Source organism: Prosthecobacter sp. GW821-HT29F12 (genome assembly GCF_058803405.1).
The window spans coordinates 6,359,116-6,416,786 of record NZ_CM179517.1 but is presented as its reverse complement, the minus strand read 5'-3'; the positions used below and the strand labels follow the sequence as shown (position 1 = coordinate 6,416,786).

45 protein-coding genes (2 of these 45 only partly in view) are annotated in these 57,671 nt (G+C 60.0%); 14 read left to right on the top strand and 31 right to left on the bottom strand.

All coding sequences use genetic code 11. The features are described from left to right. The 24 genes from AC3RLQ_RS26500 to AC3RLQ_RS26385 form a co-directional block, all read right to left on the bottom strand. Window positions 1-947, bottom strand: partial view of a DUF1592 domain-containing protein gene (locus AC3RLQ_RS26500; protein WP_493031683.1) — the beginning only. It extends 2,014 nt beyond the left edge of the window; the window shows 947 of its 2,961 coding nt (coding positions 1-947); its start codon is at window positions 945-947; its stop codon lies off the left edge, out of view. Next, window positions 944-2,344: a DUF1501 domain-containing protein gene (locus AC3RLQ_RS26495; RefSeq protein WP_493031682.1), complete on the bottom strand. Its 1,401-nt coding sequence runs from the start codon at window positions 2,342-2,344 to the stop codon at window positions 944-946. The genes AC3RLQ_RS26500 and AC3RLQ_RS26495 overlap by 4 nt, the downstream gene beginning before the upstream one ends. Then, window positions 2,341-4,782 carry a PSD1 and planctomycete cytochrome C domain-containing protein gene (locus AC3RLQ_RS26490; protein ID WP_493031681.1) on the bottom strand — a complete coding sequence of 814 codons (2,442 nt, stop codon included), beginning with the start codon at window positions 4,780-4,782 and terminating at the stop codon, window positions 2,341-2,343. Before AC3RLQ_RS26490 ends, AC3RLQ_RS26495 begins: the two co-directional genes overlap by 4 nt. After that, on the bottom strand, window positions 4,779-5,429 hold the full coding sequence (locus AC3RLQ_RS26485) for a GntR family transcriptional regulator (protein WP_493031680.1): 651 nt from the start codon (window positions 5,427-5,429) through the stop codon (window positions 4,779-4,781). The genes AC3RLQ_RS26490 and AC3RLQ_RS26485 overlap by 4 nt, the downstream gene beginning before the upstream one ends. A 42-nt stretch (window positions 5,430-5,471) precedes the next feature. Then, on the bottom strand, window positions 5,472-6,818 hold the full coding sequence (locus tag AC3RLQ_RS26480) for a DUF1501 domain-containing protein (protein WP_493031679.1): 1,347 nt from the start codon (window positions 6,816-6,818) through the stop codon (window positions 5,472-5,474). A 4-nt stretch (window positions 6,819-6,822) separates the two neighbouring features. Next, window positions 6,823-9,639: a DUF1549 domain-containing protein gene (locus AC3RLQ_RS26475; protein WP_493031678.1), complete on the bottom strand. Its 2,817-nt coding sequence runs from the start codon at window positions 9,637-9,639 to the stop codon at window positions 6,823-6,825. Then, complete coding sequence (locus AC3RLQ_RS26470) at window positions 9,636-10,004, bottom strand: hypothetical protein (protein WP_493031677.1); 369 nt, start codon at window positions 10,002-10,004, stop codon at window positions 9,636-9,638. The genes AC3RLQ_RS26475 and AC3RLQ_RS26470 overlap by 4 nt, the downstream gene beginning before the upstream one ends. Further along, complete coding sequence (locus AC3RLQ_RS26465; protein WP_493031676.1) at window positions 10,001-10,279, bottom strand: hypothetical protein; 279 nt, start codon at window positions 10,277-10,279, stop codon at window positions 10,001-10,003. The genes AC3RLQ_RS26470 and AC3RLQ_RS26465 overlap by 4 nt, the downstream gene beginning before the upstream one ends. Next, window positions 10,276-10,887 (bottom strand): RNA polymerase sigma factor, encoded by a 612-nt coding sequence (locus AC3RLQ_RS26460; RefSeq protein WP_493031675.1) that lies wholly within the window; start codon window positions 10,885-10,887, stop codon window positions 10,276-10,278. Before AC3RLQ_RS26460 ends, AC3RLQ_RS26465 begins: the two co-directional genes overlap by 4 nt. A gap of 92 nt (window positions 10,888-10,979) precedes the next feature. Further along, window positions 10,980-12,659, bottom strand: a complete 1,680-nt coding sequence (locus AC3RLQ_RS26455) for an SGNH/GDSL hydrolase family protein (protein WP_493031674.1) — start codon at window positions 12,657-12,659, stop codon at window positions 10,980-10,982. An 11-nt stretch (window positions 12,660-12,670) separates the two neighbouring features. Further along, window positions 12,671-14,053: a DUF1501 domain-containing protein gene (locus AC3RLQ_RS26450; protein WP_493031673.1), complete on the bottom strand. Its 1,383-nt coding sequence runs from the start codon at window positions 14,051-14,053 to the stop codon at window positions 12,671-12,673. 36 nt (window positions 14,054-14,089) lie between these two features. Beyond that, on the bottom strand, window positions 14,090-15,139 hold the full coding sequence (locus AC3RLQ_RS26445; RefSeq protein WP_493031672.1) for an NHL repeat-containing protein: 1,050 nt from the start codon (window positions 15,137-15,139) through the stop codon (window positions 14,090-14,092). A gap of 30 nt (window positions 15,140-15,169) precedes the next feature. Continuing rightward, window positions 15,170-15,793 (bottom strand): trimeric intracellular cation channel family protein, encoded by a 624-nt coding sequence (locus AC3RLQ_RS26440; RefSeq protein ID WP_493031671.1) that lies wholly within the window; start codon window positions 15,791-15,793, stop codon window positions 15,170-15,172. Further along, window positions 15,793-16,824 (bottom strand): alkaline phosphatase family protein, encoded by a 1,032-nt coding sequence (locus AC3RLQ_RS26435; RefSeq protein ID WP_493031670.1) that lies wholly within the window; start codon window positions 16,822-16,824, stop codon window positions 15,793-15,795. Before AC3RLQ_RS26435 ends, AC3RLQ_RS26440 begins: the two co-directional genes overlap by 1 nt. 3 nt (window positions 16,825-16,827) lie before the next feature. After that, complete coding sequence (locus AC3RLQ_RS26430) at window positions 16,828-17,412, bottom strand: MarC family protein (protein WP_487683238.1); 585 nt, start codon at window positions 17,410-17,412, stop codon at window positions 16,828-16,830. Window positions 17,413-17,420: 8 nt separating this feature from the next. After that, a complete protein-coding gene (locus tag AC3RLQ_RS26425) occupies window positions 17,421-18,128 on the bottom strand; it encodes a basic secretory protein-like protein (protein ID WP_493031669.1) in 708 nt (235 codons plus the stop codon). Continuing rightward, window positions 18,125-18,808: a hypothetical protein gene (locus tag AC3RLQ_RS26420; protein ID WP_493031668.1), complete on the bottom strand. Its 684-nt coding sequence runs from the start codon at window positions 18,806-18,808 to the stop codon at window positions 18,125-18,127. Before AC3RLQ_RS26420 ends, AC3RLQ_RS26425 begins: the two co-directional genes overlap by 4 nt. Before the next feature lie 54 nt (window positions 18,809-18,862). Continuing rightward, a complete protein-coding gene (locus AC3RLQ_RS26415; protein WP_493031667.1) occupies window positions 18,863-21,745 on the bottom strand; it encodes a bifunctional proline dehydrogenase/L-glutamate gamma-semialdehyde dehydrogenase in 2,883 nt (960 codons plus the stop codon). A 12-nt stretch (window positions 21,746-21,757) separates the two neighbouring features. Continuing rightward, window positions 21,758-22,948, bottom strand: coding sequence for a glycine C-acetyltransferase (locus AC3RLQ_RS26410; protein WP_493031666.1), 1,191 nt, complete (start codon window positions 22,946-22,948; stop codon window positions 21,758-21,760). Window positions 22,949-22,996: 48 nt separating this feature from the next. Further along, a complete protein-coding gene (locus tag AC3RLQ_RS26405) occupies window positions 22,997-23,848 on the bottom strand; it encodes an alpha/beta fold hydrolase (protein ID WP_493031665.1) in 852 nt (283 codons plus the stop codon). A 124-nt stretch (window positions 23,849-23,972) separates the two neighbouring features. After that, on the bottom strand, window positions 23,973-24,956 hold the full coding sequence (locus AC3RLQ_RS26400; RefSeq protein WP_461524291.1) for a LysR family transcriptional regulator: 984 nt from the start codon (window positions 24,954-24,956) through the stop codon (window positions 23,973-23,975). A gap of 51 nt (window positions 24,957-25,007) precedes the next feature. Next, window positions 25,008-26,036 carry an L-threonine 3-dehydrogenase gene (gene tdh, locus AC3RLQ_RS26395; protein WP_493031664.1) on the bottom strand — a complete coding sequence of 343 codons (1,029 nt, stop codon included), beginning with the start codon at window positions 26,034-26,036 and terminating at the stop codon, window positions 25,008-25,010. Between the two features lie 64 nt (window positions 26,037-26,100). Next, a complete protein-coding gene (locus AC3RLQ_RS26390; protein ID WP_493031663.1) occupies window positions 26,101-27,525 on the bottom strand; it encodes a DUF1501 domain-containing protein in 1,425 nt (474 codons plus the stop codon). Further along, complete coding sequence (locus AC3RLQ_RS26385; protein ID WP_493031662.1) at window positions 27,522-30,005, bottom strand: PSD1 and planctomycete cytochrome C domain-containing protein; 2,484 nt, start codon at window positions 30,003-30,005, stop codon at window positions 27,522-27,524. Before AC3RLQ_RS26385 ends, AC3RLQ_RS26390 begins: the two co-directional genes overlap by 4 nt. 145 nt (window positions 30,006-30,150) lie before the next feature. Between AC3RLQ_RS26385 and AC3RLQ_RS26380 the strand changes: the two genes are divergently transcribed. From AC3RLQ_RS26380 to AC3RLQ_RS26370, 3 genes are read left to right on the top strand one after another with little or no spacing between them, the layout of a single operon-like run. Continuing rightward, entirely contained in the window at window positions 30,151-31,104 is a 954-nt protein-coding gene (locus AC3RLQ_RS26380) for a hypothetical protein (protein ID WP_493031661.1), read from the top strand. Between the two features lie 5 nt (window positions 31,105-31,109). Next, a complete protein-coding gene (locus tag AC3RLQ_RS26375) occupies window positions 31,110-31,523 on the top strand; it encodes a hypothetical protein (protein ID WP_493031660.1) in 414 nt (137 codons plus the stop codon). Further along, window positions 31,520-32,512, top strand: coding sequence for a GDSL-type esterase/lipase family protein (locus tag AC3RLQ_RS26370; protein ID WP_493031659.1), 993 nt, complete (start codon window positions 31,520-31,522; stop codon window positions 32,510-32,512). The genes AC3RLQ_RS26375 and AC3RLQ_RS26370 overlap by 4 nt, the downstream gene beginning before the upstream one ends. 54 nt (window positions 32,513-32,566) lie before the next feature. Here AC3RLQ_RS26370 and AC3RLQ_RS26365 read toward each other — a convergent pair whose 3' ends face one another. Next, entirely contained in the window at window positions 32,567-33,418 is an 852-nt protein-coding gene (locus AC3RLQ_RS26365) for a sugar phosphate isomerase/epimerase family protein (RefSeq protein WP_493031658.1), read from the bottom strand. Between the two features lie 40 nt (window positions 33,419-33,458). On the opposite strand from AC3RLQ_RS26365, the gene AC3RLQ_RS26360 reads away from it, so the two are divergent. Both AC3RLQ_RS26360 and AC3RLQ_RS26355 read left to right on the top strand, forming a co-directional pair. Next, a complete protein-coding gene (locus AC3RLQ_RS26360; RefSeq protein WP_493031657.1) occupies window positions 33,459-34,487 on the top strand; it encodes a DUF6807 domain-containing protein in 1,029 nt (342 codons plus the stop codon). Between the two features lie 2 nt (window positions 34,488-34,489). Next, window positions 34,490-34,936, top strand: coding sequence for a SufE family protein (locus AC3RLQ_RS26355; RefSeq protein WP_493031656.1), 447 nt, complete (start codon window positions 34,490-34,492; stop codon window positions 34,934-34,936). Here AC3RLQ_RS26355 and AC3RLQ_RS26350 read toward each other — a convergent pair. Then, window positions 34,933-35,193 carry a hypothetical protein gene (locus tag AC3RLQ_RS26350; RefSeq protein WP_294395960.1) on the bottom strand — a complete coding sequence of 87 codons (261 nt, stop codon included), beginning with the start codon at window positions 35,191-35,193 and terminating at the stop codon, window positions 34,933-34,935. The two genes, AC3RLQ_RS26355 and AC3RLQ_RS26350, sit on opposite strands and share 4 nt — an antisense overlap. A 136-nt stretch (window positions 35,194-35,329) precedes the next feature. Here AC3RLQ_RS26350 and rpsT point away from each other — a divergent pair, with 136 nt between their 5' ends. Then, window positions 35,330-35,596, top strand: coding sequence for a 30S ribosomal protein S20 (gene rpsT / locus AC3RLQ_RS26345; protein WP_422314598.1), 267 nt, complete (start codon window positions 35,330-35,332; stop codon window positions 35,594-35,596). Between the two features lie 96 nt (window positions 35,597-35,692). Next, window positions 35,693-36,613 carry an aldo/keto reductase gene (locus AC3RLQ_RS26340; RefSeq protein WP_493031655.1) on the top strand — a complete coding sequence of 307 codons (921 nt, stop codon included), beginning with the start codon at window positions 35,693-35,695 and terminating at the stop codon, window positions 36,611-36,613. A 16-nt stretch (window positions 36,614-36,629) separates the two neighbouring features. On the opposite strand, the gene AC3RLQ_RS26335 is transcribed toward AC3RLQ_RS26340, so the two are convergent. Together AC3RLQ_RS26335 and AC3RLQ_RS26330 are read right to left on the bottom strand one after the other, a co-directional pair. After that, window positions 36,630-37,118 (bottom strand): hypothetical protein, encoded by a 489-nt coding sequence (locus tag AC3RLQ_RS26335; RefSeq protein WP_493031654.1) that lies wholly within the window; start codon window positions 37,116-37,118, stop codon window positions 36,630-36,632. A 1-nt stretch (window position 37,119) separates the two neighbouring features. Further along, complete coding sequence (locus tag AC3RLQ_RS26330; protein ID WP_493031653.1) at window positions 37,120-37,980, bottom strand: MBL fold metallo-hydrolase; 861 nt, start codon at window positions 37,978-37,980, stop codon at window positions 37,120-37,122. Between the two features lie 172 nt (window positions 37,981-38,152). Between AC3RLQ_RS26330 and gltB the strand changes: the two genes are divergently transcribed. The 4 genes from gltB (at window position 38,153) to AC3RLQ_RS26310 (ending at window position 49,182) form a co-directional block, all read left to right on the top strand. After that, entirely contained in the window at window positions 38,153-42,739 is a 4,587-nt protein-coding gene (gltB, locus tag AC3RLQ_RS26325; protein WP_493031652.1) for a glutamate synthase large subunit, read from the top strand. A 56-nt stretch (window positions 42,740-42,795) separates the two neighbouring features. After that, window positions 42,796-44,274, top strand: coding sequence for a glutamate synthase subunit beta (locus AC3RLQ_RS26320; protein ID WP_493031651.1), 1,479 nt, complete (start codon window positions 42,796-42,798; stop codon window positions 44,272-44,274). A gap of 176 nt (window positions 44,275-44,450) precedes the next feature. After that, window positions 44,451-45,206 (top strand): hypothetical protein, encoded by a 756-nt coding sequence (locus AC3RLQ_RS26315; protein ID WP_493031650.1) that lies wholly within the window; start codon window positions 44,451-44,453, stop codon window positions 45,204-45,206. A 523-nt stretch (window positions 45,207-45,729) separates the two neighbouring features. Next, the gene (locus AC3RLQ_RS26310; RefSeq protein ID WP_493031649.1) at window positions 45,730-49,182 is read left to right on the top strand and encodes a S8 family serine peptidase; all 3,453 of its coding nucleotides are present in this window, start codon (window positions 45,730-45,732) and stop codon (window positions 49,180-49,182) included. On the opposite strand, the gene AC3RLQ_RS26305 is transcribed toward AC3RLQ_RS26310, so the two are convergent. Beyond that, window positions 49,183-50,334: a M20 family metallopeptidase gene (locus AC3RLQ_RS26305; protein ID WP_493031648.1), complete on the bottom strand. Its 1,152-nt coding sequence runs from the start codon at window positions 50,332-50,334 to the stop codon at window positions 49,183-49,185. 145 nt (window positions 50,335-50,479) lie between these two features. Between AC3RLQ_RS26305 and AC3RLQ_RS26300 the strand changes: the two genes are divergently transcribed. Further along, window positions 50,480-51,205: a c-type cytochrome gene (locus tag AC3RLQ_RS26300; protein WP_487683277.1), complete on the top strand. Its 726-nt coding sequence runs from the start codon at window positions 50,480-50,482 to the stop codon at window positions 51,203-51,205. Here the strand turns inward: AC3RLQ_RS26300 and AC3RLQ_RS26295 are convergent, their stop codons facing one another. Together AC3RLQ_RS26295 and AC3RLQ_RS26290 are read right to left on the bottom strand one after the other, a co-directional pair. Beyond that, the gene (locus AC3RLQ_RS26295) at window positions 51,206-52,501 is read right to left on the bottom strand and encodes a DUF1501 domain-containing protein (RefSeq protein ID WP_493031647.1); all 1,296 of its coding nucleotides are present in this window, start codon (window positions 52,499-52,501) and stop codon (window positions 51,206-51,208) included. Between the two features lie 539 nt (window positions 52,502-53,040). Then, on the bottom strand, window positions 53,041-54,699 hold the full coding sequence (locus AC3RLQ_RS26290; RefSeq protein WP_493031646.1) for a DUF1549 domain-containing protein: 1,659 nt from the start codon (window positions 54,697-54,699) through the stop codon (window positions 53,041-53,043). Window positions 54,700-54,807: 108 nt separating this feature from the next. On the opposite strand from AC3RLQ_RS26290, the gene AC3RLQ_RS26285 reads away from it, so the two are divergent. Both AC3RLQ_RS26285 and AC3RLQ_RS26280 read left to right on the top strand, forming a co-directional pair. Next, on the top strand, window positions 54,808-56,229 hold the full coding sequence (locus AC3RLQ_RS26285; protein ID WP_493031645.1) for a DUF4013 domain-containing protein: 1,422 nt from the start codon (window positions 54,808-54,810) through the stop codon (window positions 56,227-56,229). Window positions 56,230-56,994: 765 nt separating this feature from the next. Next, a protein-coding gene (locus AC3RLQ_RS26280) for a sulfite exporter TauE/SafE family protein (RefSeq protein WP_493031644.1) crosses the window boundary here: on the top strand, window positions 56,995-57,671 show its 5' portion. Its footprint extends 187 nt past the window's final position; 677 of the gene's 864 nt are visible here — the first part of the coding sequence; the start codon lies at window positions 56,995-56,997; the stop codon falls past the right edge of the window.

The window sequence follows — 57,671 nt, the reverse complement described above, 5'->3', positions numbered from 1 at the left end:
CCGATGCTGCTGAAGCGCCACAGCGCCTTCTGCCATTGTGTGATGGTTTCAGTCATCCGTGCCGCTGATGCTCCTGCACGCCACTGCTGACGCACGAGGTCGAGGATGACATTGGACTCCTTTCCTCCCAGCGCCGCACGAAGTTTGCCGAGGTATTTGGGATTCAGCTTCGCGGCCAATTGATCATCCCGAGTCGCTGCAAGGTATTGCTCCAGAGCCAGAACGCCGCTGTCGCCGGTATCCAGATTGATCCCCTGAGCCTGCACTTTCGAGCCATTGCCGGAGACGGAAAACTGCGCATAGAAGGTGCGAATTTTCGCCAGCGCCTCGTCCGTCCAGTCGCGCTGCGAGGTGCGCGATGAAAAGCTCAACCCTTGCGGCGTCAAAACCGCGTGACTGGCGACATCCTTGGCCGCGTCGAGATACTTGCTCAGCAAAGCAGGCGACATGACGAGCGCCGCCCCCGCATTGGTAAATCCTTCGCCTGCTGCACCGTCCACGGGAAACTCCTTCGCGGGATCAAGCGACTCCACTCCGGTCAAATCTCTGAGTGTATAAGTGTACTCCATGTTCGAGAGCCGCCGCAGCACCACCGGGCCTGGATCGCCGGCACTCGCGAGCGCCACTTCCTCCAGCCGGTCCTGCACCCATTTTGTCAGCTGCTTTTTCTGTTCGGGAGCCAGCTGCGGCTCTTTCTTCGGCGGCATCTCGCCCATATGAAGCTGGTCCAGCACGCCTTCCCATATCATCGGCTCCCGCTTGATATCCGCGACTGAAGCAAACCGCTCCAGATCAAGATCCCCCTTTTGTTTCTCGGTGGAGTGGCACGAATTGCACCGCTCTTTCAGCATGGGCAGGATCGAAGTTTGGAAATCGTCCGCGCCAAACGCCACTCCGTGCAGAGCCAGGCATGTCGCGAAGGCCCTAATTGAATTGAAATGCTTCATGCCAAAATCTCCTTCACGACATTGCCATACACATCCGTGAGCCGGAAATCGCGACCAAGATGCCGCCACGTCAGCTGCTCATGATCGAGGCCGAGCTGGTTCAAAATCGTGGCATGCAGATCATGCAGATGAACTTTTCCTGAAACCGGACGAAAGCCAAAGTCATCCGTCTCGCCAAAAGTGAAACCGGTCCTGATGCCGCCACCGGCCATCCAGGTGCAGAAGCTTTCCGGCTGATGTTCACGACCGTGCTTCTCAATGGGCGAGGTACCGCTGAGGTCCTGACTCCAGGGCGTGCGGCCAAACTCACCGCTCCAGATGACGAGCGTGTCTTCCAGCAAACCGCGCGATTTGAGATCTTTGATCAGCGCAGCGCATGGCTGGTCGCTGGCAGCACAGCTTTTCGGCAGTGCATTGCGAATGTCCCCATGATGATCCCAGCCCCCCATCGTGACCTGCACAAAGCGCACCCCCGCTTCGCTCATTTTGCGCGCCAGCAGGCAGGCACGGGCATTCTTGTCAGTCTCCTTGCCACCGATGCCGTAGAGCTGCTTGGTCGCCTCGGACTCGTTCGAGAGGTCCACGAGTTCGGGCGCCGTCATCTGCATGCGAAAGGCGGTCTCCATGCTTTCAATCATGCCTTCCATGCGCGCATCGGTTCCCGTCTGGTCGAGGAGGCGTTTGTTCATGCGTTGCGTGAAGTCGATGCGTGCACGCTGAGCCTTCGCATCGCCAGAGACATCCGCGAGATAATCGATGGGAGACTGCTTGTCGCTGGAGGGAATGATGACCTTGGTTCCTTGGTGCGCGGCAGGTAAAAAGGACGAGCCGTAGAGCCGCGTGTCGCTGTCGGGATGGATGCTGATGAAACTCGGCAGATTTTGATTCTCCGCGCCCAGGCCGTAGCTGATCCATGAGCCCATGGAGGGGCGCACATCCGCCGTGACTCCCGTATGGAACTGCAACGCGGCAGGCTGATGCTGGTTGTTGTCCGCATGCACCGCACGCAGCAGGCAGATCTCATCCGCGATGCTGGCCGTGTGCGGCAGCAGATCGGAGATCATCATGCCGGATTGCCCGCGCGGCCTGACTTCGCCATGCGTGGCAAGGGCGAGAAACTTGTCCGTGCCCACCCGAAGTTCATTGGTGTTGACCGGCGCCGTGATCTTCTGCCCGTGCATGCGCTTGATGTAGTCCTTCGGATCAAACAGATCCGGCTGGGACGGTCCGCCAGACATGAAGAGAAAGATCACACGCTTTGCCTTGGCCGGAAAGCGAGGTGCCTTCCCGGCCAGCGGACTCTGCGCGGCCTGAACCAAGTCGTGCAAAGCGAGCGCTCCGAAGCCGGTGGCTGTGCGCTGGAGCCAGGAGCGGCGGGAGATGGTGGCGGAGTTCATAGGCGGAGCAAAAATTCGTTGGAAGACAGCAGAGCATGGCTCAGTTCGGTCCATGCTTTATCGGCGGGCATGGTTTCGAGAAACTTCACCGCATCCTCACGTTCAGCGCTGGTGATCGGGCGGCTAAGAATGCGGAGCCAGAGGGCTTCAAGGCGCGCACCGGAGTTGGCCTCTGAGTCGGTGAGTCGTTTGGCCACTTCGTTGGCACGAGCGCGAACGATGTCGCTGTTGAGAAGGAAGAGCGCCTGCGTGGGCACGGCGGTCTCAGCGCGTTTGCCGGCGATCTGCGCGGGCTGGGTAAAGTCGAACACATCGCGCAGTTTCGCTGAGCCGGGTTGCGTGGCTGTGCGGATGACTGGCAGATAAATCGTGCGCTCAAAGTCCTGCACAGGGCGCATCTTCTTGAAGGCAAAGGCGGGTGGATTCACCGCCTTCGGACTGAGACTGTTGACGTTTTCAGGGAACTCCAGCGGCAGGGCGGGACCGCCGCTCGAAGGCGTGAGCTTGCCGCTGATGGCGAGCATGGAGTCCCGAATCGCCTCGGCATCCAGACGCTGGCGGTTCATGCGCCACAGCAGGCGGTTGTCTGGGTCTTTCACCTCTGCGATGGCGTTGTGTGCACTGCTCATGCAGTAGGCACGGCTGAGGACGAGCTCCCGGATGAGCTGCTTCTGCGACCAGCCGCTTTTCATGAAGCGGGCAGCGAGGTGATCCAGCAGCTCCGGATGCGAGGGCGTCTCGCCGCGTGTGCCAAAGTAATCAACACTGCGCACCAGACCTTCACCAAAGAGCTTCTGCCAGATGCGGTTCACGGTGACCCGTGCGGTGAGAGGATTGCGTGCATCGGCGATCCAATCAGCAAGCTGCACTCTGCCGCTTTGCCCCTCAGGAATAGGCGGGAAATCGGCCCACGATGCGACGCGAAGCGCGCCACGCTTCACTGAATCTCCGAGCGCGTAGGGATTGCCACGAATGGTGACACGCATGTCGGCGGTTTTTTCACGATCATGCACGGCGAAGGCTTTCGGCGCAAAGGGAGCAAAAAACTTCGCGTGCTCGATCTGGCCACTGATCACCTTGATGCGTGTGGCGAGCTCATCACGCTTCTTTTCGAGGCCTGTCTTCGTCTCTTTCGTGGCAGTGGCAATCTGCGGTTCGAGCGCGGCCTTTTCTTTGTTAGCATTGTCACGCTCATTTTCCCACTGGCGGATTTTTTCCTCGTTCGCGGCGAGCAACAGTTCGCGCCCGGCCTTTTGCTCCGCCGTCTCTGGCAGTTCGGTTTTGTGGACACTGCTCCAGACGCCGTTGTCAGTCTTGTACGTGGCATCAGTGCTGCGGAACATGCCGGCAATGGCGTAGTAGTCGGTCTGCGCGATGGGATCAAACTTGTGATCGTGGCACCGCACGCACCCCAGTGTCAGGCCGAGAAACGCAGTACCGATTTTGCTGACCTGCTGATCAACGAGATCATGCTCCATCTTGAGCTTGTCCACGGCGACGATTTCGACATCACCCAAAACGAGGAAGCCCGTGGCGGTGATGTTGGCCGCCCGTTCCTGAGGTGATGCGGCAGGCAGCAGGTCTCCGGCGATTTGTTCCCGAATGAAGCGGTCGAAGGGCTTGTCGGAGTTGAAAGCGTTGATGACGTAATCGCGATAGCGCCACGCATGTTCGGCAAAGACGCTGTTCGAGGTGCCGATCTGGTCCGCGTAACCGACGAGATCGAGCCAGTGACGTGCCCAGCGTTCGCCGAACGCGCCGGTTTGCAGGAGGCGATCCACGGCCGCGGCACGGGATGTAGGAGAGCCATCGAATCGGGCCAGGTCTTCAGGCGTCGGTGGCAAGCCGGTGAGATCCAGCGAGACTCGGCGCAGCCAGGTGTAAGCGTCCGCATCTGGCGCTAGGGAGAGGCCGTTGGCCTCGAGTTTGGCCAGAATGAAGCGATCCACCGGATCCAGCGGCCAGTCCGTCTGCTTCACAGCGGGAGCTTGCTCATCACGCACAGGCCGGAAGGCCCAGAATTTCTTCCCTTCCCCGATGTCAATCACTCGCGCGGCTTTGGCAGCGGTCTGTTTTACACGTGAATCCGGCGCCCCCATGGCCACCCACTGCTCAAAAATCTCGATCTCGCTCGCGGTCAGCTTGCCCTTCGGCGGCATTTCCATTTCGGGAACCGCGTAGCGCACGGCAGTGATAACATGACTTTTGGCCAGGTCTCCCGGAACGATGGCAGGGCCGCTGTCTCCGCCGGTCTGCCAGCCGGATTTCAGGTCGAGCGCCAGCCCGCCTTTGATCTTTTTCTCATGCGAATGACATTCATAGCAGCGACTTTGTAGCAGTGGCAGCACCTTCGATTCGAAAAACGCCATGCCATCCGCACCCCACGTCGATGAAGACGCGAGCATGACGATGCCAAGACTCTGGAAAACACGGTTCATGAGGAAAGAGGCAGCCATTCACGCCAGCCGAGGATGTGCTCGCGCATCACCCGCTCGCAGGTGGCCGGATTCTGCGAACGAAAACTCTCAATGATGGACTGATGCGCATCCACGGTCTCTTTGAGAGTTTCCTTGGTCTGAAGCTGATGGCTGCGGTGCAAACGCCCCAGCCACAGTTCCAGTTCGCCGCGCAGCGAGCGCCACAGCTTCAGCAAACGGGCATTGCCAGAGGCTTCGAGAATGATTTGATGAAACTCCAAGTCCAGCAATGTCACCTCCTGGACGGATCGCGCGCGCCGGGTGGCGGCCAGATTTTTTTCAAGCTTTGAAAAGTCCGCTTTGAGGGCCGGAGCCGCCAGACGGGAGGCCAGGGGTTCCAGCGCAAGCCGCAGCACGTACAGCTCCTCGAAATCCTGCGGCGTCAGCGCTTTCACAAACGCACGCCCCGTGGGGCTGAATTCGACGAGGCCCTCGCGCTCGAGTGCAAACAGGGCCTCGCGCACTGGTACACGGCTGACTCCCAACCGTTTGGCCACGGCAGATTCAGCCAGCAGCGCTCCGGGTGCGGAGGTGCCGTTCAGAATTTCCGCCCGCAGCAGCGAGGCGGCAGAATCGGAGCGGAAGGCAGGATTTGGAGCGAGGTTCATTCGGTATACCGTTTCAATACGGGCTGAATGATTCCATCTTTCTTATGCGATGATTTTCTTTGCTACGCTGCCTTTGACGTCGGTGAGCCTGAAGTCCCGGCCTGCGTAGCGATAGGTCAGGCGCTCGTGATCCAGGCCGAGCAGGTGCAGGATCGTGGCATGGAAGTCATGGGTGTGCATTTTGTCCTCCACAGCCTCGTAGCCCAGATCATCCGTACTCCCATAGCGCATGCCACCTTTGACACCACCGCCGGCCATCCAGGCAGTGAAGCCCTTGCTGTTGTGGTCACGACCGTCCGCCCCCTGACCGTGCGGCGTCCGGCCAAACTCACCAGACCAGACGACGAGCGTGTCCTTGAGCATGCCCCGCGACTGCAGATCGGCCAGCAGCGCAGCGATCGGCTGATCCACCGCCCCACACGTGGCAGGCAGGTCTTTGGAGATTTTGAAGTGATGATCCCAATCGCTGTGGGTGACCTCAACGAAGCGCACACCTGCCTCCACCATGCGGCGCGCGAGCAGGCATTTGCGGCCAAAGTCATCCGTGGTGCTGCCTTCGCCGATGCCGTAGGCGGCGAGTGTCTGCTTCGTTTCTTTCGCGAGATCCATCACCTTCGGCATCTCGCTTTGCATCTTGAAGGCGAGCTCGAAAGACTCGATGGCCCCTTCGACCTCGGGATTGAGCTGATCACGTTGCAGCTTTTCGCGATCCAATGCCTGCACGAGCTCAATCTCCTTCCGCTGTGCCATGCTGCCAACAGGCGGCACAATGTTGCGCATCTGTGCATTCACAATCGGCCGGGCATCGACGCCGACGCGTGTGCCCTGGTAAATCGCGGGCAGAAAGGCACTGCCGTAGTTCTGCGCACCGCCGAACAACGAAGGCGGTGCAATGGTGACAAAGCCGGGCAAATTATCATTCACCGAACCAAGGCCGTAGAGCGCCCAAGCGCCCAGAGAAGGCCGTACGAACTGCGAGTTGCCCGTGTGCAGTTTTAAAAATGACTGTGTATGCGCAGGGAGCTCGGTGTGCATCGAATTGATGAGACACAGATCATCCGCCCGCTTCGAGAGATGCGGAAACAACTCGCTGATGGGAAGCCCGCTTTTGCCCTGCGGCGAAAACTTCCACTGCGAGCCATGCAGCTTGGTGCCCGGTGCGCGCCCATCCTTGCCGGACGCAGCTGTGAGCTTCGGCTTGTAGTCAAAGGTATCCACATGCGATGGAGCGCCGCGCATGCAGAGGAAGATCACGCGCTTCGCCGTGACATTAAAATGCGGCTGCTTGGCGGTCAGCGGAGAGCCGGCCTCCGCCTGGGCCAGCACTTGAAAGGCGAGCCAGCCGAAACCGACACCGCTGGTTTGGAGAAATTCACGTCGGGTGTTCATGGCATCAGTCAATGGAGCGGAATTCGGCACTGCCGAGCAGGGCGCGGCAAAAACTCGTCAGCACATCGCTGTCGAGCCGTGGATAGTCGGCAAAGAAGCGTTGGACGGCCTGCGTCTCAGTGGCTGTGGGTGCCCGTGCAAAGGCCAGTTTGAAGGCGGCTGCAGCCCTTTGATCCTCCGGCAATGGCCGGATTTTGTCGGCAAAGCGCTTCGCCTGTCTGGCGACGAAGTCATTGTTCAGCAGATACAGTGCCTGCGACGGCACCGTGGTCACCTCGCGGCTCCCGTTCACAGCGCTGGGCTCGGCGAAATCGAAGACGGTGAGAGCATCAGGCAATGCGTTGCGTGGCACCGGCAGATAGACGCTGCGCATGTCACCGGCGGCTGTGAGGAATGGCTCATCACTCAGCGGCGCACGCAGGCTCTTGATGGGAAAACCACCGATCGCACCGTCACCATTCCGGGCCACGGCTGAGCCCACGGGCGCCTCGATGTTCAGACCTCCGCTGACGGCCAGCATCGCATCGCGAATGCATTCGGCATCAAGTCGTCGTGGAGTCATGCGCCAGACGAGCGTGTTCTCGGGATCCGCCTCGAAATTCTTCGCGTCATGCGTGGCGGCCAGCTGATAGGCATGGCTCATGACGATTTCCTTGATGAGCGACTTCACAGACCAGCCCCCACTTTGCAGTCGTAGCGCCAGATGGTCGAGCAGCGCCGGATTGGATGGCGGCTGGCCCATAGTACCGAAATTGTCCACGGTGGAAACCAGGCCCCGGCCAATCAGCCAGTACCAGACGCGGTTGGCAAACACACGCGCCGTGAGCGGGTTGCTCTCGGCCACGAGCCATTCGGCCAGCTCGCGGCGGCCGCTTGCTCCCGATGGAATGGCAGGCGCTTTCGCGGCGATCACGCTGACAAAACCGCGCGGCACTCTGGCACCGGGCTTGTCGACATCACCTCGGGCAAACAGCGGACTGTCATTGATCGAACTGAACTGCGCAGGACGACCCGCAATCATTTGAAACGTTTCCTCCACCGATTTGGGTTTGGTGGGCGGTCCACTCGCAGGATTGGAAGGATAATCACGCACCCCCATCGCGAGGGGTTTCTGGCGGCCCTCGTTGTCATAGGAGGCCAGCTCGGTTTTGCATTCGCCGATCTTCGCATTGATGCCGACGAACAGGATCAGCTTCTGCGGGTCGTTGTTCACGTTGAAGCCTTTGCCCGTAAACAGCGCCTTAGCAGCGGTGGCATAAAACTGCACCGCCCCATAGCGCTCGGTTTTCGTGAGATCCTTTTCGATTTCGGCACGACGCTCCGGAGTCAGCGTCAGAGGCATGCGCGGCAATCCGCAGTCGGTGGGCAGTTCGATGAGCGGTGTTGCCTTGAGATTCTGAAAATTGGGCGAAGTGCCGTACAAGGTCTCCGTGCTGAGGAAGATGCCCGCGAGGGCATAATAGTCAGCCTGCGGAATGGGATCGAACTTGTGGTCGTGGCAGCGAGCACAGGCGACCGTGAGGCCGAGCACCGCCTGCGACATGGCGTCGATCTGCTCATCGGCGGTATCGAGCGCATACTGCTTCGGGCTGCGCTCATTGAGGCTGCGTGAGCCGATGGCGAGGAAACCGGTCGCAATCTGCTTCAAGGCGCGGTCGCGGCTGTCTTTGGCCTGCATCAGGTCACCGGCAATTTGCTCACGAATGAATTCATTGAACGGCTTGTCTTTATTGAAGGATTCAATGACGTAATCGCGATAGCGCCACGCATGGGGAAGCAGGCAGTTCACATCCTTGCCGGTAGATTCTGCGTAACGCGCCACATCCAGCCAGTGGCGGCCCCAGCGCTCGCCAAAGCGCGGCGATCTGAGCAGCGCATCGACGATTTTCTCGAACGCTTGCGCATCATGGTTCGCCACAAAGCTGTCCACCTGCTCCGGTGTCGGCGGCAGTCCGGTCAGATCAAAACAAACACGCCGCAGCAGCGCCTCCGGCTGAGCATCACCCACCGGCTTGAGGCCCTTTGCCTCCAATCCGGCGAGGACGAAGCGATCCACATCGTTCTTCGCCCAGTCATCGTCTTTCACCCTAGGCAAGGCAGGTTGCTTCACCGGCTGATAAGCCCAGTGATTTTTCGCCTTCTCGGTGTCCCATTCAGATTTCACCACGCTGGCCTTGCCGTCACGTGGATCAGGCGCGCCCATGCGCACCCACTGCTCGAAATCAGCGATGATGGAGTCCGGCAGTTTCCCACCGCTTTTTTCCGGCGGCATCTGCATGTCCTTGTTGGTGTAATGCAGGGATTTGATGACGAGACTCTTCACGAGATCGCCTGGCACGATGCCCGGGCCGCTGTCACCGCCACGACGGATGCCCTCGCGTGTGTCGAGCACGAAGCCGCCTTTGATTTTTTCCGAGTCCTCCGCATGGCACTTGTAGCATTTCTCGGCCAGCACAGGACGGATCTTCTTCTCGAAGAACGCCATCTGTTCCGCGCTGCTCTCGGCTTCGATGATCGCCGGCTTGTTTGGAGCAGGTTTCGAGCCACCGCTGATGGCCGCGATTTTCATGTACTCCTCATGCGAGAGCCTGCCGTCATGGTTCGCATCGAGTGTGTGAAACAGGTAATCCACCACCTGCGGCCTGCCCTTCAGCTTTGGCGAGTATTCGCCCAGGGTTTTGAACTCGGTTGCGCTGAGGGCCTCATCATGATCCTGATCAAAAGTGGTAAAACCCTGTTCGAGCTTCCTTTGCAAACTCGCATCCTGCGCCAATGCCGGGGTGAGAATGATCGAGAACAGAAAGAGTGCGCATGTTTTCATGGCTTCATGAATTTTTCAAATTTCACCCGGCGCTCGTCGCCGAGCTTCTTGAAATCCTCGATCTGTTCGGGCGTGAGCAATCCGGCCAGTTCGGTAGACTGGCGGATCGAAGCTTGGGCAATGGCCGTCAGGGTGTCGTTTTTGATTTTAGCGAGGTCTTGCCTGAGCTGGTCGTAGATCGGCTTTGATTTCTCCACCTGATCCGGCGTGAGCTTAAGGCGCTTCGCTTCCTCCGACATGCGATGTTGGACAAAGTGATCTTCGCTGATGAGTTTTTTCGCGAACGGCAGCGCGAGTCCGATGCCAAACAAGGCCCCTAGGATGAACAGCGCGAAGAGGAAGCAGATGATGTAGAACTTTTTCATGGGAAGAGCGGTGTTTGAATGAAGACCTGTGCGAGATCGTGGGCATCAGCACTCATGGCGCCTGATGACCACCAGAGGCAGGCGGCAGTCGCCACCGTGGCCACCGGCAGTGCGGCGAGTGACATGCGTGTCCATAGTGCCGAAGTGTCCGATGCCGCTCGCGCAGAGGCGATGGCACAGGTTGCCAGTCCAAAAGGGGCTTCTTCGGCCGCGGGCACGGGCGCATTTCGCGAGCGGGCGGCGAGTTGTTCGAGACGTCGGTCGGTTTCGTTCATGAGTGGGATGCTTCGAGCTGTTCAAAGGCTGCCCGCAGTTTGCGGCGGGCGCGAAAGGCGCGCACTTTCACCAGGATGCGGCTCCAACCGGTGAGCGTGGCGATGTCGTCGGTCGATTTGCCATCGAGGTGCAGCAGACTGAGCACCATGCGGTCGTCCGCACTCAGCGTGTCCAGCAGGCGCAGCATGAGGGAGCGTGATTCGTCGTTCAGGGCTTCCTCTTTCGGCTCTGCGGTGACCAAAGTAGCCTGCATGGCCTCTTGCTCCCCTTCGGTAAGATCGCTCCAGCGCAGTTCCGGCCTCACCCGACGCGCGCGGTAGTGATCGCGACACTGGTTGATCGCAATGCGCGCCAGCCACGGCTCCAGCGGTTTGCAAACGTCCCACTGGGCAGCTTTGGCAAAACAACGCGCAAAGGTCTGCTGCGCGAGGTCCTCGACGCAGCCCGCGTCCGCGACATGGCGGCGGATCAAACTGGCCACGAAGGGGTAAAATGCTTCCACCAGCGCCCGCGCCGCACCCTCGTCGCTGCGTCGCAGCCACGCTGCCACGCTGCCATGCAGGCACGGGATTCGCTGTCGGTCAAAATCATGGAAGCTGGAAATCACGATGACACATCCTTTCCCGGCTTCTACGGGCAGGATGCGGAGCGGTTACAGCTTCCGGAAAATTTATTGCAGGCAAGAGAGCCTGCATCACCTCACTTTGCGTTCTTCGCGATGAATTCAATGATCGGCGTCGAGTCATCCAGCCCATGCGGATGATGCCCCACGCCAGGTTTGCGAATCAGCGTGATGCTGCCGCCGAGCGCCTTGTAGCGTGTTTCGATCAAGCCGGTGTTTTCGTCCCACGGCACCACATCGTCCGCATCGCCAAAAACGTGCAGGAGCGGCACATGGTTCTGGGCCAGCGGTGCGAGGTTGTCCACAGGGTTGCCCTTATAAGCGAGCGCTTCAGCCTCGTCTTTGAATCCCCAGAGCTTGGGGACCAGCGCCCAGTTTTTCGGGTCACCTTTGCCTTTGCCCTTGCCGCCGGGCCAGCTCTTAAAGTCACAAACCGGGGCATCAGCGTAGATGCAGGAGACTTTGGCCGGATTCGCGATAGCCCAGTTGTAGCAGTACAAACCGCCGCGACTGAGTCCGACGAGGGAGGGCTTGGTGCTCAGAGCATACTTCGTGGTGAGTTCAGCGTAGCATTCGTTCCAAAGCTTCACGGCATCAGGGCAGCCGAGCATGTCGTTGATCTTCATATAGACGATATGGAAGCCTTTGCCGAGAAGCGCGATGTCTGGAGCGGGCTTGTGACCAAAGAACTCGCCATGCCAGACCCACGGACGCCCTGCAGCGACGGTTTTCGGCACAACAACGGTCACGGATTTGCCTGCAATGGTGAGTTCATGCTTGGCGTAACCATTCCATTCACCGGTTTGATTGGTGAACACGATCTCCTTTGAAGAGGCCAGTTTGCGGGCCTCGGCATCGAGTTCAGCGGCCTTCGCCTTCGCTTCCTCAATCGGCAAACCCGGAGGATTCCCAGGGCGCTTATGCCCCACATAGCTCAACCATGCCGGACGCAGGATGGCGTGCTTCTTTTTCACCAGGGCCAGAATGGCCGCACCATTGGGATGATCGGGCGTTCCATCAGGCTTCACCTTGAGGCCCCAGGCATCCAGCACGGCACGAGCCATCAGCAGATGGCCTTCCGGGCCGGGATGCACACCGTCTTTGGAAAAGGTGAACTCGGGATCCGTTTTCCGCTTTTCAGCGATGGCGGCGTTCATCGGACCGTGAATGTCCAGCACCTCCCAGCCCTTCTGGCGCATGTCGAGGAGCCAGTCGGAGTAGAAGTCCAGCACTTCATTGTAGCCCTGGTAAAACTGGCCCGGCTTCACTTGGTCGCCAGGAACCACACGCTGCTTGATCGGCACCGGATCAAACACCGGCGGCGTGAGATGCACGATCCTCGCTCCGGTGGCAGTGACTTTGTCATGCAGCTTCTTCATGCCATCCTGAAAAGCCTTGGTCCGCACCGCGCCCAGAGGCAGGTAAATGCCGTCGTTCATGCCATAGCAGGCAAACACGAGCTCTGGCTTGGTCTTTTCCAGCGCACGGTCAAGACGCTCATGCAGATCCGGGCGCGGGAACTTGCCACCGGCATGGCCATCTTCGCTCAGGCCGCTCACCGTTTCACTGCTGAGGCCCAGTGGGATGATCTCCTTCGTCACCTCCGGATGCTGCGCGATCAAGGCGGCATCAATGAACTCGATGTAGCCCCCGCCCTGCGTGATGCTGTCGCCGAGAAAGACGATGCGCTGTTCTTTGGGCAGTTCCGCAGCCGCTGCGGTGATGGTAAGGAGGAGGGAGAGGATGAGATGACGCATGAGAATGAAAATTAGACGCCGACGATTTCGCGCAACGGCACACCGCCGTCGGTCACAGTGCGCGGGCGCTGCACCGCGTCCATGAATTCGTGATTGGGATGAATGCCTAGCAGGTGAAAAATCGTCGCGGCAAGGTCCGGAGGACGCACGGGCCGATCCGATGGAGCCCCCCCAATCTTGTCGCTCGCGCCGATGATTTGCCCCCCGGCGATGCCCGCACCGGCCATGGCGACGGAGAACACATTGCCCCAGTGATCGCGCCCGCCGCTTTTGTTGATGATGGGCGAGCGGCCAAACTCGCCCATGACGACGACGAGTGTCTCATCCAGCAAACCACGCGAATGCAGATCTTGGATGAGCGTGGAGTAAGCGGTGTCAAACTGCGGACACAGCACCTCGCGCACACGTGGACCATTTCGCTGGTGCGTATCCCACAGCGGGCTGCCTTCTTTTTCATCGCCAGGTTCGCGCGGCCAGTTCACCTGTACCAGCCGCACTCCGGCCTCCACCAAACGACGCGCCAGCAACACGCTCTGGCCAAATCTATGCCTGCCGTAGCGGTCCCGCATCGCCGCCGGCTCGCGCTCAATCTCCAGCGCCGCACGACTGGCCTCCGAGTGAATCAAATCAAAAGCGCGCTGCTGCATCGCTTCAGTCTCCTCCATCAGCGGATTCGCCAGCGAGCGGCGAAATTGCACGTCCATCTGCCGCAGCAGGCTGCCGCGCTCGGAAAAACGCAAATCCGTCATCCCCTCGGTCAAACTCATGCCTTCGATGCGCAGACGTTCGGCACTGGGATTGCACTTGATCAGCTGCGGATGCCACGGCGCCCCCATAAAGCCGCCGTTCTGGCCGGGCCACACGACGTTGCCATTGTTTTCGAGACGTTCCGGCAAAACAACCGAAGAAAGCGGCGACCGCCCGCTCGGTTTCAACGCGCCAACAACGGACGCGATGCTCGGCCAGTCATTTGCACTCGGCGGCACGCTCTCAGCTTTCGACGCCGGCGCATAACCCGTGAGCATGAAGCAGCCGCTGGTCGAATGCGCGTTAATGCCCGTGGTCATCGAGCGGATCACCGCGAGGTGCTGCATCAGCTTGGCCGTACGCGGCAAAGTCTCGGAGAAATGAATCCCCGGCACCGAGGTTGGGATGGATTTGAAATCACCGCGAATCTCCAGCGGTGCATCCGGCTTCGGATCAAACGTCTCATGCTGCGGCGGTCCGCCGCTGAGAAACAGAATGATGCAGCTCTTCGCCCGGCCAAATGACGCGTCCTTGCTGGGAGCCCTCGCATTCAGCACGGATGGCAGCGACAGCCCCAAACAACCCAGCCCACCCACGCGCAGCCATTTGCGGCGATTGAAAGCAGTGGTTGAAATAAGTGGCTGCATGGACGTGATCAACTACGCCCAGCCAACGTGGCTCTATCACACCCGGTGCAGCTTGTAAGGATAGACTTGGTCCGCGTTCCACTGGCATCCGTAAAGGTCACCGGCGTCATCCATGCACACGTCATGCACATTGCGGAAGACCGGCTGGTCCTGCAGCAGGAGGCCGACCTGATCGCCCTCATATTTCGGCTGCTGGCCGCCCGGAGCGGAGATGACGCGGTTGTTCTTGTCGAGAATGATGATGAAGCCGCGCTCACGCCACATGCGGTAATCATTGGGCTTCATTCCAAAGCACACACCGGAAAGCAGCAGATCCCCCGCAATCACCGGCCGGCTCATGAAAGCACCGGGCAGATAGACAGAATGTGAATAGGTGCCGTCGAGCTGATACCAGTGGAACTCATTGCGGATGCGCTCCGTACACAGCACCAGCGGTACAGGTCCACGTGAGTCGATGGTGACACCATGCGCCTGCATGAATTTCCCCGCGTTCATCGCTTGCGTGCTGTTGCCGCCAAATTTGCGGATGAATTTTCCCATGGCATCAAACTGCAGAATGAACTGGGAGCCGTAGCCATCCGCCACATAGATGTCGCCATTCGTCCCCGCTACCGCTTCAGTGGGTGCATACTTAGTAACAGCATCATACGCGCCGCAGTCCTTCGCATGCGGCAATTCCAGCACGACCTCACCGAAGAGCGTAGTTTTCACCACGCGGCCTCCAGCAGGATCGCATAGCAGCAGGTGTTCTTTGCCCTCCCGCACGTCCAGACTCAGGCCGTGGCCGCCGCGCAGCTTCAGTGTCCAGGCGTCGAGCACCTTCCCTTCTTTGTCGAAGATGAGGATGTTGTTCTTCGCTTCGTCCGTGATCATGATCAGCCGTTTCTGCGCATCCATGACCATCTCATGGCAGTTTTTGACCGGATGCACCTCCCGCTTCGCCTTGCACCACTCCAGATCGACCCGATACCGATGCGCCCCATGCCCGATGATGGCTCCCTGAAGCGAGGTCTTGCTCTGCGACCGCACAAACGGGGCGGCAAATGCGGTGGCGGCGGTCGTGGAGATGAAATGGCGGCGGTTCATGCCATCTGAAACACCTCATCAGTGCCCAACTTATCCAGAATCCTGCGTTCGGGTCCAAAACGTCGGCAGCCGAAGTTTCCAGCGCATCGCCGCGAGCCGCAGAGTCAATATGACCGCCATGCCAATGTAGCGGTCACTTTCCGAGGCTGGATACCAGTGCCGAAGAAGCACAAAGACCAGTGCTCCGACTGAAACTGCCGTGGCATACAGGTCGACCTCCGCCTGAAAAACCCACGGCACCTCGCTTCTCAGCACATCCCGCATGATGCCGCCCGCCACGCCGGTGACTACTCCGAGCAGCACCGCCACCACCCCCGGCGTGCCAAAGGCTAGCGCCTTCTCTGTTCCTGCGATGCCAAACAGCGCCAACCCAAACGCATCCGCGATCGCGAGCAGCTTTTTTGGCAAGTGCGTGAACCGCACAATGACAAAAGTCGTTACTGCCGCGCCGAGCGCCGTCCACACATGCAGCGGCTGCTTGATCCAAAAGACTGGCTGGGCACCCAGGCACAAATCACGAATCGTGCCGCCTCCCACCGCTGTCACCAGCGCCAGAACCATCACACCAAACAGATCCATTCGCTTGCCCTCAGCCGCAAGCACACCCGAAATGGCGCACACAGCGACGGCAAAGTATTCGATCCAGGTTGGCATCACTTGTCTTGGGGTTCAGGCTTCACCAGCGCCGGCGGCTCAGGATTCCATTCCACCTTGGGCTGAATGCCCAGATGCTGGTAGATCATGGGCACCAGCGCGGTTTGAGGCGTCTCCTCGTTCAGCAACTTTTCTTTCGGCAGGCTGGAGCCATGAGCGGCAAGCCAGATTTTGCGCTCCTCGTCACTGTCGCCGCCATGCTTGTTACCGCGTCCTCCATGATCCGTCGTGACAAGCACCAGCCAGTTCTCATCATTGAACTTGGGTCGCGCACGCATCGCACGCAACAGCTCACCGATATGCGAGTCCACATGGCTGATGGCATTCAAATAGAGTGTGCTGTCCGGTGAAAAGCTGGCACGCGAATCCACCGCCCCATGCCCAAATTCGTCCACCTGGCCAAAATAGACAAACATGACATCCGGATTGCTTTCACGCAGCGTTTTGAGCGCCGCATCACGCACCTCGATGTCCTTTTCGGGATTGTCCACAAAGTGATGCGCGGCATCCGGTGTGCGGGTAAACTTCACATCCAGAAACTCCGCCTCGCCGATGCGTGAACCATCCGCGATGAAATCATGAATGGGCGGCCAGTCGGCAAACGATGCACAGAAGGCCTGCGGCTGCACTTCTTTGATATGCCGCATGAAATGCGAATAGCTTTGAAAGCGCCCGCCGATGAAGCGGTTGTCCTTCACGCCATGCCGGTCCATCCACACGCCGGTGAGCAGGCTGCTCCAGCCTGGTCCGCTGATGGTGGGCTGGAGAGTAGGTGTGCCCAGTTCCCCGCCCGCATAAAATTTCCGAGTGAACAGTCCGTGCTCACTTTCGCACAACATCTTCAACTGCGGTGCCAGACCACGCTCCATGGCCGCAGCCAGCGCATCCGCCCGGCAGCCGTCAACGCCGATGAACAGCACCCGTTTACCTTTAAAATCGCTGTCCTTTCCGGGTCCATGCGCGCAAAGCTGGCAGGTGAAGCCAAGGCAAAACAAAACGAGGGCTGCAGCAGGTTTCACGATGGATGTCATAGTTCAGTGCTTCATGTAATGTTCAATTCCGTTGAGCAGCATCTGCACGGCCACCATGACAAGGAGCATGCCCATCAGACGCTCAACCGCCATCGAGCCTTTCTCTTTGAGCACGCGGGCAATCGCCGGCGCGCAGAGCAATACCGCCGCTGTCACCCCCCAGGCGATCAGCAGGGCGGCAAACCAGCGCCAGATCTGTTCCGGTTGCGTGCTGACGAGCACCAGCAGCGTCGCCAACACGGACGGCCCCGCGATCATCGGCGTGGCCAGCGGCACGATAAACGGCTCGATGATCGATTCGTCTGCATCACGCCGCGACGGCGGAAAAATCATCTTCAAGGCGATGAGAAAGAGCACGATGCCACCACTGATGAACAAAGCCTCCTGCTTCAAATGCAGCAGGCTGAGCAGCCAGGGCCCGAGAAAAAGAAACACGACCAAAATCACCAATGCAATGACGAGCTCTCGTGCGATTACCCGCAGCCGCCGCTCCGGCGGCACAGGACGCAGGCCGGACACAAACGTCGCCACATTCCCCAGCGGGTCCATGATGGTGATCAGCAGCAGCGTGGCGGAGAGCGTGTCCATGGTCAGAATCAAGGCTGCAACGATTTCATAAAGAGAGCCCAAAGCTCATCCACCGTTTTGCCGGTTAAGCTTTTCCACAACTCATCTTTATAAGCACCTGATCGAAGTGCAGCATTCATTTTCACCACCACACCTGCGGTATACTGCTGTTCGACCCACTCCAAAAACATCGCCGCAGTTTTGTAGGCATCCTTGTAGCTCGCCTTGGAGGGGTCCAGCTTCGGCCGCGGAGCCTTCGGCTCAAAATGAACGATGCGGATATAGTCCGCAATGCCTTCCACCAACCAGCCCGGACCTCCGGGTGGGTAGGACTGCACGACATGCGTCAGCTCATGCAGGACCATGCCAAAGTCATCAGGATGCGCTCTCACAAAGGCAGCGGAGATCGTGATCTTCCCTCCAAGAGCATGTGCCACCCCCTTCATCTTCGGATCAAAATAGAGCGTGACCTCTTTCGGCGCAGCAAAACCAGCGCTGGGCAGCAATGCGGCAATCTTTGGAAACCACTCGACGCACAGCGTCCCTGCCTTGCTTCCCCACTCCTTCAAATCGGGTGCATCGTTCGCATCCACCAAAGCACTGGCATCTTTGGCCCCGATTCTGACAATAGTTCGAGGCTCTGCATGAAGGCCTGAATCCAACGTCATGACGATAAGAAAACCGCCGCACCACAGCAGTAGTAGAAAAACATGGATTCGGGATGTCATGGTGATCATGTTATCGGCTTTGGCTCTTGGTGACATTCAGTCCGCATTTCCCTCGGCGCAACCAGCGGTGCACGATCCTCACCCGAGCGTGTTCCCAGGTTACCATAGCGATGATAATCAAAGCTCACGCTCTGCTCCCGCACATACCACAGCAGTTCCACCCGCCCCTCAGCCAGCACCGGAGCATCGGCGATAAACACGCATGCCTCCGCGGCAGCACGGCGGACAATTTCAGGCACACGCTCAGCAGCGGCATAACGCGCGCGGCACACCTGACCTATGCCAATCGCCGTCGCGAACTCCTCATCGCTTTCCTCGACAAACTCGATCAGGCCAGCCCAGTCATGTGTCAGTTTCTCCAAAAGACTCAGTTCGCGCGTATCCAGACCATGCGGTGTGCTGACAATCGTTCTCGCACCCGTCACTCTCGTCGCGGCCACACGCGTAAAGATTTCGAAGAAACTGTCCTCACAGCTCACACGGACATGCACCGCACGCAGCGGCAGATAACGCCGGACATTGTCCTGACCGAGCAGGCGAAAGTGGTCATGCTCCCGGCCAAACTCACCTCTCCACCATTGGTCGCAGCTCTCCATGGCCTTCAGAGTTCGCCAATACTGTTCTTCCGGCACACCGCAGGACTCACTCACGATGTTCAAAGCCAGACGCTCCAGCGCAGGATTGCTCAAAGGTTCATCGCCCGGCCGCACAAGTGTTTCCTGAAATCTCATGAACTGCGCCACTTAGTTCGGACCGCCAGCTTTGAGGCCAGGCCCAAAGGCGCTTTTGCCCATGCCGCCAAAGGGCTGCCTCAAAACGATCGCACCCGTCGTGCCGCGGTTGATGTAAAGGTTGCCAGCACGAATGCCCTCCTTCCATTCGGCCTGTTCGCGATCATCTAGACTCTCTAACCCACTGGTCAGGCCGAATCCTGTCTGATTCACCAAAGCGACGGCCTCGTGCAGTTTCTCATAGCGCATCACACCGAGCACAGGGCCGAAGAACTCCGTCATATGAGTATAGCTCCCCGGTTGCACGCCCCATTTGATCCCCGGAGACCATAGGCAGTCGTTGCCCTCCAGCTTACACGGCATCAGAGCCCAGGACTCACCGTCTTCGAGCGTGAGCAACGCATTTTGAAGCTCCCCCGACGGCGGCCTGATCAACGGTCCCATCTTAGTCGGCAGATCCCAGGCAGAACCGACGATGACGCTCTCGGCTGCCTCAACCAGCGAACGTTTGAATTCGGGATCATCATAGACCTCGGCCTCCAGCAGCAGGAGCGAGGTGGCGGAGCATTTCTGCCCCGCATGACTGAAGGCCGAGTGCAGCACATTTTTGATGGCGAGATCACGATCCGCCATGGCCGTGACGATGGTGGCGTTCTTGCCACCGGTCTCGGCACTCAACGGCAGCGCAGGCTTGGCCCGCAGCATGGCCAGCGCTGTCTCCGTACCGCCAGTCAGGATGACCGCATTCACCAGCGGATGCTGCACAAGCTGCGCTCCTTCACTGCCACCAGAGCATGGCACAAATTGCAGCGTCTTTTTCGACACGCCGCCGCGCCAGAAACACTGGCACAGCTCCCAGGCAGGCAGCACGGCATCAGACGCTGGTTTCAAGACAACCGTATTCCCCGCTGCCAAAGCTGCAGCCATGCCACCACATGGAATGGCGATCGGGAAATTCCACGGCGACACGACGACCGCCACCCCTTTGCCCGACGCAGTCACATTCGGCAGCTCGAAAAACGTGCACGCACTGCCCGCGTAGAACTCCACAAAATCGACCGCCTCGCTCACTTCAGGATCCGATTCGGCCAGCGTCTTACCACAGTTTGCCAACGCCGCGCCCATCAGGTCTGCCCGTGCCTGGCGCAGCTCGCTTGCGACCTGCCGCATGATTGCCTGCCGTTGCTGAGGCGACAGGCCACGCCAGCCGTCATCGTCCCGCGCTGCACACTCCACCGCCTGCACAATATCCCCGCCATTGGCCAGCCGATAACGACCCACCACAGACCCCGGGCGCGATGGATCGAGGCAGTCGCGCGTGCCGCGAGCATCGATGATCTCCACACCATCAATCACAAGCGGCACTTCGACACAGCGCTTCTCCCACGCGGTCACAATGCCCTGGGCCCATTCCGCATGATGGGGCAACGACCAGTCGGTGTCGGGCTCATTGACGAAGGTGTCAGACAAACTATGAGCCTGTTTCAAATCCCGCCGATCCTGCGTGCGGCGCGGTGCAGTACTCAGTGTGTCAAGGCGTGCAAATGCAACGCGGAAACCCTGCTCCAGTTGGTGCCAGTCCTCGCTGCCCGGCACGAGTTTGAATGTGTGGCGCAGGAAGTTCTCCGGCCCGGTGTTTTCATCAAGCCGCCGGATGAGATAGCCGATGGCGCTAAGAAAGTGCTCCTTGTTGCAGACGGGCGCGTAGAGCAGCAGATGCGGAGCCTCCTCAAAGAGTGCGCGACGCTGATGATTGGCCATGCCTTCCAGCATCTCGAACTGCACCCGCTCCATCGCATTGCCAGCCCTTGCCAGAGTGAGCGCATAAGCAACATCAAACAGATTGTGCGAGGCGACCCCAAGTTTCACCGCTGCCAGATTTTCGGGGCGAAAGCCTTCGTGCAGCATGCGCTTGTAGTTCGCGTCCGTGTCGGCCTTCGTTTCAAAGGGCGCCTGCGGCCAGCCTTTGACCGCCGCTTCAAAGCGCTCCATCTCCATGTTCGCCCCCTTCACAATGCGCATCGTGATGCCCGCGCCGCCTTTGGCGACACGCTCACGCGCCCACGCATGAATCTTCTGCTGCCAGAGATAGGAGTCAGGAATGTAAGCCTGCAGCACGATGCCCGCGCTCACCTGCTCAAGCCCGCGCCGCTCCAGCGTTCGCATGAAAACTTCACAGGTAAGGCTGAGGTCGCGGTACTCCTCCATGTCGAGGTAGATGAACTTCGGCACCTGCGTGCCATCACTGCGCGTGAACGTGGCGCGTGCGGCGCTGCGATACAGGCGCTCAAGCCGGTCGCTCAGGGTCGCGATGGTGTGCTCGCGTGCGAGAGGGGACATCTGCGAATACAGTGTGGATATTTTCACCGAGAACACCTCCGTCTCAGAGTGCTGCATCGCTTCGAGGTACAGCGTCAGCCTGCGCTCCGCCTCCGCCTCGCTAAGAATCGCCTCGCCGAGGAAATTCACATTCATGCGCACGCCCTGCGCAGTGCGCTGGCGCAGATGCTCCGCCAGCACCTCCGGTTCCGCAGGCAGTATGACATTCGCCGTCTCATGCTGCATGTGCTCCTTCACCATCGGGACCGAGACGCCCGGCAGCCATCCGCCAAACGTCTGAAACCCGCGCAGCAAAGCCCGGTCCAGCGGACTGAAAAAACGCGGCACTCCCTGTACATCCAGGATATGCGTGAACTGGTCCGCCACACGCGCTGCTGATCTGGGTCGGAACGCCTGATCCGTGAGCTGCACCAGCGTGGCTTTGTCCGAAGCGGTCTGCAGCATGCGGTCCAGCTCCGCCTGCTGGCGTCTCTCGGCGGGCGTTTGCAGCTCGGTGGCGCGCAGCTGCAGCCTGCGCGCAAGATCAACCGCAGCATCAATGAGTTCCGCGTTCATGATAATGACACGTCATACACCCAGATCCTGTTTCACCGCAGCAAAGGCTTTCACCGCATTTTCCAGATCAGCCCGCGTGTGCGCAGCACTGATCTGCGTGCGAATGCGCGCCTTCCCCTGCGGCACCACAGGATAGCTGAAGCCGATGACGTACACGCCACGCTCCAGCATCGCGTCCGCAAATTTCGCGGCAAGCGCTGCATCACCAAGCATCACAGGCACGATTGGATGCTCGCCGGCCACGATTTGAAATCCCGCGGTGACCATCTGCTCACGGAAGAATCCGGTGTTGTCTTCCAGCTGATCACGCAGGCTGGTGGACTGCTTCAGCAGATCCAGCGCCGCGATGGAGGCACCCGCAATGCTCGGGCAGAGTGTATTTGAAAACAGATAGGGCCGCGAACGCTGACGCAGCAGTTCGATGATTTCTCTTCTCCCGCTGGTGTAGCCACCACTCGCACCCCCAAGAGCTTTGCCCAGCGTGCCCGTCAGGATGTCGATGCGTCCCATCACATCACAGTGCTCATGCGTACCCCGGCCCGTTTTACCCATGAAGCCCACGGCGTGGGAGTCATCCACCATCACCAGCGCATGGTATTTGTCCGCCAGATCACAAATTGCCTTCAGCGGAGCGATGAAGCCGTCCATCGAGAACACACCATCGGTGGCAATCAGCTTGAAGCGCGCACCTTTCTCATCCGCCGCAATCAGCTGCGCCTCCAAGTCGGCCATGTCGCAGTTCTTGTAGCGATACCGCTGCGCTTTGCACAACCTCACGCCGTCGATGATCGAGGCATGGTTGAGTTCGTCGCTGATGATCGCATCCTCCGGGCCGAGGATCGTCTCAAACAGCCCGCCATTGGCGTCAAAACACGAACCGTAAAGGATCGTGTCCTCTGTGCCAAGGAAGTCCGACAAGGAAGCCTCCAGTTCTTTGTGCACTCCCTGCGTGCCGCAGATGAAGCGCACACTGGCAAGCCCATAGCCCCAGTGCTCCAGCGCCTCATGCGCCGCCTGCCTCACCTTGGGGTGCTGCGCCAGTCCGAGGTAATTGTTCGCGCACATGTTGAGCACCGCCTTGCCGCCATTCGCACGCACCAGCGTGCCCTGGGGTGTGGAGAGCACTCGTTCCCGTTTGTAGGTGCCCGCAGCGCGGATGGCCTCAAGCTGCGTGGTGAGATGCGTGGCGAAGGTTGGATTCATGGCTGCCGATATACTGGACACATGTCCTTTATTTTGGCAACAAGGATTTTACCTGCCTGCCGATCTCGCCGCCTCCAGAACGGCATCCACCACAGGTGCCACGGGGTGGAGGCCGTGGGGATGATGTCCTGCCTCCGGCTTTTCCCAGCGGGTGACGGAACCACCGAGAGCCTTGTAGCGGGCTTCAAGCACGTCGGCATGCTGGGTGACCGGGACGACATCATCCTTCATACCGAGCACCAGAAAGACCGGCACTTTGGCGGCAGCGAGAGCCTCCAGCCCATCGACCGGGCTGCCCTTGAAATCAGGAAGCTGTGCTTCCGTGATGCCATAACTCTCAAGGCATTGCTTTCTCATCGCCCTGGCCTCGGGCGTGCTGTTCGGAAAGGCGCGAAGATCCAGCAGCGGGTTGTCCCCATAGATGGCTGTGACCTTGGTAGGATTGGCCTTCGCCCAATTGAAGATGTAGGTGCCGCCACGGCTCATGCCTTCCAGCACGGGCCTGGCACCGAGGCCGATTTTTTGCGCGAGAGCATAAAAGTGGTTCCAGCGTTCCACGGCTTTGGGCGCGCCCCAAAACTCAACCACATCGCAATAAACCAGATGATAGCCGTGCTCCAGCATGGCGATGTCAAAGGCGGGCTCATGTCCCCAGAATCGCGCACGCCACACCCATGGGCTGCCTGCGGCGGCCTTCTTCGGCGCGACGATTTTGCACTCGGCTCCATCCTCGGGGAGCTTGAAGTCGAGCTCGGCAAAATCATGAAAGCGGTCCGCTGTGGTGGCGGTCACACCCGCAGCAAGCAGGCGCGCTTTCAAATCATCCGCGTGAGCATCGAAGCCAAACATCAACGTCAAACCAAGGACCAGAGCACAGGGGGCAGGGAAAGTTGTAATCATCAGGTTGGACCATGATAACGTGCACTGCGGACTAATTCACGCCGTCAATCCAGCCAGATCCGGCGCAATGGATTTCGCATCACGCACAAACCATTCGTCCTTTGTCGAGTGTCCGCGTTCGACTTCAAAACGCCTTCAGTACCAGTTCGCGAAAGGCGCGGACATGCGAGGGCTCAAATCGCCCTTTACGCTGCACCAGAAAGACTTCCTCATGGCCAAAAAGCGCCTCAGCCTCGCGCACGACCACCTCCGCCTCTCCGGCACCACGCTTCGGTGGTTTGATGCTTGCCGCGCTGGTGCCGATGGCGATGCCGAACCCGATCGCGACGTAGTTCAGCAGCAGGGCGCGATTCGTTGCCGTCATGGTCACATTCATGCGGTCCGCCAGACCCGCCTGGGCAAACACCTGACGAATTTGCCGGTGGGAGCTGCTTTCCTGCGGCGCCAGCACCAGTGGCTGGCTGACGATGCCCGCAAGCGTCAGCTGCCGCACACGTGCCAGCGCATGATCTGCCGGGCACATGAGATAAAAGGCATAGCGCGCCAGCGGCTGGTACTGAAACTGCGGCATCACCTCGTCGCCCGTAGCCATGCCCATGATCGCCAGATCCGCCTCTTCCTGCTGGATCACCTGCCTGGCCAGGTAGGAGGGTCGGTCCAGCAGCACGAGCTTCACCTTGGGATGATGCTGACGGTACAGGATGATGGGCCGCCGCAGCGCACCGGTGAGCATGGCCGACGGCGCCACGACCGTCAGCGTGCGTGCGGCGGTGCTGCGCTGGTCCTCAAACATCGCCCGCAGGCCGTCAAAGGATTCGACCAGTGGCGCCGCCAGATCCACCAGCGCACGGCCATCGTCCGTCAGTGAGACTTTGGAGCCCTCCGCCACGACAAACTGCACGCCGTATTCATCTTCCAATGCACGAATCTGCTGCCATACGGAGGGCACGGCCAGATTCATCGCCGCTGCAGTCGCTGCAAAGCTGCCCTGCCGGGACAGTTCCACCAGCGCGCGAATCTGCCTGAAGCGCACTTCTTTGAAGTAACGACGCACAGGAGACTCGGTCGCCGCACCGACTCTTTGAGAAGCATTGGGTTTCGCCTTCATCCTTTAGTCACCTCCTAAGAGAACTTTGAGATGATAGCAAGCGCCGTAACCTTACGCAGACCAATCCAGCACCACCTTGCCGCAGTTGCCAGACTCCATGGCCGCAAACCCTTTTTCGAATTCAGTGTAGTGGAAGCGGTGCGTGATGACCGGCTTGATGTTGAGACCGCTTTCAAGCATCACGCTCATCTGATACCACGTCTCGTACATTTCGCGGCCATAGATGCCGTGGATCGTGAGCATGTTAAAGATCACCTTGTTCCAGTCGATGGCGATCTGCTCGCTGGGAATGCCCAGCATGGCGATCTTGCCGCCATGGCACATGTTGTCGATCATGCTGCGGAAGGCGGCGGCGTTGCCGCTCATTTCGAGACCAACGTCGAAGCCCTCCTTCATGCCCAGCTGCTTCTGGACATCCTCGATCTTCTCAGTCGAGACATTCACCGCACGCGTCGCACCCATCTCCCGCGCCAGATTGAGGCGATACTCGTTCACATCCGTGATGACGACGTGGCGTGCGCCGGCATGCTTCACAACGGGGATTGCCATGATTCCAATGGGACCAGCCCCCGTGATGAGCACATCCTCGCCGAGGCATTCAAACGCCAGCGCCGTGTGCACGGCATTGCCAAAGGGGTCGAAGATGCTCGCGACCTCTTCATCCACACCCTCGCGATGATGCCAGACGTTGGTCATCGGCACGCTGATGTATTCGGCAAAGGCCCCGGTGCGGTTCACACCGATGCCAACGGTGTCTTTGCAAAGATGACGCCGGCCCGCAAGGCAGTTTCGACAGCGGCCGCACACCACATGCCCCTCGGCACTGACAATCTCACCGGGATGGAAATCATTCACGTTCGAACCGACCGCGACAACCTCCCCCACAAACTCATGCCCCACCACCATAGGCACCGGGATCGTCTTCTGCGCCCAGGCATCCCACTTGTAAATGTGCAGGTCCGTGCCGCAGATGCCAGTTTTGCGGAGCTTGATGAGGACATCATTGATGCCGACTTGCGGCTCCGGGACATCCTGGAGCCAGAGACCGCGTTCAGACCGTGCCTTGACGAGTGCTTTCATGGTGGTTGGTTATGACGATATATTGGACACTCGTCCATTAAATCGGCAACTGATATTTTTTACCTCACGCCAGGATCTGCGGAATCACCTTCCCGAAATCCCGCTCCAGTCGCTTGCGGCCGGGGATTTCCAGGCGATGCGGATCCAGCCCAAGCAGATGCAGGATGGTGGCATGCACATCCGTCACGTAGTGCGGGTGCTCCACCGGATGAAAACCGAGTTCATCGGTGCCGCCGTGGATCGTGCCGCCCTTGATGCCTCCCCCAGCCATCCACACACTAAAGCCATACGGATGATGATCACGGCCATCGCTCCCTTGGGAGCCCGGCGTGCGGCCAAACTCGGTGGCAAAGACGACGAGCGTGTCATCCAGCATCCCACGCTGTTTGAGATCCTTCAGCAGGCCGGAGATAGGCTTGTCCACCTGCTGTGCGAGGCTGGAGTGGTTCTTCTTCAGCCCGGAATGCGAGTCCCACGCACCCGCCGCCCCATCGCCATGCTGCAGCTGGATGAAACGCACCCCACGCTCCGCGAGACGACGCGCCACGATGAGCTGCCGGGCAAACGGCTCCGCCACCTTGTCATCCATGCCATAGAGTTTTTTCGTCTCCTCGCTCTCCGCTTCGAGGTTCATCGTCTCCGGCACAGCAGTCTGCATGTTGTAGGCCAGCTGGTAGCTCTTCATGCGCGCAGCCAGCGTCTTGTCTCCAGGATACTGCTCCGCATTCAATCCATTGAGACGGTGGATGAGATCAAACTGGGCCTCCTGCTGCTGCCTGCCAATCTGAAACTCTGGCGCGGCATAGGTGAGCGGATTCTTCGGATCCACCTTCAGGTTCACCGCGTCATAGGCGGGGCCAAGATAGTGGCCGTCCCGCACATCAAAAAAACGCGGCCCCATGTTGATGAAGGACGGCAGATTATCCGTCATCGAGCCGAGGCCATAGGTCACCCAGGCGCCGAGCGTCGGCACCCGTGGCTCCAGCATGTGCCTTCCGCTGTGGAACTGCACCTGCGCCCCATGGTTGTCATCCGTGGTCCACATGCTGCGAATAAAAGCGATTTCGTCCGCGCAGGAGCCGATGTTCGGAAACCAGTCGCTGATCTCCACCCCGCACTGCCCGTAGCGTTTGTAGCCGGTTTGCAGGGGGTAAATGACGTTGCGCTGCTGACCGTTCGCATCGTTCACCACCACCACGCGCACCTTCTTGAGCTTCTCGGGATTCTGCACGTCCTTGTAAGGCGTCTCGCCAATGGACTTGCCCGCATACTTCGTGAGCATGGGCTTCGGGTCAAAGCTCTCCATGTGGCTCACCCCGCCACGCATGAAGAGCCAGATCACCCGCTTGGCCCGCTGAGGAATCATCGGCAGACCATCGGGCGGCAGCCATGCTTCCTCCCCCCGAAGCATAGACGCCATGGCAATGCTGCCGAGTCCGCCGAGGATATCGCGGCGCAAGAAAGGCGTGGGTGGAAGGCGTGGTGTCATCGCAGGGTGACGAAGTCGTTGTGGTTGATGAGAGCCTGAAGAAACAGACTGCGGTCCTCGTTCAAGGCATGGAAGCCTTCGAGGCTGGCCTGTCGCTCGGCCTCCAGCGGCAGACGGCCCAGGATGGCTAGGAACGCCTGATCAATAAATGTGGGCGCATCGATCTTGGTCATCGAAGCAGCCAGCGCATTCGCACACTCACGGCTGAGCCCGCTGTTAGTCAGCGCCAGCGCCTGCTGCGGCACCACGCTTTCATTTCGGCGGTAACACTCCAACACGTTGCTGTTGTCAAAGACGGCCAGGAAGCGGTGCTCCACATCGGCGTTCTGAATGAAATACAATGAACGCCGCGGACTGGTCTCGGCCTTGGCAGGATCCAGGCTCGGACCGCCCAGAGTAAGATCCAGCCGGCCGGAAAGGTGCAGCAGGCTGTCGCGCACGAGCTGGCTTTCCATGCGGCGCGAATTCATGCGCCACAGAAAGTGATTGTCAGGATCTGCCGCGAGAGTCTGGGGATCAGCGCCCGCATTGGAGGAGCTGCGCCGGTACAATTCCGACAGCACCAGGGTGCGATGCAGCCACTTCATGCTCCAGCCGTTCTCCATGAAGCCCGTCGTCAGACTGTCGAGCACATCCTGATGCAGCGGCACAGTGGCGCGACGGCCAAAGTCACCCACATCCACGACCAACGGTACGCCAAAATGCCGCGCCCACACGTGATTCACCAGCACCCGCGCCGTGAGCGGATTACGCTTGTCGGCGATCCATCGCGCCAGCGCCAGCCTCCTGCCCGTGCTGGTCTCGGGATAAGTTTGCACCTTGGCATTGCCATTCTCTCCGGGGCCTTCCTGCGCTTTGAAACTCGCAGTCAGCGAAGTGTATGTGTCGCCCGGCGCGGACACCTTCCTTCTGGCTTTCTCCAGCGCCTCCCGCGCTGTCTTGATCTTCTTGTCTGCATCCTTGGCCTTGGGCGCGGCCTCTGCTTTCGCAAGCTCCTCCTCCGCCTTGGCTTCGCCATAACGCGCCTCGGCCAGCGCCGCCGCTTGCGCGATGGCCTTGTCCCCCTGGGCAAGATCAGCAGCATACACCGCCTGAATCATGGCGAGGCGAAGACCCGCCAGCTTCACCGCGCCGGCATCCCCGGCCTTCTGCGCCTGCGCAAGCAGCTGGTCCGCTGCCGCGAGATGATCCTTCAGCACAAACGGCAGCAGCACCGGTCTGGAAGAGGAAGGTGGCAGCTTCACAGCCTTGGCCTCATATGAGGCAAACTCCAGCACACGCGGCACACCGGGCGGCATAGGCCGAGACTTGTCCTCATTCTTTTCGTCGCCGCGCACATGGCGGTAGGTCAGCTGATCAAGATGCAGGTCAAACACACGTGGCAGCCCGTTCTTCTCGAAATCAGATTCGCCTTCCCAAGGATCGAGGCGCACATGCAGCGGCTCGAAAATGGCACGCATGCGGTAGTAGTCCGTCTGCTCGATGGGATCATACTTGTGGTCGTGACACTTCACACACTGCATTGTCAGTCCTAGGAATGCTCGGCAGGTATGCTCAATGGTCTCATCCAGCCAGGTGGTGCGGTTGAAAAGGTAGTAGCTGCGGGCCAGGAAGCCGGTGGCACGCAAATTGTCGCGGTCCTCCGGCGCGAGCTCATCAGCAGCCAGCATCTGCACAATCATCTGGTCGTAGCCCTTGTCGGCATTGAGTGATTCCACGATCCAGTCGCGCCAGTGCCAGAGGTGCTTCTGGCTGTGTCGAAGTTGCGCGCCCAGTCCATACCAGTCACAGTAGCGCCAGATGTCCATGAAGTGGCGCGCCCAGCGCTCGCCGTATTGAGGTGTGCTCAGGAGTTGATCCACCAGCCGCAATCGCGCAGGAGCCGAAGTGTCCTTCAAAAAGGCATGGATCTGCACAGGCGTGGGCGGCAGCCCGATGAGATCCAGATAAACGCGGCGCAGCCATAGCTCCGGCGCGGCCTCCGGCTGCGGCTTCAAGCCTTTCGCTGCAAGGCGCGCGGCCAGCAGCGCATCCAAGGAACGACCGGAGGATTTGGGCGGCTGGTAGGCCCAGTGCGCACGCGGATCATCCTCAGGCTTTTCTTGCGCAGGAGCCGGAGCCCCGGCAGCCACCCAGGCCTGCAGTTTGGCCACCTGCTCCGCTGTGAACATGGACCCCTCGCCCTCCGGTGGCATTCGGTCATCCTTGTCAGCCGTCGTCACGCGCTCCAGCAGCAGTCCAGGATCACCGGATAAAATATTGCCATTGTCACCGCCCTTGTGCATGGCGGCGGCGGTGTCCAGCCTCAGACCTGCCTTCTGCTTCAAAGCCCCATGGCAGGCGTAGCAGCGCTCCTTCAGCAGAGGCTTGATCTCCTTTTCATAATCCACCGCCAGCGCCGCAGTTGGCAGAAGTGCCAATACGCCGCAGCTCAAAGCACGGGCAAGGACACGACAATAGACGGCAAGGTGAAAAGACATGGGCACAGGCAACTACGTCACTGAAGCCGCGACTCTTTTGCACTTCCCACGCACTACGACCGACGGGTTCGCAGCCGGACCTTATTTTTGATGTCCAAAAACATCCTTCCCAAGCCTCGATGAGCCTGCCATCCTCCTCCATTCCATGCGCTCCCTGATCCGAATTCTTCCCGTCCTCTTCCTCCCCCTGACATCAGCCTTTGCCGGCGACGCCACCATCATCGAAAAGACACCCGGCCTTGTCGGCTTCTGGACCTTTGGAGAGGAAGCAGGTCAGAAACGTGTCTCACAAGGCACACTGGAAAAACACCCGCTCAGCGAGGTGAACGGCCCCATCAAGCGTGTGGCAGGCGGACCGTTCTCTGGTTACTCGGCGGATCTGAACGGCCATCAGTATTTTGAAATCAAGCATGCCGAGACGGGTGACCTGAACATCTCAGGCAAGGAGGCACAGGTGACACTTTTCGCCGTCGTGCGCATCGTCGATCTCAAAAAGAGCCGCACCATCGCCGGCATGTGGAGCGAGGGCAAAGGTGCGAACGATGACACCGGCACACGTCAGTACGCGCTGCTCATGAACATGCCCACCTACGGTGGCCCGCGCAATCTCGTGCCCCATATCAGCAGCGAAGGCGGCGTGACCATGCGAGCCGGCGGCACCAAATTTCCTTGGTGCGCCGATTACGCAGCCACCAAGCTCGAAGTTCCCGAAGAGCAGTGGTGCACGCTGGCCTTCACCTACGACTCAAAATACATCCGCGCCTACATCAACGGCGTGCTCGACCTGCGCACGCTGGATGCCGTGAAAGACAAACGCAACGATCCCTACTTCATCAAGGAAGGCCCTGACGGCAAAGATCGCGGCATGAACCCCTACTACCATGGCCGCGGCATCTTCAAATACGATCCCGCTTTGCATGCACAAACCAAGATCGCCCCGTCCGACTTCACCGTCGGCGCACGCATGGCCGTCGGCTCGATGACCGGAGAGGCCACGATCGGCAAATTCGGCGGCCTCGCAGTGTTCAACCGCGCCCTGAGCGATGCCGAGATGCAGAAGCTGCATCAAGCCGCAGACGTCGGATCCATTCAGCCCTGAGCGCGATGACCTGGCTCTTCTCAATCCACCTCGCGGTCACATGGATGCTGGTCGGCCTGATCTGGGTTGTGCAGATCCTCGTCTATCCCCAGTTCCGGCGAGTGGCCCCGGCGGAGTTTCGAGATTATCACTTCGCCCACTGCTTCCGCATCGGCCTCATCGTCGCGCCCCTGCTATTCATGGAGGCCGCCACCGCCGCATGGCTTCTTTATGAAGGGCACCAAGCGCAGCCGTTCATCATCAGCACGGGCCTTATCCCCATCATCTGGCTCACCACGGCAGTGTTTCAGGCCCCCATTCACACCCGGCTCGGACGTGGTTTCGATGCCCCTCTCATCCGCCGCCTCATCCTCACCAACTGGATTCGCACGCTCGCATGGACAGCGCGCGGCATTCTTGTTAGCCTCACACTTCTATGAGCAAACACCTGCTTCTCTCCCTGCTTGTTTTCAGCACCCAGCTCTGCGCTCAGACTGCGCTGCAACTCGCGCCACCCACCACAAAGCGCAGTCCAAGCGGCATCGTGACCCTCGAGACCACGACCCCTGACACCACGATCCTTTACACACTCGACGGCGCGGATCCCATCGCGAAATCCAATCCCTACCTGATCCCCATCGATCTGGCGTCCGGTGGCCATTTGAAAGCACGGGCCTTCAGCCGGGACCGCAAGACTATGAGCGAAGCGGTGCAGGCCACCTTTGAACCGATTTCCGGACACAAACCACTGCCGAGCACCGTCGTGCCCGTGACGCAGGACCGCAGCTGGCCGCAGTATGACTGGCTAAAACGACATGAACTGACCAGCGAGGCAGTGGCACACGCGAAGCCGCAGATCCTCTTTATCGGCGACTCCATCACGCATTTTTTCGGCGGCGAGCAGTTCGACAGCTACGCGCTACGCGGTCAGCAGACCTGGGGCGAATTTTATGCCCCGCGCAATGCAGGCAACCTCGGCTTTGGGTGGGATAAGACGGAGAACGTACTGTGGCGGCTGAGGTATGGGGCGATTGACGGCATCGCCCCAAAGCTCGTCGTCATGATGATTGGCACAAACAACACGGGCACCTGCTCCGCGCCCGACATCGCCGCAGGCATCGAGGCCATCGTGCTGGAGTTAAATAAGCGCCTGCCGCAGTCCAAGATCCTCCTGCTCGGCATCTTCCCTCGCGGCGAAAAGCCCAACCCTCAGCGCGAGAAGATCTCCGAAATCAACGGCATCATCGCCAAGCTCAACGGCACCCACAACGTCACCTTTCTCGACATCGGCCCGAAGTTCCTCACGCCTGAAGGTTTGATCACAAAAGACATCATGCCCGACTTCCTCCACCCCAACGAAAAAGGCTACCGCATCTGGGCCGAAGCCATTGAGCCCACGGTCAAGCAGCTGATGGGCGAGACCAAATAAGCACAAAAAAAGCAGGGGACCTCAGTCCCCTGCTTCTCAGAAAGATCGTCCACCTCACTTCGCAGGCTTCCAATTGCGCACGAAGTCCAGGCACTGGGTGATTTCCGGAACACTGGTCTCCCAGTGGTACTCGTATTCGCAGTGCAGGGGGCCGGGAAAGCCCTGCGCGGTGTATTCAGCGAGAATGGCCGGGATGTCGCTCTTGCCGGTGCCAAAGGGAAGGTCATGGGCTTTGACATCGCCAAACTCATTGAGGTCCTTCATGTGGCTGTCAAAGATGCGGCCTTTGAGAATCTTGATGCAATCCACAGGATTCAAACCACTGCGCACCCAGTGGCCCACATCAGCACAGGCTCCCATGCGGGGATCGCGGTCTTTGACGAGGCCGAGCACGTAGTTCGGGTCCCAGAACATGTAGGCGCGGTCCAGCGGGCGCTTGGGATGGTTGTGGATGGCCATCTTGATGTCGAACTCCTTCACAAGCGCTTCGATCTTGTCGAGCGCTGTCACATCGGGCTCCGTGACGATCACGCCAATGCCCAGCTTTTTGCAGAATTCGAAAATCTTGCGGTTCGCGGCGTCATCCTGGCCGAGCTTGACCACACCGTAGCCAACAGCTGTGAGCCCCTTGGCTTCCAGATGCTTCATGACCTCGTCGATCATTTCCGGCGTGGCATTGTGGTCCCACTTCGCATCCGGCTTGGCGGTGGAAAATTTCTGCCCGGGGTAGAATTCGATGGTCTTGCCACCGCACTGCGCGGTTTTGTCGATGGCTTCAAACACATTGTACATGCGGAAGCTGTAGGCCTGACAGCCAGCGAAAAACTGGCCGACTTTGGCGGCTTCGGGAATCGTGGCCGCAAAGGATGCGGTAGCGAGGAGGAGTGAAAGAAGGATGTGCTTCATGGATGGGTGGAAGCGGGGATTCTGGCGAGTTATCTGCGAAATGGAAGAACTGAGAATGGAAAAGGGCACCGTGGAGCAGCGTTGTGGAGAGATGCTGAAACACTCCATCCTGTTTTTAATTTCTGCGTCAGCAGCCCTGGCGCAGCTGCCCACTGCCAAACCCATCCCACGGGTGCAGGCCGTTCCTATGCCGCACCACATCACCTCATTCCAACTCGACGGACGGGAACTGACCGCCATGCATTTTGATCCGCAGGACATGCGCCCGTTCTGGCACCCCATCCGGGCTTCCAAGGATGTCAGCCTCTCACGCATGGGCCATCCGCATGATCCACTCACGCATTCCCACCACAACAGCGTGTGGGTGACGCACAACATGGTAAACGACCTCGATTTCTGGGGCGACTACGCCAAGAAGCAGGGCCGCATCGTCAACGTGGAGGTCTCGCGTGAAGGCTATGAAGACACCGACGAGTTTGCCTCCATGCGCATGGTGAACCACTGGATCAGCGAAGCAGACAAATCGCTTCAGCTTACCGAGGTGCGCCGCACGGAGATCCGCCCCATCGACGGCGCCAAAAGCTGGTTCATGATCATCGACCTGGAATTTTCACCCCCGAAGGGCAAGACCACCACCTTTGGCGCCACCGGCTTCGGACTGGTGGCGGTGCGAATGGCGAAGAGCATCGGCGTGCATGACGGCGGTGGCCGCATTTTGAACTCCGAAGGGCAGCTCAATGAGGAGGCCGTCTTCCGCAAACCCGCGCGCTGGTGCGACTACAGCGGGCGCATCACCAACGACGCGGACGGTTTCGGCGGTATCACCTTGATGAATCATCCCATGAACCCGCACAACCCCACCGCCTTCCACGTGCGCAATGACGGCTGGATGGGCTGCTGCCTGAGCCTGGACACCCCAGTGGAGGTCACAGAGGAAAAAAAACTGCGCGTACGCTACGCCCTGTGGGTGCATGACGGCGTGGCCTCGCAGGCCGAAAGCGAGGCGCAGTGGCAGAAATTCATCGCCATGCCTGTGGTGGATTTGGCGCTCAAACCGGCCAAGAAGTGAGCATGTCCGAATACCCCGCCGCCTTGGGCGAACTGATCACCTTTTTTGAATCGCTGCCCGAGGGCGAGCGACGGGAAAATTTGATCGACCTCGCGGCGGCCGCAGCCACCCACGCGCCCAAGGAGGGCGAAAAGTTCGATCTGGAGGACGTGCGGCATGATGCGGAATGCACCGACACCGTCGGGGTGCACGCCCGCCTTGAGCACGGCGACCACGTTCATTTTGCCATCAGCCTGGGGCCCAAAGTGCAGACCCTGACCAAAGCGATGGCCACCATCATGTGCCGGGGGCTGAATGGATCCACGCTCACCGAGGTCCTGGCGGTGCCGCAGGATTTTGTGCCTCGCATCATCGGCGCGGACCTGGTTCGGCTGCGCAGCCAGACGGTGTATTACGTACTGGGCCGCATGAAACAGGTGGCCCAGGCGCTGCAAAAAGCTCTGAATTAGCCCAGCCTCGTGGTCTGTCCCGTGCGCAGTTCCTCGGGAATCTGACCCACAAACCGGGGCTGGAGGTCGATGGCATCAAAGATCTGGTGAATTTCCATCTGGCTGATGTCCCCGGGCTTGTCGATCTCGAAATAAACCAGGTCATGGCGGGCATCCACCTTGTAGCGGACCTTGGGAAAGTGGTCCATTTGGTTGCGGAGCTGCATCACATTGGACTCAGAACGGAGGCCGGGCGCGTAGATTTCGACTTCGATCATGGGTGGTATGCAGCGGTTCTACCGGAATTGCCCTCCGGAGCCAAGTAAAACCTGCCAGTTGTGCACAGACAGGATTCCAGTTTGACAGGCGGGGGGTGTCGTCCTATTCTCGTCGCCCCTTTCCCCCGCTCCTTTTATGGCCAACATCCGCTCCGCAGAAAAAGACATCCGCAAAACGACGGTCCGCACCGCTCACAACCAGACGGTGAAGAGCCGCATCCGCACCCTGCGCAAGAAGGTGGTCGCCGCCATTGAGAAGAAGGATGCCGCCGCCGCTGCCGCCAGCCTCAGCGAATTCGCTTCCGCCGCTGACAAGGCCGCCAAGACCAACGTTCTCAAGAAGAACACCTCTTCCCGTCTGAAGAGCCGCCTCGCTGTCAAGGTCAGCGCCCTGACGAAGTAAGCGATCCGTTTCAAAACCTGTTTCCAAACGGCATCTCGCAAGAGATGCCGTTTTTTGTTTGTCCTGCGAGGCAAGGCCAGCAAAGATCGCCCACCCATGATCACCCGCCACAAAATCGCCCCCAACGGTCCTGAGTTCTCACGCCTCGTTTACGGCACCTGGCGCATCCTCGATGAGGAGGACAAGGCCAACTGTACCCCGCAGGCGCTGCTCAGCCGCTTCAAGGCCTGTGCAGACATGGGCATCACCACGCTCGATACCGCCGAAATCTATGGCGTTTACAAGGTCGAGGAAGCCATCGGCGGCGCGCTCAAGCTCGACCCCGCCTTCCGCAGCAAGATCGAGATCGTCACCAAATGCGGCATCTACATCCCCTGCGAGTTTCATCCCGACCGAAAAGTCGCCCACTACAACGTCACCGCCGCCCGCATCATCAAAAGCGCGGAAAAATCGCTGCGTTTCATGGGCATTGATGAAATCGACCTGCTGCTCGTGCATCGCCCCGACTGGCTGACCAGCGCCGACGAAACCGCCGAGGGCCTGAACAAACTGCTCAAGGATGGAAAAATCCGCAGCGCCGGCGTCTCAAACTACAATGTGCATCAGTTTGAGCTGCTGAACTCGCGCATGGACCAGCCGCTGGTAACGAACCAGGTCGAGTTCAGCCTCCTGCACATGGACCCGATCTATGACGGCACGGCCGACCAATGCCAGCGCCACCGCATCCTGCCCATGGCCTGGTCACCGCTGGCCAAAGGCGCCCTGATGGAAAAAGAAGATCCAGCCGCGGTCCGCCTCCATGCCAAAGCCGCCGAGCTTTCCGCCAAATACAACGGCGCCACGCTCGATCAAATCGCCTACGCCTGGATCATGGCCCATCCTTCCTGCCCGCTGCCGATCATCGGCACGAACAAGCTGGAACGCATACAGGCTGTGGTGAAAGCGGCGGACATCAAGCTGGAGCGCGAAGACTGGTACGGCCTCTGGGAGGCTGCCAAAGGTCACGGCGTGCCGTGAGGCCCGCTCAGCGCGGTCATTCTTGCACTTGCGGGATCACGAGCTGGTTGTGGTGAATCTGGTTCACCTGCCAGTTCCATGGCCAGCGGCCCGGATTGCTCCAGTGGAAAGCCCACGGCTCGGTGAACTGGTTCACATACCCCACGATCATGTGGCTGTATCCCACGCCATTGCCTTCGAGGCGGATCATCGTGGTCACCATCCCCTGCCCTTTCGTCGCTTTGAGGGTGGCTTGCTCCGTCTTCAAGATCAGCGTGAAGAAGCCGCTCAGATATTTGCGCCCGTCCAGAATCGCCGTGTCACGGTTGTGGCCAAAGGCATCCGTGTAGTTCGGCGCCATCAGCCTCTCCAGTTTCTTCCAGTCACGATTTTCAACCGCCTCGATCAAATTCGCCTGCGCGGCACGCACCTGCTCCTCCGGGGAACGCCCGAAAACCCACCATGCCAGCCAGAGCCCCTCGATAAGCAACAGAACCAGCAGGACGCGAAGGATGATTTTTTTCATGTCAAAAAAGGACCAGCTGCCCGGTGGAATCCGATGAAGCCGCCACACAGAAGCTCACACTGCTGCTCCGACGACGCACGACTTCGATGGTCGGCGTGGGCTTGTGGCGTTCGGCACACACCACCCGGGCATCAGGGGCTCCGGCAGAGTCCAGGGCCTGCCTGATGTATCGGGAGGCCGTGGCGGGATCATTGCAGTCGTCGCTCAAATGCCCCAGCACCACGTGACTCAGCCCCGGATGAGCGATTTCACGGACGAGCTCCGCGGCCTGATCGTTGGAAAGATGGCCATGGCGCGAGCTGATGCGCTGCTTCGTGGACCAAGGACGCTTGGTGTCATTTTCCAGCAGCTGGGTGTCGTAATTGGCCTCAATGAAGAGGCTGTCGGAATTCCTGAGGCGGTCTTTGATCAGATTCGTCACGAATCCCACGTCACTGAGCACCCCCAGACGGGATTCCTCATCCGAAATCACAAACCCGACCGGGTCCACCGCATCATGCGGCACCGGAAAAGACTCGATCCGCAGGTCCTGAAACTCAAAAGCCGCCCCCGTCGTCATCAGCCGCCAGATGGGCGGTTTGCGAAATCCGAGGCTCCCAGCCAGAGTTTCTTGCGTCAGAGCAGTGCAAAACAGGGGAACCTGGCGTTTCCGGCTCAAAACCTCAATCCCCCCCGTGTGATCCTGATGCTCATGCGTCAGCAGGATGCCGTCCAGCATGTCGAGGGAAAAGCCGCAGGCGTCCAGCCGCAGGCATATTTGCTTGGCGCTCAATCCGGCATCGAGGAGCAGCGTGGTGCGTTCCGTCGAAATAACAGCGCAGTTCCCCGAACTGCCGCTGCCTAGAATTGTTAATCTCACCATGCGCTGTTTTTAGCGGCTGGCCTCGTCAGATGCAAGGCGGATGAGCCTCGCATGGCAGCGCCGCGCCCCGGATTGCTTCGGAGATTTAAAATAGGTGCCATCTTGGCCGATAGAATGCTGGTTGATTTACTCCCTTGCATGGCCTAAATGCCGACCCCCTTTTGACGCAAAAATGAGAAACCACGGACTCCCCCCGAAACAAGGCCTATATGATCCGCAATTCGAGCACGACGCCTGCGGCGTCGGGTTCATTTGTCAGATGAAGGGAAAACGTTCTCACTCCATCGTTCAACAGGGTCTCACCATTCTGATCAACCTGGACCATCGTGGAGCGGTGGGCAGTGAAAAGAACACTGGAGACGGTGCCGGCATCCTGATGCAGGTGCCTGACAAATTCCTGCGCAAGGTGGCTGCCAAGGAGGGTTTCACCCTTCCTGCCGAAGGACAATACGGCGTCGCCATGGCCTACTGCTCACCTGATGCAGCTGAGCGCGCCGCAGCGGCACGTGCCTTTGAGAAAGTGGCCGAGGAAGAAGGTCAGAAAGTGCTCGGCTGGCGCGATGTGCCGGTGGACAATTCCATGATCGGCCTCTCCGCGAAGGCCAGCGAGCCGTTCATGCGCATGGCCTTCGTGCAGCGCGGTGAAAACTGCCCCGATCAGCAGACCTTTGAGCGCAAGCTCTACATCATCCGCAAGCGCGCGGTGACCGCGATCCGCACCGCAGAGGCTGACAGCTTCTGGTACTGCTCCAGCCTGTCCTCCCGCACTCTGGTGTACAAAGGCATGCTTATGCCCGAGCAGGTCGGCAAGTATTTCCTCGACCTGCAGGATCCAGACATGGAATCCGCCTTGGCGCTGGTGCACTCCCGTTTCTCTACCAACACCTTTCCAAGCTGGGAGCGCTCGCATCCCTATCGCTACATCGCCCACAACGGCGAAATCAACACGCTGCGTGGCAACATCAGCTGGATGAAGGCACGTCAGTCCCTGCTGGCCAGCCCGCTGTTCCCGGACGTCAAAAAGCTCTTCCCCATCGTCAACGAAAGCGGCTCCGACTCCGCCATGTTCGACAACGTGCTCGAACTCCTCGTCATGGGCGGTCGCTCGTTGCCTCATGCCATGATGATGATGATTCCTGAGCCTTGGAGCGGCCATGAGTCCATGGATGACCAGCGCAAGGCCTTCTACGAATATCATTCCTGCTTGATGGAACCTTGGGACGGCCCGGCTTCCGTGGCATTCACGGATGGCACCATGATGGGCGCCACCCTGGACCGCAACGGCCTGCGTCCTTCCCGCTACTACGTCACCAAGGACGACCTCGTCATCATGGCTTCCGAAGCCGGTGTCCTGCCTATCGCTCCTGAAAACGTGAAGCTCAAAGGCCGTCTGCAGCCTGGCAAGATGTTCATCGTGAACATGGAAGAAGGCCGCATCGTCCCCGATGATGAGATCAAGGCGAAGATTGCCGCTGAGAAGCCCTACCGCGAGTGGCTGGACAAGCACCTCGTGCATCTGGCTGACATCAAGGACGGTGAGCCAGTGGCTCCGCCTGACCACGAAACCATGCTGCAGCGCCAGCAGGCTTTCGGTTACACCTTTGAAGACCTGCGCAAGCTCATGGTTCCCATGGGCAGAGAGGGCGTGGAAGCCATCGGCTCCATGGGCACCGACATCCCTCTGGCCGTGCTCTCGAACAAATCGAAGCTGCTCTACGATTACTTCAAACAGCTCTTCGCCCAGGTCACCAACCCGCCGATCGACTGTATCCGCGAGGAAATCGTCACTTCGCCGATCACCACCATCGGTGCGGAAGGCAATCTGCTCGATCCGACGCCTGAGAGCTGCCACTTGATCGAGCTCAAGACGCCGATCCTCAGCAATGAAGATCTGGCCAAGCTCAAGAGCGTGGCCCAGGGCCAGTTCAAAGCCGCCACCATCAACATCCTCTTTGATCCGAAAGAGGGCGCTGTCGGTCTGGAGAAGGCCATGGCCAAGATCTGCGCCAAAGCAGACGAACTGATCACTCAAGGGTGGAACATCCTCATCCTTTCCGACCGTGGCGTCTGCGCTGACAAGGCAGCCATTCCGGCCCTGCTCGCCGTCGGCGGCCTGCATCACCACCTCATCCGCAAAGGCACCCGCACCCAGTGCGATCTCGTGCTGGAATCCGGCGAACCCCGCGAAGTGCACCACTTCTGCACGCTCATCGGTTACGGCTGCGGTGCCATCAATCCTTACCTCGCCTTCGAAACGCTCGATGACATGATCCGTCAGGGTCTCCTCGTCAAAGTGGACCACAAGACGGCGGTGTACAATTTCATCAAGGCCGCCACCAAGGGCGTCATCAAGGTCGCCTCGAAGATCGGCATCTCCACGATGCAGAGCTATCGCGGCGCGCAGATCTTTGAAGCCGTCGGCCTCAGCCAGAGTGTGGTCGACAAATACTTCACCTGGACCGCCACCCGCATTGAAGGCAGCGACATCAAGGTCATCGCCGAAGAAGCCATCCAGCGCCATCTGCGCGGCTTCCCAGAACGCGATTCCCAGGTCCACGCCCTCGACGTCGGCGGTGATTACCAGTGGCGCAAGGAAGGCGAGGCCCATCTCTTCAATCCGCTCACCATCCACACCCTGCAGAAGGCGGTGCGCACCGGCAGCTACGAAACCTTCCAGCAGTACACCGCCCTGGTGAACACGCAGGTGAAGCAGTTCTACACCCTGCGCGGCCTGCTGGACTTCAAGCCACGCAAGGCGGTGCCGATTGAGGAAGTCGAATCCATCGAGTCCATCATGAAGCGCTTCAAGACGGGCGCGATGAGCTACGGCTCCATCTCCAAAGAAGCGCACGAATCTCTCGCCATCGCCATGAACCGCATCGGCGGCAAGTCGAACACCGGTGAAGGCGGTGAAGATGAGGAACGCTACACTTGGACCAATGAGAAGGGTGACTCGAAGAACAGCGCCATCAAGCAGGTCGCTTCCGGTCGTTTCGGCGTCACCAGCCTCTACCTGTCCCAGGCACGCGAAATCCAGATCAAGATGGCCCAAGGCGCCAAGCCCGGTGAAGGCGGCCAGCTTCCTGGCTCGAAGGTCTATCCTTGGATCGCCAAGGTGCGTGGCTCCACGCCGGGTGTCGGCCTTATCTCGCCACCTCCGCATCACGACATCTACTCCATCGAAGACCTTGCCCAGCTAATCCATGACCTGAAGAACGCGAACCGCGCAGCCCGCGTCAGCGTCAAGCTCGTCTCCGAAGTCGGCGTCGGCACCATCGCCGCCGGCGTGGCCAAGGCTCACTCCGACGTCGTTCTCATCTCCGGTTTCGACGGCGGCACCGGCGCCTCCCCGCAGACCTCCGTGAAACACGCCGGCCTGCCATGGGAACTCGGCCTCGCCGAAACCCATCAGACCCTCGTCCTCAACAATCTGCGCAGCCGCATCGTCGTCGAAGCGGACGGCCAGATGAAAACCGGTCGTGACGTCATCATCGCCGCACTGCTCGGCGCTGAGGAGTTCGGCTTCGCCACCGCTCCGCTCGTCACCCTGGGCTGCATCATGATGCGCGTCTGCCATCTGAACACCTGCCCTGTCGGTGTCGCCACCCAGGATCCGCAACTGCGCGCCAAGTTCAGCGGCGATCCCGAGCATGCCGCCAACTTCATGCGCTTCATCGCCATGGAAGTGCGCGAGCTCATGGCCAAGCTTGGTTTCCGCACGCTGCAGGAAATGGTGGGCCGCACAGAAGTGCTCGAGGCCCGCGACGCGATCGATCACTGGAAAGCTCGCGGCATCGACCTCTCCAACCTGCTTTATCAGCCGGACGTCGGCCCCGAAGTCGGACGCTTCTGCACCGAAGTGCAGGATCACGGCATCGACCGCTCGCTCGACATCACCACACTTCTGGACCTGTGCAAACCGGCCATCGAGAAGGGTGAAAAAGTCACCGCCACCGTCGCCATCCGCAACGTCAACCGCACCGTCGGCACGATCCTCGGCAACGAGATCACCAAGCGCCACTGGCATGGTCTGCCGGACGACACCGTCCACATCAAGTTCAACGGCACTGCCGGTCAGAGCTTCGGTGCCTTTGTTCCCAAGGGTGTCACCCTCGAGCTCGAAGGCGACGGCAACGACTACATCGGCAAGGGCCTCAGCGGCGGCCGCATCATCATCTATCCGCCGGAAGGTTCCGACTTTGCCGCCGAAGACAACATCATCGCCGGCAACACCGCGCTCTATGGCGCGACGAGCGGCGAGCTCTTCCTGCGTGGCAGGGCCGGTGAACGCTTCGCAGTGCGCAACTCGGGTGTCGATACTGTCGTCGAAGGCGTGGGTGACCACGGCTGCGAATACATGACCGGCGGCCGCGTGGTCGTGCTCGGCACCACCGGACGCAACTTCGCCGCAGGCATGAGCGGCGGCGAGGCCTACGTTCTCGATGAAGAGGGCGATTTCGCCACCCGCTGCAACACGCAGATGGCCGGCCTCGAAAAACTCGAGGACAAGGAGGAAATCGACAGCCTCTACGAACTCATCAAAAAGCACGCCGACCTCACCAAGAGCCAGAAAGCCTTCAAGGTTCTCGCCCTCTGGGAGCAGATGGTGCCCAAGTTTGTCAAAGTGATGCCCAAGGATTACAAACGGGTGCTCCAGGCCATCAAGAAGGCCAAGGACGACGGCCTCACCGGCGACGACGCCCTCAACGCCGCCTTTGAAGCCAACGCCCGCGACGTCGCCCGTATCGGCGGCAGCTAGCATCGACATCACGCGTCACAAACCAACAGACATCACCTTTTCACAGACAAGAGACCATGGGAAAACCAACCGGCTTCATCGAATTCGAACGCGAACTCCCCGCAGACCGCGACCCGCTTGAGCGTGTCAAAGATTGGAAGGAGTTCCACCTGCACCTGCCAGAGGAGCGCCTGAAGAATCAAGGCGCCCGCTGCATGGACTGCGGCATTCCGTTCTGCCACAGCGGCACCCTCATCAGCGGCATGGCCAGCGGCTGCCCGATCAACAACATCATCCCGGAATGGAATGATCTCGTTTTCCGCGGCCTGTGGAAAGAGGCGCTCGACCGCCTGCACAAGACGAACAACTTCCCGGAATTCACCGGCCGCGTCTGCCCCGCTCCTTGCGAGGGCTCCTGCGTGCTCGGCATTCACGAACCGCCGGTGACGATCAAGAACATCGAAGTCAGCATCATCGACAAAGGCTGGGAAGAAGGCTGGGTGAAACCCGATGTGCCTGATCAGCGCACCGGCAAGAAAGTCGCCGTCATCGGCTCCGGTCCTGCCGGACTCAGCGCCGCCGCACAGCTCAACCGGGTCGGCCATACTGTCACCGTATTCGAACGTGCTGACCGCCCCGGCGGCCTGCTCATGTATGGCATCCCCAACATGAAGCTCGACAAGAACGAGGTCGTCCTCCGCCGCGTGAAGCTGCTCGAAGACAGCGGCGTCATCTTCAAGTGCAACGTCAACGTGGGCACCGACATCACCGCCGAGCAGCTCCTCAAGGATTTCGACGCCGTCGTTATCTGCACCGGTGCCACCAAGCCACGCGATCTGCCAATTCCAGGCCGTGAGTTGAAGGGCATCCACTTCGCCATGGACTTCCTCACGGCGAACACCAAGGCCGTGCTCGATCCCTCCGGCAAATACATCACCGCAGACGGCAAGGACGTCGTCATCATCGGTGGCGGTGACACCGGCACCGACTGCGTGGGCACCAGCGTGCGCCACGGCTGCACCACCGTCACCCAGCTTGAAATCATGGCCAAGCCGCCGCTCAAACGCGCTGCGAACAATCCATGGCCCGAATGGCCCAAGACCTACAAAATGGACTACGGCCAGGAAGAAGCCGCCGCCAAGTTCGGCGACGATCCCCGCGTCTATCTCACCACCGCCACCCACTTTGAAGGCGACGCCGATGGCAATGTCAAAGCCGTCCATGTCGTCAACGTCGAGTGGAAGAAGGACGAAAAGGGCAACTTCGGCCCGCAGAAGATTCCTGGAACCGAAAAAGTCCTCCCTGCGCAGCTTGTGCTGCTCGCCATGGGCTTCCTCGGGCCAGAGCAGCCTCTTCTCGACGCCCTCAACATCGAGCGCGACCAGCGCAGCAACGTCAAAGCCGAGCACGAGAAATACACCACCAGCATCCCCGGCGTCTTTGCCGCCGGTGACTGCCGCCGTGGCCAGTCCCTCGTCGTCTGGGCCTTCAACGAAGGCCGCGGCGCCGCCCGCGAGTGCGACCGCTTCCTCATGGGCGAGACCGCTCTGCCGTAAGCTTCTCACAGATCAAGTGACCCAAAGCCCGGGATTCGCGAGAATCCTGGGCTTTTTGTTGGCCTGCTTTCAGACGTGATTTTCACCACCCGCCCTGTGCTTGGTGAATCAATTGTCACGCAGTCACTGCGGATTGGACAAAGGTTCGCCTTCGCTATTAGAAGCAGCTGTTCCCCATGAATTTCTATTCTCGTTTCCTGCTGGCATCGCTGTTCGTCTGTCTTTTGCCGGGCTGCTCCAGCTCGGTCAGCGAACGCCTCCATGTGCGCAGGGTGGTGGTGGTCAACTATATCAAGCCCAGTCTGGCGCGCGTGCGGGTCGGCTTCACCGTGTTTGGCAACAAGCCTGCCATCAACGAATCCGTGCCCGGCCTGGAGTCACGGCTGCAGCAGGCGGTCAAAGATGCCGCGCAGCAGCGCTTCACGGAAGTCGTCCACCTCAACCCTCCGCCCACGCCGCCCAAACACCGCAGGGCCTGGCTGGACGTTTCCGAAATCTACGGTGACTTTGCTAAGTCCTTGGCCGCGCAGCACCACGCCGATGCTGTAATTTTGATCCTTCCCCGCCCGTTCGTGCCCTATGGCATTCCGCAGTATATGGCGGCAGAAGGCCCTTCGCTCTACTTCAAAAGCGGCGTCATGCTCCCCTACGTGGGGATGGATGTGCTCGTCTTGAACGGTCTCACAGGTCGCAAGTTCAGTCTCGGCCTGTTTGCCGCTGAGAGAAAAGTGGCGTTCATGGCCTGGAAAGACCATTTCAGCGACTACAATGTCACGGAGCAGCAGATGCTGCTGGATGAGGCCGTGAGCGCTTTCACCGGCAGGCTGAACAAGTCCATCGACGCTCAGGGCTTCAAACCAGCCGGTGCCGGGAAAGGACTGCCACCTCCGGTTTCTTCCCAGACTTTCCAAACGATCAACCACGCGTGGTAGGGCAGACACCCACGCCCGGAATTGGCAAACGGTTCTTTGCCTGAATCCCTGGCACCATGATTCTCGAGGCCCTTCCCCTTCAAAGAATCACCCCTCTATCTGGCCCAGTCCGCCCTGCTCGCCCTAAGTCTGCTAATGGTGGTGGCTGGCCGCGTCGGGCATCTGCGGTGCCTGTGTCGGACTTGCATTGCACTCGTGTTCCAGATGGGCGGGCTGTTCGCCGTCAGCATCTGCCGGGATGCGATGATGGAACGGAACCCATGATCCGCACCGATGCACCCATCCTCGGCATCTGGTCGGACGGGCAGGAGACCGTCACCCTCCACGCGAACCATCAGTTCGACTACCAGTCGCCAAACAAAACATCTTCCGGCGAATGATCGCGCTTCGACTTCAACCTGGGGTTCGAGATCAAAGCCGCGCTTCAATGACAGGCTTCAAGCCGTATCGGCTCCGATGCGCATTTTAGGTGGCAATTGAGCCAACTTCTGAGCATCCTTCCGGTTCGAGTGTCTCCCTTCCGATGCGTTTCGCCACCCTTCTGACCTTCCTCCTTTGCAGCAGCTCAGTGCTGGGGCAGATCGTCGTGGGCGGAAAGCAGTTTGAACGGTCCCTGACCGAGTCCGGCCCGAAGGGTGAATGGGTGGTATATGAAAAAGGTGCGCCTCAAAACGATGGAACGCGGCGCTGGCTCACAAAACGCGTGCTGGTTGAGTTGGCTCCCGGCACCCCCGCCGCCTCGCTGGCCCAGGTGGCGGGTGTCACGCAAACCTCGGCGCGCGGCAAATACGCCGTCGTTGAGTTCGCCGGGAATGCGGATGCAGCCATCAAGGGAGCCGCCAGCCTGCTTAAAGCACCCGGGGTGCGCTCGGCCGCGCCGATGCTCGCGCACCAGCTCTTTCACCGTTTCGCCCCCAATGACCCGTACGTTGCCTACAACGCTGCGAATCCCGGCTACCAGTGGCATTTGAGCAACACCGGCCAGAACGGTGCCGTTGCCGGTTCCGATTTGAATGTGCTGAGCGTCTGGGACAGCTACAAAGGCACGGGGGTACGCATCGCCATCGTCGATGATGGTCTGGAGGTCGGACACCCTGATCTCGCGCCGAACGTGGATCTCTCCCTCAGCTTCGACTTCAACGACAATGATAGCGATCCCTCCCCAGGCGCGACGAACTTCCATGGCACCTCCTGCGCAGGAGTGGCGGCCGCGCGCGGCAACAACGGCATCGGCGGCTCCGGCGTGGCTCCCGAGGCAACGCTGGTGGGCCTGCGTCTCATCGCCGCTCCCACCAGCGACCAGCAGGAGGCGGATGCCTTCGCCTATCAAAAGGACCTCATCGCGGTGAAGAGCAACAGCTGGGGGCCCTATGACGGTGCATTCGGTTCCGGCGGCCCGGACGTCCTCAGCGCGCAGGCGCTGGAGGATGCGGCCACGACGGGTCGCAACGGCAAAGGCACCGTGTTCCTCTGGGCGGCAGGCAACGGCAACGGCAACGGAGACGATTCAAATTATGACGGCTGGGCCAACTCGATCCATGCCATCGCCGTCTCCGCCATGAACGACAAAGGCAGGTCGTCCTTTTACAGCGAACCCGGCGCCAACATTCTTGTCTGCGCTCCCTCCAATGGTGGCAAGGAAGGCATCACCACCACGGACCGAACCGGGTCGCTGGGTTACAATGAAGATGGCGGCACGGTCGAGTACCCCGATTTCACCGACCCCAACTACACCAACACCTTTGGCGGCACGTCGTCGGCCACGCCTGCCGTCGCAGGCGTCGTGGCGCTCATGCTGCAGGCGAATCCGAACCTTTCCACGCGGGATGTGCAGGAGATTCTCGTCCGCAGCGCCACTCAGAATGACACATACGATGGCGACTGGATCACCAACGGCGCGGGTTTCCACTTCAACATCAAATACGGCGCCGGTCTGGTGAACGCGCAGCAGGCCACAGCCCTGGCCTCCACCTGGACCAACGTCGCCCCGCGTCAGTCTCGCACCTATGCGGCCGCGGCGCTGAACCTGCCCATCCCGGACTACGACAGAAGCGGTGTCTCCAAAACCTTCACCGTTCCCCTCGCCGACAATCTGCGGCTGGAACACATCACCGTTCATGTCAAAGCCGCTCACACAAATCGCGGTAACCTGGAGTGGCGTCTCGTTTCCCCCAGTGGCATCTCGGTGCGTCTGGCTCGCTCTCGCTTCAACGACAACGGGGCCGATCTCGACTGGACCTTCATGACCACGCATTGCTGGGGCGAGCGCTCTGTGGGCGACTGGAAGCTGCAGGCCATCGACCAAGTGGTGGGGGATGTCGGCACACTGACTGACGCCACCATCACCTTTTACGGCACGCCGACGGACAGCGCGCTGCCCCTGCCCGTCATCACCTCCAACTGGATCGTCGTGGGCCGTGAAGGCTGGGAGATGAATCAGCAGATGACCGCCTCCAATTTCACCACGAGCTTTGATGCCGGAATCAATGCCACCGGTTCATTGCCTGCGGGGCTCTCCCTCAATCCCACCACCGGGCTGATCACCGGCACACCGCAGGTGACCGGTGTGTTCGAAGGCTGGCAAAGCGCCACCAACGCCACTGGAACCACCTCAGACTTCGCCTACTTTTACATTCTTGCGGCCACGCCTGCCCTGTCGGTTGCGGTGGAGCAGCCGACCAGCCTCAAAATCGTGCCGTTTGGATTTGGCGATCCTTTTAGCCAGACCACCACGACTCATGATGGCGTGGACGCGGTGCAGACCGCAACGGTCGATGACGAGGAATATTCAGGTATGGAATTCACCGTGAACGGTCCGGCGCGGTTGGAGTTCCAATGGAAGGTTTCATCCGAAAAGAACTACGATTATCTCGTGCTTACAGTGGACGGATATGTCCGGGACTACATCACGGGTGAAACCGATTGGAAATCCTCCATGACCGATGTCGGTCCGGGACCTCACAACATCGATATCTACTACATGAAGGATCAGGCGGTGGCCAAGGGACAGGATGCTGGCTGGGTGGACCAAATCGTCATCACCCCCACGACCTCGGCTCCGGTGATCACCACAACGACCTTGGACGCCTATGAGGGCGTCTATTTCCGTCAGGTCATCAAGGCCTCAAACGCTCCGGCAACCTACACAGCCGAGGGTCTGCCCCCCGGGCTCACACTGGATGCCACGACGGGTCTGCTCTACGGCAGCGTCTCTGCACCCGGTACGTACCAGATCACGCTCCACGTCACCAACGACTTCGGCACCACGACCCAGGTCATCACGCTCCAGGTGGGCACCATCGCACAAGGCCTGGCGGAGGCGTTGGACGCCCCAGCCCAAGCCATCACGTCTGCGGGCGATCTCACATGGGTGCCGCAATGGTTGTACGCGCATGATGGCAATGACGCGGCCCGCAGCGGCCCCATTGGAGACCTCCAGCGCAGTGAAATGACCACCCAGGTCACCGGGCCGTGCAAAGTGACCTTCTACTGGGGCATTTCTTCTGAAGCTGACTACGATTTCATGCGCTTCTATATCGACGACGTGGAAAAGGAAGCCATCAGCGGGGAAGTGGGCTGGACACGCAAAGCCTTCCTGATTCCCTCCGGCTCCCACACGCTCAAATGGTCCTACATCAAGGATGACTTCACCGCTTCGGGCCTCGATTCCGGCCTGGTTGACCAGTTCGAAACTCATCTGGACAATGACGGTGACGGAGTGCATTCAGACCTCGAAACCTGGTTCGGCACCAGCGACGCCGATCCCCGCAGCTTCCCACAAACGGTTCTCGCCCGCATCACGAGCACCACGCTGCAGTTTCCATCCGTGCCGGGCAATGACTACCTCATCGAATACAGCGATGACTTGAAGGAATGGACTCCTAACATTTTCACGGCGACCGGCACATCCACCACATGGACGGACTTGAATGCAGTAAACAAAACCCGCCGTTTCTACCGGGTGGGGATTCCTTGATTACTTCAAGCTGGCGAGGAAACGACGGAAAAAAGTCACCCCCTCCTCCAAGTCACTCACGGCAATGAATTCATCCTTCGTATGCGCCTGAGCAATCGAACCGGGGCCTATGGCAATGGCCGGAGTGCCCGCGACTGCCAGAAAGGCAGCATCGCAGAACCACGGCGCGCCGGTCAGACCGGCTCCGGCGGCAATCAACTTCTGCACAAAGGCATTCTCGGGGTCTGTATCGAGGTGAAACGCCTCGCTGGCGACGGTGACCCGGGCGGTTGAGTCAATGCGCTGAACAAAATCAGTCAGAAGCGCCAGAGCCCCGCCTGCACGCTGCAAACCCGGCGTGGTGCGTATATCCAGGCGCAGTTTGCATGAATCTGCCACAATGTTGCTGCGTGTGCCGCCCTGAATCATGCCGAGGTTAATGGAACTGGTCCCGAGCCACTCGTCCTCACCACCGGCTTCAGCCAGGATTTCACGGAACTCGGTGTCTAGCGCCGAAACGAGCTTTGCCATTTTCACAATCGCATTTACACCCAGATGCGGCGTGGCGCCATGAACTGCCACACCTGTGGTATGCACATCAGCCCACAGACAGCCTTTGTGGCGAAACACGGTTTTCAGGCTCGTGGGCTCACCGATGATGGCGAGATCATAACGCCCATGATGCTTCGCAAAGTGTTGAGAACCAAGCTGTGCGCTCTCTTCGGACATGAATCCAACGAAGTGCACTTCAACCGGCAGGGAGGGGATTTCGTCGCGCATCTCGTAGAGCGCCCAGAGCATGGAGGCCATGGGGCCCTTGGTGTCGGAGGTGCCGCGGCCCCAGATTTTGCCGTCGCGGAGTTCGCCGCCGAAGGGGGGGATGGTCATGCCGCCGACACTGACGGTGTCGGTATGGGGGGCGAAGAGAATGCGGGGCTTTTTGCCTCCATTTGCGCTGGGATGCGTGGGGAAGCGCCCGATTACATTTGGACGCGCAGGCTCGACCTCTTCCATGGTCACCTCAGCTCCGGCAGATCGTAGAAAATCTGCGACATACTGTGCGCATTGTTGCTCGCCGATGCCATCGGTGCCGGGGTCGCCATCGGGATTGACCGAGGGGATGCGCACGAGTGCCTGGGTAAGTTCGACGACGTTCGATGCAAATGGAGGCATCTGGGAGAAAGGCACAGGCAGGGAGGGGGCGCAAGTGTGGGACAAAATTGTCCTGCGGTGTGTCGGATTTGGCAAAGAAGGCCCCGGCGGCGGTTCCTTGAGGCATTGTTGTAACCCGGGTGCAACTTACGGCGTTTTTTGCCCCATGAAGTTCCACCACATCGCACTCATGCTCCTCGGCTGCATCGGAGCGGGACATGCCACCGAACCCGTCATCACCACGAAGGCCACGGATGGGAAAACGATCTTCCAGACTGTCTGCGCGCAGTGCCACGGAACCTCTGGTGAGGGCAAGATTGAACTCAAATCTCCTTCCATTGCCGGGATGCCTGCCTGGTATGTGAACACGCAGTTTGCCAATCTGCGTGAAGGGCGGCGCGGACATGATGCGGCTGATCCGCAGTCGTTCATGATGGCGGCGATCGCCAAGGCGCTGCAACCGGAGCAGATCAAGGCGGTGGTGGCCCATGTGGAGCAGATGCCGATCAAGGTGCCCGTGGGCAAGGACCGGGTGATGGCCAACACGAACCCTGAGGAGGGCATGCGGCTCTTCCAGGAGCGCTGCATGGAATGCCACCGGTACAATGCCAGCGGAGAGATGACCTTTGGCAGTCCGCCGCTGATTGGGCGTCAGGGCTGGTACCTGGAGGAGCAGCTCAAGAAATTCAAATCTGGCAAACGCGGGGCCATCAAGAACGATGTGAATGGCGCGAAGATGGTGCAGATCACGACCTCGTTCATCGAGGACGAGCAGATGCTGCGGGACGTGGTGGCCTACATCATGACATTGAATCCCGACGCGGCGGCCTCCCCGGAGGAGCAGAAAAAGCAGATCATCGAAGGCAGTCCGTTTGAGAGCGCTGGACGCTGATCAGGCGTGGGCCTGCAGTTCCTTGACCGGCTCGCCTTTGCTGAGGGCCATGGGGCGGCCGACGGGGGTCATGACTTCTTTGCTGTAATCGATGCCGAGGAGGTTTTGGACTGTGGCGTGGAGGTCTTCGACGAGGATGGGGTTCTCGGGGGCTTGCTTCTCGCCCTGAGGATCGGTGGAACCAATGACGCGGCCACCGGCGAAGCCGCCACCGGAGACGAGCATGCTGAAGCCGTGGGGCCAGTGGTCACGACCACCGACGTTGTTGATTTTTGGGGTGCGGCCAAACTCACCGCCGCAGACGACGATGGTGCTTTCGAGGAGGCCGAGTTTTTTGAGGTCGCGAATCAAGGACGCGTAGGCGGCATCGAGGATTTTTACCTGAGAGGCCTGGCCTTCGAGGTTGTTGGCGTGGGTGTCCCAGCCATTGAGCGTGACCTCCACGCAGCGGACGCCCGCTTGAATGAGGCGCACAGCGGCGAAGCAGCCGCGGCCGAAGGGGGTGTCGCCATAGGCATTGAGTTCTTTGGCCGGGGCATCGCTGACGTTGAAGGCTTTCAACTGCTCGGAGGACATCATGTTCCGTGCCCGCTGCATGGAGATTTGGTGGAGTGTTTTGTTTTGGTCCATGTCCGGCTCGCGGCCGCGAGCGAAGGCCTGCTCGACCACGGCCAGGCCTTCCATGCGGCGGTCCAGGCGTTTGTCATCCACGCGTGCTTTGACATCGGGGACGGGAAACTTGGGGTCGTACATTTGGAACGCGTCGTATTTGGCGCCGAAGAAGCCGCCGCGTGCGGGCCATTGGTTGGGCAGGATGGAGACGTGTGTCGGGATCTCGATCTTTGCCTCGGGCAGTTCGTGGCAGACGATGGCGCCGATGCTGGGGTGTATGAGGGTGGGATCGGGGCGGTAGCCGGTCTTGATGTTGTAGAAGGCGCGCTCGTGGTCGCCTTCTTTGCTGACCATGGAGCGGATGAGGGAGACGTCCTGCATGACGCTGGCGGTTTGTTCTAGACCGGCGGCAAAGTTGACGCCTTTGATGGCGGTGGGGATGGTTTTGACGCCGCCGCCGATCTTGGTTTCGGGGTGGGGGTCGAAGGTGTCGAGCTGGCTGGCGGCGCCGCCGAGCCAGAGGAGGATGACGGAGCGGGCGGGTTTGCCGGTGGGGGCGGTTTCGGCTTCGACGGCGAGGATGTCTGCGAGAGGGGTGAGCCAGGAGAGGCCGGCTGCGCCGGTGCCGCGGAGGAGGGAGCGGCGGGTGAAATGCGAGGGGCTATGACAGGGGGAGGTGTTCATGGCATGAATCGTGGGCAATGAGTGCTAAGGCGACGTTTCATCGCAGCGGAGGGACGTGGAGACGCTGCTGGAGGGGGCGACGTGTGAAGTGTGCGCTGGGTTTGCTTCCCGGAATTTTGGGCCTAACCCAGGGTCGCCTCGCTGAGGCTCGGCTGACCCTGGGCTGAAATCCGCAGCCCCTTTGGGGCTGGGGAGCGAGAGTCTGAAGCCGGGATGGGCGTTCCTGACCGAGTGGCATGTGTTCATGAATGCCGCTCGGTTAAAGGAATGTGCCGCAGCAATCGAACGCCGGAAACAGCGGCTCCCTTGGAGCGCAGGCTTCAGTCCGCGGCAGATCGCTTGCGCAGAGGAAGAAGTCATCGCCGCAGTGTGTGGCAAGCAGGATGATGCGATGAAGGTTGAAATGCAGAAGTGGCTCGCGGAGTCAAGGGTGCACGCGGAGTGCTGCGGACTGGAAGTCCGCGCTCCAGGACGCTTTGACTTGCGGCGCTCAATTCTGCGATGGGCGTTCTTGACCGAAGGGCAAGCTTTCATGGCATTCAGTGGTTCCAGGAAAACTCGGTGGCGTTCATGAGGGTCCAGTAGAGGTCGGACATGGCGCTGCTGCGGGAGTTTCTGCTCTTGGAGGTGGCCAGGAGGCTGGTGAAGTGGGAGGCTTCGGCTGGCGTGGGACGGCGCGTGAAAATGGAGAGGTAGGCGGCCTCCACGGCCGTAGCATTGTCAGGGGCCAGCATGCTGATGCGGGTGCTGGCGTTGATGAGCGGATTGTTGCCGGTGTTGGTGGTGATCATGTTGCCGTTCATGAGCAGGAGGCGCTGGGGAATGGTACCGCCGGCATCGTCGAAGTTGTCCTCGCCGGAGTCGCCGTAGCGTTTGACGAAGTTGGCCACGTCAAGGTCGCGCTTGATGCGGAAGAGGACGTGCGTCTCCGCGTCGATGGTGCTGAGGGAGGCGGCCTGGATGACGCTGCCGGCCATCTGCTCGGGGCGGAGGCGGGTGACGGGAAAAGCGGCCCAGGCGTTTTCCGCTGCGGTGGTGACGGGATGGGAGGGATCGGCTGACTGGCTGGACATCTGAAAGGCTTGCGTGCCGACGATGACCCGGATCAGGCGCTGAATGTCATACCCGTGCGAGATGAAATCATCCGCCAACAACTCCATGCCGGCAGGAAAAGGTCCGTCGAGCGGGATCTCGTCCACGGGTGCAATCAGGGGACGGTTGAACAGAAGAGCCCACATACGGTTCACGAGAGCGCGGGCAAAGGCCTTGTTGTCTTTGGCCGTGACCCAAGCGGCGAGCTTCGCGCGCGGAGTTCCTTTGGCAGGCAGGAGTTCGGGTTTCCAAGGTACGAGGGCGGGAACTTTTTCCTCTTCGGTTTTGCCGAGGTAGCGGACTTTGTAGCTCTGCTTGGGGTCATCGCGCAGGCCATTTAAGTTGAAGTCCGCCTGACCGAAGAATGCGGCGAGCTGATGGAAGTCGGTCTGCTTCCAGGTGCTGCCGAGCTTGCCGTCGTGGCACTGGACGCAGTCGATGCGCACGCCGAGAAAGGCACGGCTGACTTTGGCGGCGAGTTTCACCTCGTCAGGGCCCTTTTTGTTTTCGTTTGTGACTGTGACGAAGTTCACCTCGGGATTGGTGGTCCAGACGCCGTTGGAATCGATCAGGGAGCGAGCGATCTGGTCGTAGGGCCGGTTTTGCTGGATGGCATCGCTCAGCCAGTCCACCAGCCGCCGACGACGGTACATGAGGAAGGGGCCGTTTTCGATCCCCACATAGACGCGGGCCAGGCGCTCGGCCAAGTAGTCACTGGTGCGGCGGTCTGAGAGCAGGTGGGACAACCACCATTGCGGTGCGTCCGTGCCTTTTAGCGACTCCAGCAGGCGAAGCTCCTGCAAGGAGGGAATGCTGCCCGTCAGCGCGAGGGACAGTCGGCGAACGAGGGTGAGGTCATCCGTTTTTCCCACGGGAGTCAGTGCTTGCTGTGCCCAGGCTTTTTGGAAATCTGCGTCCACCGCCTGCGCTGCCCGCTGAATGTCCGCAAGCTGCGTTTTGGACATCCTTGGGGCGCTTCCCGTGGCGGCCACCGGAGGGGTCAGCAGTTCCGCCACACCCAAAAAGGCCCCCACCGCCACGGCAACCAGGATGAGGGTATTGCGCAGCCAGAGCAGCCAGCTTGAGGAGGAAGGGGCGGAATTCATGACGGGAGGCTGCGTTCGAGCCTGTCTAGTAACACGCGAAGCCAACATTGGTTTCCTGAGGAAGTTTGCAACAAACACCGAGCAGACGACTTTCATAGGGCTTCCTGCATGTCTGAACCTCCGCTGCTGCCCACCCTGCCTCCTTCCCTACCCATGGAGATGGAGGCTGGGGAGGCGCATCAAGAGGCCAACGAAAACGCAACGTCCGCTCACAAGGACAAAAAGGACGGAAGGGACCCAAAGGACACCGGGCTCCATGACGGCCCGGTGATTTGCGACTGCTCAAGTGCGAACTGTGAGGGGACGGCGATGGAGGAACCTCCGGCGCTGCCCGTTTCGGAGTTCGACCAGAACCGCCTAAAGGCGGGACTACAATACGCGCCCTCAGTGGAGCCGCATCATAACCCAAGTCTCACTGTACCGGTGGTGGAGAAGCGGGGCTTTTTTCAGAAAGTGGGCTCGGGGTTGGACTGGTTGTTTGGGCTGGGGGCGCTGCTTGTTTTGGTGGCGGCGTGCTCGGTGGTGCCGGTGCTGAATTTTTTGAGTTTGGGCTACCTGCTGCATGTGAGCGGGACGGTTGCGCGGACCGGGCGCTTTCGTGATGGGTTCATTGGTGTGAGGAAGGCCGCAGTTCTGGGCAGCCTTGCGGCAGGTGTTTGGATCGTCGTGTGGCCGGCACGCCTGCTCTCCACGATGTGGAAGGATGCTGAACTGATCGCTCCCGGGAGCGGGATTGCCAAAGGGTGGCATGCGGGGTTGATCGTCGTGATTGTTCTCACGCTGGCGCACATTGTGTGGGCCTGTGTGCGCGGCGGGAAGCTGCGGCATTTTTTGTGGCCGCAGCCGCTGCGCTTCAAACGCTGGCTGAGCACGCCGGGGAAGTTTGGCAATCTTCAGGGCATGATCACCGGCTACATCATCGGGCTGCGGCTGCCGTTTTATTTCTGGCTGGGCCTGCGCGGGTTTGTGGGTGCGCTGGTATGGCTGATTGTTCCGGTGGGTATTTTGCTGGGTGCGACGCGTCTGCCGGTGGGCGGCTCGGTGGTGCTCTCGCTGCTGGGCGGGGTGCTGCTGCTGGTGGTGGCGATTCATCTGCCGTTTTTGCAGGCGCACTTCGCGCAGACGGACCGGTTCAGCGCCCTGTTTGAGCTGCGTGAGGTGCGCCGGTTGTTTCTGCGGGCGCCGCTGGCGTTTTGGTTTGCGCTCCTCATCACGCTGCTGTTCGCGGTGCCGCTGTATTTGCTAAAGATCGAGCTGACACCGCGTGAGCTGGCGTGGCTGCCGAGCCTGCTGTTTGTGATTTTCATCTTTCCGGCGCGGGTGTTGACGGGATGGGCGATGAGCCGGGCGACGAGGCGTGAAGAGCCGCGGCATTGGTTTCCGCGATGGATGGCGCGGCTGGGGATTGTGCCGGTGGCGCTGGCTTACACGCTGGTGGTGTATTTCACGCCGTATCTATCCTGGAACGGGGCGTGGAGTTTGCTGGAGCAGCATGCGTTTCTGGTGCCTGCGCCGTTGATGGCGTTGTGAGGGGTTTGCGATTGTTTGCGATTGTTTGCGGTGGTTGGCAGTGGTTTGCGGTGGTTGAGATGAGGGGGTGTGGGAGGATGAGGAGTGATGGGAGATGGCGGAGCGCCGTACAGAGGCTGTGTGGACCACGCCGCGTTGGGGCGGAATGGAAGCGCGGGAAGACGAAGGGAGATTTGTGTCACCGCTACGCGGTTCCACGGGATTCCAGAGTCATGGGTGGCGCGGTTCCGTGGGCTTGCGCCCACGGCTACCGTTATGTCAGCGCTACGCGCTTCAAATCGGCGGAGTCTGCAAAGGAGATGTCGATGGTCTTGAACGCTTGGTGAGCAGATGAGTGCGCTGGGAGCCGCACTCGGAAAGTGCGGACCACTTCGCGCTGTGGCGACATGGGCGTGAAGATGTTGGGCGGGGTTTGGGAGGGCTAGCTACCCCACGCTGACGCTTGTGACGGCGCTACGCGCTTCAAATCGGCGGAGTCTGCGAAGGAGATGTAGATGGTCTTGAACGCTTGGTGAGCAGATGAGTGCGCTGGAAAACCGCACTCGGAGAGTGTGGACCACTTCGCGCTGTGGCGACATGGGCGTGAAGATGTTGGGCGGGGTTTGGGAGGAATAGCTACCCCACGCTGACGCTTGTGATGGCGCTACGCGCTTCAAATCGGCGGAGGCAGCCAAGAAGATGTCGATGGTTTTGTATGCTTGGTGAGGAGATGAGTGCGCTGGAAACCGCACTCGGAGAGTGCGGACCACTTCACGCTGTGGCGACATGGACGTGAAGGTGTTGGCGGAGCTTTGGAAAAGTGGCGGAGTGGTGAATCTGGGCTTGTTAGAGAGGTGGCACGCGTCATTCATCCCGGCCCGAATGAACTGGCTTACTGAACATACGCTCCTGCCCGCAGACACCTGGATGCTCGTGCTCGCGGCGCTGGGGGCGATGTGCATCGGGATGTCGAAGGCGGGGCTGGCGGGGACTTCGACGCTGAATGTGGTTTTGATGGCGCAGATCTTTGGCGCGAAGCAGTCGGTGGGTGTGATTTTGCCGATGCTGATCGCGGCGGATTTCATGGGCTACATCATCAACCGCAAGGGCGGGAGCTGGCGGCGCATTGTGCCGATGGTGCCGCCGGCGATTGCGGGGGTGGTGGTGGGATGGTTCCTGCTGGGCCGATTCGACAACTCGATGGCGCGAATCGTGATCGGCTGGATCATCATTGTGCTGCTGGTCTTTAACTGGTTGCTGAACAAGCGGCGTCAGGACTTTCTGGCGCTGACCGAACACAAGGTGTTCACGTGGTCGATGGGCTTTCTGGCGGGTGTGGTGACGATGCTGGCGAATGCGGCGGGGCCGGTGATGACGGTGTATCTTCTGGCGCAGCATTTGGAGAAGAAGGAGCACCTGGGGGTGTTCAGCCGGTTCTTCCTGTTTATTAATTTGTTCAAGGT

What these genes read in the sequence shown, in the direction of transcription:
- AC3RLQ_RS26495 (WP_493031682.1), bottom strand. Translation starts at nt 2,344, where the DNA reads ATGAACTCCGCCACCATCTCCCGCCGCTCCTGGCTCCAGCGCACAGCC.
- AC3RLQ_RS26490 (WP_493031681.1), bottom strand. Translation starts at nt 4,782, where the DNA reads ATGAACCGTGTTTTCCAGAGTCTTGGCATCGTCATGCTCGCGTCTTCA.
- AC3RLQ_RS26485 (WP_493031680.1), bottom strand. Translation starts at nt 5,429, where the DNA reads ATGAACCTCGCTCCAAATCCTGCCTTCCGCTCCGATTCTGCCGCCTCG.
- AC3RLQ_RS26480 (WP_493031679.1), bottom strand. Translation starts at nt 6,818, where the DNA reads ATGAACACCCGACGTGAATTTCTCCAAACCAGCGGTGTCGGTTTCGGC.
- AC3RLQ_RS26475 (WP_493031678.1), bottom strand. Translation starts at nt 9,639, where the DNA reads ATGAAAACATGCGCACTCTTTCTGTTCTCGATCATTCTCACCCCGGCA.
- AC3RLQ_RS26470 (WP_493031677.1), bottom strand. Translation starts at nt 10,004, where the DNA reads ATGAAAAAGTTCTACATCATCTGCTTCCTCTTCGCGCTGTTCATCCTA.
- AC3RLQ_RS26465 (WP_493031676.1), bottom strand. Translation starts at nt 10,279, where the DNA reads ATGAACGAAACCGACCGACGTCTCGAACAACTCGCCGCCCGCTCGCGA.
- AC3RLQ_RS26455 (WP_493031674.1), bottom strand. Translation starts at nt 12,659, where the DNA reads ATGCGTCATCTCATCCTCTCCCTCCTCCTTACCATCACCGCAGCGGCT.
- AC3RLQ_RS26450 (WP_493031673.1), bottom strand. Translation starts at nt 14,053, where the DNA reads ATGCAGCCACTTATTTCAACCACTGCTTTCAATCGCCGCAAATGGCTG.
- AC3RLQ_RS26445 (WP_493031672.1), bottom strand. Translation starts at nt 15,139, where the DNA reads ATGAACCGCCGCCATTTCATCTCCACGACCGCCGCCACCGCATTTGCC.
- AC3RLQ_RS26440 (WP_493031671.1), bottom strand. Translation starts at nt 15,793, where the DNA reads ATGCCAACCTGGATCGAATACTTTGCCGTCGCTGTGTGCGCCATTTCG.
- AC3RLQ_RS26435 (WP_493031670.1), bottom strand. Translation starts at nt 16,824, where the DNA reads ATGACATCCATCGTGAAACCTGCTGCAGCCCTCGTTTTGTTTTGCCTT.
- AC3RLQ_RS26430 (WP_487683238.1), bottom strand. Translation starts at nt 17,412, where the DNA reads ATGGACACGCTCTCCGCCACGCTGCTGCTGATCACCATCATGGACCCG.
- AC3RLQ_RS26425 (WP_493031669.1), bottom strand. Translation starts at nt 18,128, where the DNA reads ATGATCACCATGACATCCCGAATCCATGTTTTTCTACTACTGCTGTGG.
- AC3RLQ_RS26415 (WP_493031667.1), bottom strand. Translation starts at nt 21,745, where the DNA reads ATGAACGCGGAACTCATTGATGCTGCGGTTGATCTTGCGCGCAGGCTG.
- AC3RLQ_RS26410 (WP_493031666.1), bottom strand. Translation starts at nt 22,948, where the DNA reads ATGAATCCAACCTTCGCCACGCATCTCACCACGCAGCTTGAGGCCATC.
- AC3RLQ_RS26405 (WP_493031665.1), bottom strand. Translation starts at nt 23,848, where the DNA reads ATGATTACAACTTTCCCTGCCCCCTGTGCTCTGGTCCTTGGTTTGACG.
- AC3RLQ_RS26400 (WP_461524291.1), bottom strand. Translation starts at nt 24,956, where the DNA reads ATGAAGGCGAAACCCAATGCTTCTCAAAGAGTCGGTGCGGCGACCGAG.
- tdh (WP_493031664.1), bottom strand. Translation starts at nt 26,036, where the DNA reads ATGAAAGCACTCGTCAAGGCACGGTCTGAACGCGGTCTCTGGCTCCAG.
- AC3RLQ_RS26390 (WP_493031663.1), bottom strand. Translation starts at nt 27,525, where the DNA reads ATGACACCACGCCTTCCACCCACGCCTTTCTTGCGCCGCGATATCCTC.
- AC3RLQ_RS26385 (WP_493031662.1), bottom strand. Translation starts at nt 30,005, where the DNA reads ATGTCTTTTCACCTTGCCGTCTATTGTCGTGTCCTTGCCCGTGCTTTG.
- AC3RLQ_RS26380 (WP_493031661.1), top strand. Translation starts at nt 30,151, where the DNA reads ATGCGCTCCCTGATCCGAATTCTTCCCGTCCTCTTCCTCCCCCTGACA.
- AC3RLQ_RS26375 (WP_493031660.1), top strand. Translation starts at nt 31,110, where the DNA reads ATGACCTGGCTCTTCTCAATCCACCTCGCGGTCACATGGATGCTGGTC.
- AC3RLQ_RS26370 (WP_493031659.1), top strand. Translation starts at nt 31,520, where the DNA reads ATGAGCAAACACCTGCTTCTCTCCCTGCTTGTTTTCAGCACCCAGCTC.
- AC3RLQ_RS26365 (WP_493031658.1), bottom strand. Translation starts at nt 33,418, where the DNA reads ATGAAGCACATCCTTCTTTCACTCCTCCTCGCTACCGCATCCTTTGCG.
- AC3RLQ_RS26360 (WP_493031657.1), top strand. Translation starts at nt 33,459, where the DNA reads ATGGAAGAACTGAGAATGGAAAAGGGCACCGTGGAGCAGCGTTGTGGA.
- AC3RLQ_RS26355 (WP_493031656.1), top strand. Translation starts at nt 34,490, where the DNA reads ATGTCCGAATACCCCGCCGCCTTGGGCGAACTGATCACCTTTTTTGAA.
- AC3RLQ_RS26350 (WP_294395960.1), bottom strand. Translation starts at nt 35,193, where the DNA reads ATGATCGAAGTCGAAATCTACGCGCCCGGCCTCCGTTCTGAGTCCAAT.
- rpsT (WP_422314598.1), top strand. Translation starts at nt 35,330, where the DNA reads ATGGCCAACATCCGCTCCGCAGAAAAAGACATCCGCAAAACGACGGTC.
- AC3RLQ_RS26340 (WP_493031655.1), top strand. Translation starts at nt 35,693, where the DNA reads ATGATCACCCGCCACAAAATCGCCCCCAACGGTCCTGAGTTCTCACGC.
- AC3RLQ_RS26335 (WP_493031654.1), bottom strand. Translation starts at nt 37,118, where the DNA reads ATGAAAAAAATCATCCTTCGCGTCCTGCTGGTTCTGTTGCTTATCGAG.
- AC3RLQ_RS26330 (WP_493031653.1), bottom strand. Translation starts at nt 37,980, where the DNA reads ATGGTGAGATTAACAATTCTAGGCAGCGGCAGTTCGGGGAACTGCGCT.
- gltB (WP_493031652.1), top strand. Translation starts at nt 38,153, where the DNA reads ATGAGAAACCACGGACTCCCCCCGAAACAAGGCCTATATGATCCGCAA.
- AC3RLQ_RS26320 (WP_493031651.1), top strand. Translation starts at nt 42,796, where the DNA reads ATGGGAAAACCAACCGGCTTCATCGAATTCGAACGCGAACTCCCCGCA.
- AC3RLQ_RS26315 (WP_493031650.1), top strand. Translation starts at nt 44,451, where the DNA reads ATGAATTTCTATTCTCGTTTCCTGCTGGCATCGCTGTTCGTCTGTCTT.
- AC3RLQ_RS26310 (WP_493031649.1), top strand. Translation starts at nt 45,730, where the DNA reads ATGCGTTTCGCCACCCTTCTGACCTTCCTCCTTTGCAGCAGCTCAGTG.
- AC3RLQ_RS26305 (WP_493031648.1), bottom strand. Translation starts at nt 50,334, where the DNA reads ATGCCTCCATTTGCATCGAACGTCGTCGAACTTACCCAGGCACTCGTG.
- AC3RLQ_RS26300 (WP_487683277.1), top strand. Translation starts at nt 50,480, where the DNA reads ATGAAGTTCCACCACATCGCACTCATGCTCCTCGGCTGCATCGGAGCG.
- AC3RLQ_RS26295 (WP_493031647.1), bottom strand. Translation starts at nt 52,501, where the DNA reads ATGAACACCTCCCCCTGTCATAGCCCCTCGCATTTCACCCGCCGCTCC.
- AC3RLQ_RS26290 (WP_493031646.1), bottom strand. Translation starts at nt 54,699, where the DNA reads ATGAATTCCGCCCCTTCCTCCTCAAGCTGGCTGCTCTGGCTGCGCAAT.
- AC3RLQ_RS26285 (WP_493031645.1), top strand. Translation starts at nt 54,808, where the DNA reads ATGTCTGAACCTCCGCTGCTGCCCACCCTGCCTCCTTCCCTACCCATG.